This is a genomic window from Streptomyces sp. NPDC056480 (genome assembly GCF_042795405.1).
Lineage (GTDB): Bacteria > Actinomycetota > Actinomycetes > Streptomycetales > Streptomycetaceae > Streptomyces.
In genome coordinates this window covers 1-56,078 of the sequence record NZ_JBHTSA010000001.1, presented here as the reverse complement: position 1 = coordinate 56,078, position 56,078 = coordinate 1, and the positions used below count along the sequence as shown (strand labels likewise).

The 56,078-nt window shown below is 71.6% G+C and carries 48 protein-coding genes (1 of these 48 running past the window's edge); 19 read left to right on the top strand and 29 right to left on the bottom strand.

From position 1 onward, the window contains the following. Positions 1 to 783: the 3' portion of an NAD(P)H-quinone oxidoreductase gene (locus tag ACFQ79_RS00240; protein WP_383578309.1), read on the top strand. It extends 204 nt beyond the left edge of the window; the window shows 783 of its 987 coding nt (coding positions 205-987); its start codon lies off the left edge, out of view; it ends in the stop codon at positions 781 to 783. Positions 784 to 891: 108 nt separating this feature from the next. On the opposite strand, the gene ACFQ79_RS00235 is transcribed toward ACFQ79_RS00240, so the two are convergent. The 4 genes from ACFQ79_RS00235 to ACFQ79_RS00220 all read right to left on the bottom strand — a co-directional run bounded on the left by ACFQ79_RS00235 (position 892) and on the right by ACFQ79_RS00220 (position 6,011). After that, positions 892 to 1,440, bottom strand: coding sequence for a bacterial proteasome activator family protein (locus tag ACFQ79_RS00235; protein ID WP_017240334.1), 549 nt, complete (start codon positions 1,438 to 1,440; stop codon positions 892 to 894). Positions 1,441 to 1,537: 97 nt separating this feature from the next. Beyond that, entirely contained in the window at positions 1,538 to 4,402 is a 2,865-nt protein-coding gene (locus tag ACFQ79_RS00230; protein ID WP_383578307.1) for an FtsX-like permease family protein, read from the bottom strand. After that, the gene (locus ACFQ79_RS00225; protein ID WP_187621912.1) at positions 4,399 to 5,133 is read right to left on the bottom strand and encodes an ABC transporter ATP-binding protein; all 735 of its coding nucleotides are present in this window, start codon (positions 5,131 to 5,133) and stop codon (positions 4,399 to 4,401) included. Before ACFQ79_RS00225 ends, ACFQ79_RS00230 begins: the two co-directional genes overlap by 4 nt. Positions 5,134 to 5,279: 146 nt before the next feature. Continuing rightward, positions 5,280 to 6,011 carry a PadR family transcriptional regulator gene (locus ACFQ79_RS00220; RefSeq protein ID WP_383578305.1) on the bottom strand — a complete coding sequence of 244 codons (732 nt, stop codon included), beginning with the start codon at positions 6,009 to 6,011 and terminating at the stop codon, positions 5,280 to 5,282. A gap of 375 nt (positions 6,012 to 6,386) precedes the next feature. Here ACFQ79_RS00220 and ACFQ79_RS00215 point away from each other — a divergent pair, with 375 nt between their 5' ends. After that, positions 6,387 to 6,881 (top strand): hypothetical protein, encoded by a 495-nt coding sequence (locus ACFQ79_RS00215; protein WP_383578303.1) that lies wholly within the window; start codon positions 6,387 to 6,389, stop codon positions 6,879 to 6,881. Positions 6,882 to 7,093: 212 nt separating this feature from the next. Here the strand turns inward: ACFQ79_RS00215 and ACFQ79_RS00210 are convergent, their stop codons facing one another. Beyond that, positions 7,094 to 8,782 carry a protein kinase gene (locus ACFQ79_RS00210; RefSeq protein WP_383578301.1) on the bottom strand — a complete coding sequence of 563 codons (1,689 nt, stop codon included), beginning with the start codon at positions 8,780 to 8,782 and terminating at the stop codon, positions 7,094 to 7,096. Between the two features lie 275 nt (positions 8,783 to 9,057). On the opposite strand from ACFQ79_RS00210, the gene ACFQ79_RS00205 reads away from it, so the two are divergent. Further along, positions 9,058 to 10,677, top strand: a complete 1,620-nt coding sequence (locus ACFQ79_RS00205; RefSeq protein WP_383578298.1) for a protein kinase — start codon at positions 9,058 to 9,060, stop codon at positions 10,675 to 10,677. A 45-nt stretch (positions 10,678 to 10,722) separates the two neighbouring features. Here ACFQ79_RS00205 and ACFQ79_RS00200 read toward each other — a convergent pair whose 3' ends face one another. The 3 genes from ACFQ79_RS00200 to ACFQ79_RS00190 form a co-directional block, all read right to left on the bottom strand. Then, the gene (locus tag ACFQ79_RS00200; protein ID WP_383578739.1) at positions 10,723 to 11,724 is read right to left on the bottom strand and encodes a phosphotransferase; all 1,002 of its coding nucleotides are present in this window, start codon (positions 11,722 to 11,724) and stop codon (positions 10,723 to 10,725) included. Between the two features lie 156 nt (positions 11,725 to 11,880). Next, a complete protein-coding gene (locus tag ACFQ79_RS00195) occupies positions 11,881 to 12,333 on the bottom strand; it encodes a pyridoxamine 5'-phosphate oxidase family protein (RefSeq protein WP_383578296.1) in 453 nt (150 codons plus the stop codon). Between the two features lie 180 nt (positions 12,334 to 12,513). Then, the gene (locus tag ACFQ79_RS00190) at positions 12,514 to 13,173 is read right to left on the bottom strand and encodes a response regulator transcription factor (RefSeq protein WP_187621906.1); all 660 of its coding nucleotides are present in this window, start codon (positions 13,171 to 13,173) and stop codon (positions 12,514 to 12,516) included. Positions 13,174 to 13,511: 338 nt separating this feature from the next. On the opposite strand from ACFQ79_RS00190, the gene pdhA reads away from it, so the two are divergent. The 6 genes from pdhA (at position 13,512) to ACFQ79_RS00160 (ending at position 19,849) form a co-directional block, all read left to right on the top strand. Beyond that, the gene (pdhA, locus tag ACFQ79_RS00185) at positions 13,512 to 14,690 is read left to right on the top strand and encodes a pyruvate dehydrogenase (acetyl-transferring) E1 component subunit alpha (protein WP_329280627.1); all 1,179 of its coding nucleotides are present in this window, start codon (positions 13,512 to 13,514) and stop codon (positions 14,688 to 14,690) included. 2 nt (positions 14,691 to 14,692) lie between these two features. After that, entirely contained in the window at positions 14,693 to 15,673 is a 981-nt protein-coding gene (locus ACFQ79_RS00180) for an alpha-ketoacid dehydrogenase subunit beta (protein WP_383578294.1), read from the top strand. 31 nt (positions 15,674 to 15,704) lie between these two features. Continuing rightward, on the top strand, positions 15,705 to 17,144 hold the full coding sequence (locus ACFQ79_RS00175; protein ID WP_383578737.1) for a dihydrolipoamide acetyltransferase family protein: 1,440 nt from the start codon (positions 15,705 to 15,707) through the stop codon (positions 17,142 to 17,144). 99 nt (positions 17,145 to 17,243) lie between these two features. Then, entirely contained in the window at positions 17,244 to 17,762 is a 519-nt protein-coding gene (locus ACFQ79_RS00170) for a hypothetical protein (RefSeq protein ID WP_383578292.1), read from the top strand. Positions 17,763 to 17,852: 90 nt separating this feature from the next. After that, positions 17,853 to 18,506 carry a GntR family transcriptional regulator gene (locus ACFQ79_RS00165; RefSeq protein WP_383578290.1) on the top strand — a complete coding sequence of 218 codons (654 nt, stop codon included), beginning with the start codon at positions 17,853 to 17,855 and terminating at the stop codon, positions 18,504 to 18,506. Then, positions 18,503 to 19,849 (top strand): nitrate/nitrite transporter, encoded by a 1,347-nt coding sequence (locus ACFQ79_RS00160; RefSeq protein ID WP_383578288.1) that lies wholly within the window; start codon positions 18,503 to 18,505, stop codon positions 19,847 to 19,849. The genes ACFQ79_RS00165 and ACFQ79_RS00160 overlap by 4 nt, the downstream gene beginning before the upstream one ends. Positions 19,850 to 19,867: 18 nt before the next feature. Here the strand turns inward: ACFQ79_RS00160 and ACFQ79_RS00155 are convergent, their stop codons facing one another. Beyond that, entirely contained in the window at positions 19,868 to 20,695 is an 828-nt protein-coding gene (locus tag ACFQ79_RS00155) for a maleylpyruvate isomerase family mycothiol-dependent enzyme (RefSeq protein WP_383578286.1), read from the bottom strand. Positions 20,696 to 20,850: 155 nt separating this feature from the next. Between ACFQ79_RS00155 and ACFQ79_RS00150 the strand changes: the two genes are divergently transcribed. Continuing rightward, complete coding sequence (locus ACFQ79_RS00150) at positions 20,851 to 21,648, top strand: carbon-nitrogen family hydrolase (RefSeq protein WP_383578284.1); 798 nt, start codon at positions 20,851 to 20,853, stop codon at positions 21,646 to 21,648. A gap of 259 nt (positions 21,649 to 21,907) precedes the next feature. On the opposite strand, the gene ACFQ79_RS00145 is transcribed toward ACFQ79_RS00150, so the two are convergent. The 5 genes from ACFQ79_RS00145 to ACFQ79_RS00125 form a co-directional block, all read right to left on the bottom strand. Then, complete coding sequence (locus ACFQ79_RS00145) at positions 21,908 to 22,759, bottom strand: histidine kinase (RefSeq protein WP_383578282.1); 852 nt, start codon at positions 22,757 to 22,759, stop codon at positions 21,908 to 21,910. Between the two features lie 108 nt (positions 22,760 to 22,867). After that, entirely contained in the window at positions 22,868 to 23,476 is a 609-nt protein-coding gene (locus ACFQ79_RS00140; protein WP_383578280.1) for a hypothetical protein, read from the bottom strand. A 49-nt stretch (positions 23,477 to 23,525) separates the two neighbouring features. Further along, entirely contained in the window at positions 23,526 to 24,983 is a 1,458-nt protein-coding gene (locus tag ACFQ79_RS00135; protein ID WP_383578278.1) for a hypothetical protein, read from the bottom strand. Between the two features lie 14 nt (positions 24,984 to 24,997). Next, a complete protein-coding gene (locus tag ACFQ79_RS00130) occupies positions 24,998 to 25,402 on the bottom strand; it encodes a hypothetical protein (protein ID WP_383578276.1) in 405 nt (134 codons plus the stop codon). A 141-nt stretch (positions 25,403 to 25,543) separates the two neighbouring features. Further along, complete coding sequence (locus ACFQ79_RS00125) at positions 25,544 to 27,142, bottom strand: PLP-dependent aminotransferase family protein (protein ID WP_383578274.1); 1,599 nt, start codon at positions 27,140 to 27,142, stop codon at positions 25,544 to 25,546. Between the two features lie 63 nt (positions 27,143 to 27,205). Here ACFQ79_RS00125 and ACFQ79_RS00120 point away from each other — a divergent pair, with 63 nt between their 5' ends. Next, on the top strand, positions 27,206 to 28,537 hold the full coding sequence (locus tag ACFQ79_RS00120; RefSeq protein WP_383578272.1) for a trans-sulfuration enzyme family protein: 1,332 nt from the start codon (positions 27,206 to 27,208) through the stop codon (positions 28,535 to 28,537). A 12-nt stretch (positions 28,538 to 28,549) separates the two neighbouring features. Here ACFQ79_RS00120 and ACFQ79_RS00115 read toward each other — a convergent pair whose 3' ends face one another. Then, a complete protein-coding gene (locus ACFQ79_RS00115; protein WP_383578270.1) occupies positions 28,550 to 29,041 on the bottom strand; it encodes an LURP-one-related/scramblase family protein in 492 nt (163 codons plus the stop codon). 56 nt (positions 29,042 to 29,097) lie between these two features. Between ACFQ79_RS00115 and ACFQ79_RS00110 the strand changes: the two genes are divergently transcribed. Continuing rightward, positions 29,098 to 30,903 (top strand): NHL domain-containing thioredoxin family protein, encoded by a 1,806-nt coding sequence (locus tag ACFQ79_RS00110; protein ID WP_383578268.1) that lies wholly within the window; start codon positions 29,098 to 29,100, stop codon positions 30,901 to 30,903. On the opposite strand, the gene ACFQ79_RS00105 is transcribed toward ACFQ79_RS00110, so the two are convergent. Then, entirely contained in the window at positions 30,904 to 31,248 is a 345-nt protein-coding gene (locus ACFQ79_RS00105; protein ID WP_383578266.1) for a hypothetical protein, read from the bottom strand. A gap of 59 nt (positions 31,249 to 31,307) precedes the next feature. Beyond that, a complete protein-coding gene (locus tag ACFQ79_RS00100; RefSeq protein ID WP_383578264.1) occupies positions 31,308 to 32,615 on the bottom strand; it encodes a M18 family aminopeptidase in 1,308 nt (435 codons plus the stop codon). Between the two features lie 89 nt (positions 32,616 to 32,704). Between ACFQ79_RS00100 and ACFQ79_RS00095 the strand changes: the two genes are divergently transcribed. Then, positions 32,705 to 33,280: a YciI family protein gene (locus ACFQ79_RS00095; RefSeq protein ID WP_383578262.1), complete on the top strand. Its 576-nt coding sequence runs from the start codon at positions 32,705 to 32,707 to the stop codon at positions 33,278 to 33,280. Positions 33,281 to 33,477: 197 nt separating this feature from the next. On the opposite strand, the gene ACFQ79_RS00090 is transcribed toward ACFQ79_RS00095, so the two are convergent. Further along, the gene (locus ACFQ79_RS00090; protein ID WP_383578260.1) at positions 33,478 to 35,307 is read right to left on the bottom strand and encodes an acyl-CoA dehydrogenase; all 1,830 of its coding nucleotides are present in this window, start codon (positions 35,305 to 35,307) and stop codon (positions 33,478 to 33,480) included. Between the two features lie 292 nt (positions 35,308 to 35,599). Here ACFQ79_RS00090 and ACFQ79_RS00085 point away from each other — a divergent pair, with 292 nt between their 5' ends. The 3 genes from ACFQ79_RS00085 to ACFQ79_RS00075 all read left to right on the top strand — a co-directional run bounded on the left by ACFQ79_RS00085 (position 35,600) and on the right by ACFQ79_RS00075 (position 38,463). After that, a complete protein-coding gene (locus tag ACFQ79_RS00085; protein ID WP_030321391.1) occupies positions 35,600 to 36,103 on the top strand; it encodes an SseB family protein in 504 nt (167 codons plus the stop codon). A gap of 139 nt (positions 36,104 to 36,242) precedes the next feature. Beyond that, the gene (locus tag ACFQ79_RS00080; RefSeq protein WP_383578258.1) at positions 36,243 to 37,205 is read left to right on the top strand and encodes a pirin family protein; all 963 of its coding nucleotides are present in this window, start codon (positions 36,243 to 36,245) and stop codon (positions 37,203 to 37,205) included. Between the two features lie 160 nt (positions 37,206 to 37,365). Then, positions 37,366 to 38,463, top strand: coding sequence for an AI-2E family transporter (locus ACFQ79_RS00075; protein ID WP_383578256.1), 1,098 nt, complete (start codon positions 37,366 to 37,368; stop codon positions 38,461 to 38,463). On the opposite strand, the gene ACFQ79_RS00070 is transcribed toward ACFQ79_RS00075, so the two are convergent. Together ACFQ79_RS00070 and ACFQ79_RS00065 are read right to left on the bottom strand one after the other, a co-directional pair. Continuing rightward, positions 38,460 to 39,275: an MBL fold metallo-hydrolase gene (locus ACFQ79_RS00070; protein WP_383578254.1), complete on the bottom strand. Its 816-nt coding sequence runs from the start codon at positions 39,273 to 39,275 to the stop codon at positions 38,460 to 38,462. The two genes, ACFQ79_RS00075 and ACFQ79_RS00070, sit on opposite strands and share 4 nt — an antisense overlap. A 234-nt stretch (positions 39,276 to 39,509) precedes the next feature. After that, positions 39,510 to 41,630: a SpoIIE family protein phosphatase gene (locus ACFQ79_RS00065; protein WP_383578252.1), complete on the bottom strand. Its 2,121-nt coding sequence runs from the start codon at positions 41,628 to 41,630 to the stop codon at positions 39,510 to 39,512. 171 nt (positions 41,631 to 41,801) lie between these two features. Here ACFQ79_RS00065 and aspS point away from each other — a divergent pair, with 171 nt between their 5' ends. Further along, positions 41,802 to 43,610 (top strand): aspartate--tRNA ligase, encoded by a 1,809-nt coding sequence (aspS, locus tag ACFQ79_RS00060; protein WP_383578250.1) that lies wholly within the window; start codon positions 41,802 to 41,804, stop codon positions 43,608 to 43,610. 102 nt (positions 43,611 to 43,712) lie between these two features. Here aspS and ACFQ79_RS00055 read toward each other — a convergent pair whose 3' ends face one another. The 7 genes from ACFQ79_RS00055 to ACFQ79_RS00025 all read right to left on the bottom strand — a co-directional run bounded on the left by ACFQ79_RS00055 (position 43,713) and on the right by ACFQ79_RS00025 (position 52,679). Continuing rightward, positions 43,713 to 44,048 (bottom strand): hypothetical protein, encoded by a 336-nt coding sequence (locus tag ACFQ79_RS00055; protein WP_383578248.1) that lies wholly within the window; start codon positions 44,046 to 44,048, stop codon positions 43,713 to 43,715. Positions 44,049 to 44,065: 17 nt separating this feature from the next. Continuing rightward, on the bottom strand, positions 44,066 to 48,700 hold the full coding sequence (locus tag ACFQ79_RS00050; RefSeq protein WP_383578246.1) for a putative T7SS-secreted protein: 4,635 nt from the start codon (positions 48,698 to 48,700) through the stop codon (positions 44,066 to 44,068). Beyond that, the gene (locus ACFQ79_RS00045; protein WP_375890966.1) at positions 48,700 to 49,347 is read right to left on the bottom strand and encodes a hypothetical protein; all 648 of its coding nucleotides are present in this window, start codon (positions 49,345 to 49,347) and stop codon (positions 48,700 to 48,702) included. The genes ACFQ79_RS00050 and ACFQ79_RS00045 overlap by 1 nt, the downstream gene beginning before the upstream one ends. Continuing rightward, a complete protein-coding gene (locus tag ACFQ79_RS00040; RefSeq protein ID WP_383578244.1) occupies positions 49,344 to 49,826 on the bottom strand; it encodes an SseB family protein in 483 nt (160 codons plus the stop codon). Before ACFQ79_RS00040 ends, ACFQ79_RS00045 begins: the two co-directional genes overlap by 4 nt. 314 nt (positions 49,827 to 50,140) lie before the next feature. Continuing rightward, positions 50,141 to 51,025 (bottom strand): hypothetical protein, encoded by an 885-nt coding sequence (locus ACFQ79_RS00035; protein WP_231073346.1) that lies wholly within the window; start codon positions 51,023 to 51,025, stop codon positions 50,141 to 50,143. A gap of 17 nt (positions 51,026 to 51,042) precedes the next feature. Next, on the bottom strand, positions 51,043 to 51,948 hold the full coding sequence (locus ACFQ79_RS00030) for a helix-turn-helix domain-containing protein (protein WP_383578242.1): 906 nt from the start codon (positions 51,946 to 51,948) through the stop codon (positions 51,043 to 51,045). 299 nt (positions 51,949 to 52,247) lie between these two features. After that, positions 52,248 to 52,679 (bottom strand): ATP-binding protein, encoded by a 432-nt coding sequence (locus tag ACFQ79_RS00025; RefSeq protein ID WP_383578240.1) that lies wholly within the window; start codon positions 52,677 to 52,679, stop codon positions 52,248 to 52,250. A gap of 151 nt (positions 52,680 to 52,830) precedes the next feature. Between ACFQ79_RS00025 and ACFQ79_RS00020 the strand changes: the two genes are divergently transcribed. Next, on the top strand, positions 52,831 to 53,664 hold the full coding sequence (locus tag ACFQ79_RS00020; RefSeq protein ID WP_383578238.1) for a helix-turn-helix domain-containing protein: 834 nt from the start codon (positions 52,831 to 52,833) through the stop codon (positions 53,662 to 53,664). A 110-nt stretch (positions 53,665 to 53,774) separates the two neighbouring features. On the opposite strand, the gene ACFQ79_RS00015 is transcribed toward ACFQ79_RS00020, so the two are convergent. Together ACFQ79_RS00015 and ACFQ79_RS00010 are read right to left on the bottom strand one after the other, a co-directional pair. After that, positions 53,775 to 54,614, bottom strand: a complete 840-nt coding sequence (locus ACFQ79_RS00015; protein ID WP_383578236.1) for a helix-turn-helix domain-containing protein — start codon at positions 54,612 to 54,614, stop codon at positions 53,775 to 53,777. Positions 54,615 to 54,647: 33 nt separating this feature from the next. Further along, positions 54,648 to 55,457, bottom strand: coding sequence for an alpha/beta fold hydrolase (locus ACFQ79_RS00010; protein ID WP_383578234.1), 810 nt, complete (start codon positions 55,455 to 55,457; stop codon positions 54,648 to 54,650). Between the two features lie 169 nt (positions 55,458 to 55,626). Here ACFQ79_RS00010 and ACFQ79_RS00005 point away from each other — a divergent pair, with 169 nt between their 5' ends. Beyond that, positions 55,627 to 55,980 carry a DoxX family protein gene (locus ACFQ79_RS00005; protein WP_383578232.1) on the top strand — a complete coding sequence of 118 codons (354 nt, stop codon included), beginning with the start codon at positions 55,627 to 55,629 and terminating at the stop codon, positions 55,978 to 55,980. Positions 55,981 to 56,078 lie beyond the last annotated feature (98 nt).

Below are 56,078 nucleotides of genomic sequence, written 5' to 3'. Positions count from 1 at the left end.
ATCGCCGCGGTCGGCCCGGGGGTGTCCGGCTGGGCCGTCGGCGACGAGGTCTGCGCGCTGCTCGCCGGCGGCGGATACGCGGAGAAGGTCGTCGTCCCCGTGGGGCAGCTGCTCCCGGTGCCGGAGGGCGTCGACCTGGCCACGGCCGCGGCGCTCCCCGAGGTCGCCTGCACCGTCTGGTCCAACATCTTCATGATCGCGCACCTGCATCCCGGCGAGACGCTGCTCGTGCACGGCGGTGCGAGCGGGATCGGCACGATGGCGATCCAGCTGGCGAAGGCGGTCGGGGCGCGGGTCGCGGTCACCGCCGGTGGCCCCGAGAAGCTGGCGCGCTGCGCCGAGCTCGGCGCGGACATCCTCATCGACTACCGCGAGCAGGACTTCGTCGAGGAGCTGGCCAAGGCGACGGACGGGGCCGGGGCGGACGTCATCCTGGACATCGTCGGCGCCAAGTACCTGGACCGGAACGTGAAGGCGCTGGCCGTGAACGGCCGCCTCGTCGTCATCGGCCTCCAGGGCGGCGTCAAGGGCGAGCTGAACCTCGGGGCGCTGCTCGCGAAGCGCGCCGCGGTGATGGCGACCACGCTGCGGGCCCGCCCGGCGGACGAGAAGGCGGCGATCGTGGCCGCCGTACGGGAGCACGTCTGGCCGCTGATCGGCGCGGGCACGGTCAGGCCGGTCGTCGACCGGACGCTGCCGCTGAACGACGCGGCCGAGGGCCACCGGGCGCTGGAGTCCGGCACCCACGTGGGCAAGGTCCTGCTCGTGGCCCCTCGGGGCTGACGGACGCGGCCGCGGGGCCGACAGGATTCGCGGTCCTCTCGGGGCGAAGACGTGAGGGGCCCGGCGCGTGGTGCGCCGGGCCCCTCCTCGTGCGTCCTGAGGCGTGGCCTACAGGTACGGCCCCGAGCGGACCGCGTGGCCGTGGCCTCGGTCGTCGTCGTCATCGTCGTGCGAGGCACCCGGCGGGAGCGCCCTGCGCATCTGCTCCAGCTGGGCGCGGGCCGCCATCTGCTGGGCGAACAGCGCCGTCTGGATGCCGTGGAAGAGGCCCTCGAGCCAGCCCACCAGCTGCGCCTGCGCGATGCGCAGCTCCGCCTCCGAGGGGATCGCCTCGTCCGTGAACGGCAGGGAGAGCCGCTCCAGCTCCTCGACCAGCTCGGGCGCGAGCCCGTCCTCCAGCTCCTTCACGGAGCTGGCGTGGATGTCCTTGAGCCTGACCCGGCTGGCCTCGTCGAGAGGTGCCGCGCGTACTTCCTCCAGGAGCTGCTTGATCATGCTGCCGATCCGCATGACCTTCGCAGGCTGCTCGACCATTTCCGTCACCGGGACCTCGCGGGGTTCGTCGTCGCCCTGAGTGCCGCCGAGCGCCATCCCGTCCTGTCCCACGATGAGGACCTGGGGGCTCTCCTGCGACCTGTCATTCCTCGGCATCTCCATGCCGCCATTCTCTCGTACACATGCGTCACCACGGGGTGTGCCCCCGCACGAGGGTGATCCACCCTCGTGCGGGGGCACAGGACGACAACGAAGACCGTCAGGTCGCCTCGCGCCGGGACAGCGCGCCGCGCGAGCGGGTCACCAGGGCGGCGAGCAGCGCGGCACCCACGGGCACGGCGACGAGCAGGCCGGCGAGGGTCTCCCAGGGGATGACGATCGGGACGTACGGCGCGTCCGAGGCCGCGCTCCAGCCCTGGGCGACGGACTCCTCGTGCCAGCGCATCTGCTGCCGCTCCTCGTTGAGCCGGAGGCCCATCGCGGGCAGCACTCCGGCGGCCGAGCCGAGGAGTACGCCCATCGCGGCGACGACACCGCACTGGAAGCCGCTGAGGGTGCGGCGGACCCGCGGCGGGGCGCCCACGGCGGCCAGCGTCTTCAGATCGGCCTCGGCGTCGGCCTGGGCGAGCCCGGTGGCGATGCCGGCGGCACCGACGGTGACGAGCCCCGCGAAGATCGCCAGCGACAGCAGGATGAGGCTGTTGGCGTTGACGAATCCTTCCTCCACACGGAGGTCGACGCTGCTGCCGAGCTTGGTGAGCTCACCGTCGAGCTTCTGGCGTGCCTCGGTGTCGGGCAGCCGGTCGGTGCTGGCGTACAGGCCGAGCGGCGCCGTCGCGAGACCGGCGGCCTTGGCGGTGGCCGGGGTGATCAGGGCGTGGAGGCCGTAGGACTTCTCGTCCCCGGGCACCTGGTAGGCGGGCAGGGAGACGACCTTGCCGGGAGCGGGCTTGCCCGCCTGGGAGGCCTTGTCGGCGGCGGCGAGGTCGGTGATCTGCTTGATCCCGAACCTGCCGCTCTTGTCGACGTTGACGGGGTTGAAGCTGACGACCTTGCCGTCTTCGAGGGCCTTCACGGTCGCGGGGGCGTCGAGGCCGAGCACCTTCAGGAGCGCGGCGTCGGCGACGAGCAGCCCGCCGTCGGCGACGTACATCCCGCTGCTCCGGCCCTCCTTGCACCGCCAGTCGTCGGTGAGCATCTTGCGCCGCTGGTCGGGCGTGTACTGCTCCGAGGGGTCTCCGCCGCCGGGGAGCGTCCGGTACATGGGGCACTCGTTCGCCGGGGGCACGACGACCTCGAAGCGGCCGCAGCCCGGGTCGCTGTCCCACGGCTGGCAGCTGGGCTTGCCGACCGAGACGCGTGCGACATCCGCGCGGACGTCGACGGGGACGTACCGCTGGATGGCCTCGCGGACCGCGGGGACGTCCCGGCCGCCTTCCTCCGTGACGAACGCGGCGACGGTTCCGTGCGGCATCTGGGCGGTGTACTCGGACCTCTGCTGGGCCTCGTCGCTGGCCATGTACGTGGAGACGGCGACCGTACCGGCGACGGCGGCGAGGACGGCGGCGACGGCGGGTGCCGTACGGCCCCGGTTGCGCACGGCGTCCCGCAGCGCCAGCCGCGGCGACAGCGGCAGCCAGCGTCCGGCCCGTCCGAACAGGCCCACCAGGGCCGGGGTCATGGCGACGACGCCCAGCTCGGCGATGGCCGAGCCGCCGGCCACGACGATGAACTGCTGGGTGACCATGGAGCCGAAGAGCGCGATCGCGCCGCCGATGAGGAGGGCCGCGAGGCCGATCAGGGGCAGCACCCGGCTGCTGCGGCGGATGCCACGGCGGCCGGTGAGCGAGGCGAGGACGGTCTGCCGGGAGGCCGTGATCGCCGGCACGATGGCGGCGAGCAGTCCGGTCAGCACGGCGAGCAGGGCGATGCCGAGGATTTCGAGCGGCCGGATGTCGAAGGCTCCGAACCGCTGGCCCATGGTCTCCTCGAGGTACGGCTGGAGCACCTTGGTGAGGATCAGGGCGAGGACCGTACCGGTGACCGCCGCGGCGACACCGATGACCAGACCGCCGCTCAGCACGATGGCCCGGATGTGGCTGCGGGCACCGCCGTTGGCACCGACCAGACCGAGCTGGCGGCGCGAGCGACGGGCGCCGACCGCGAAGGCGGGTCCGGCGAGCAGGCAGATCTCCAGCATCGCCAGACCGACGACGGTGCCGAGGGCGGCCAGTTCGGCGGCGTTCGCCCCCGCGCTGGAATCGAAGTTGCCCCAGTTCTCCTTCTGGTAGAGCGGGACCTCGGAGTCGGCCGGCGGGTCGAGGATCACGGCGCGCGAGGTGACGATCACGCCCTTGGCGTTGATCTCCTTGACCATGTTCCACGTGAAACCACCGGACTTGCGCACCAGGTACGTGGTGCTGACGTCGGGCTTCTGCAGACCGGTCTTCTCGACGGCCTTCGCGTACGGGGCGAGGAAGGCTCCGGGGAGCGCGTTGACCTGGACGGCCTTCAGATCGTCGGGAATCTCGTAGGAGCCGACGATCCGATACGGGCGGTCGAAATTGCGTGCGGAAAGGGTCGAGCCGACCGACAGACCGCTGCTCTCCAGGAAGTTCGAGGTCGCGACGACCTCGTCGTTCTTCTCCGGGTAGCGCCCCTCCAGCAGCGTCGTGATGCCCCGGGCGATCGGGTCGGCCGCCTTGAGCTCACGCACCTGGGTGACGAGCAGACCGTGCTTCGTCGTCAGCTTGGCCGAGCCGGAGCTGTCCGTGAGGACCGTGGAACCCGCGGGGATGGTCTTGGTGACATCGGTGGGGCCGCTCGGCCACTCCATGTCCTCGTAGTCCTTGGCGGGCGTGTTCATCTCGCCGATGGGGTCCTGGAAGATCGGTGCCCCGCCGTAGTTGGAGTCCGCGAACTGGGCGTCCGCCGTGCCGATCATGCGGTCCGCCCGCTCGGCGGGGGACAGCTCGGAGCTGCGGAACGTCAGATCGAGGGCGCTGACACCCAGGATCGGCAGGGCGATCATGGCCAGGACGAGGGCGCTGCGGCCCTTGGAACGCCAGGCGTCGCGGCGGGCGATCCGTATCGCGGCCCGCCAGGAGTGGAACCAGGTCTTCACGCCTCAGCCACCTGACCCGACAGCAGCGAATCGGCCTCGCTGCGCACGGTCTGGTCGACGATGGCGCCGTCCCGCAGGAACACGACCCGGTCCGCCCAGGCCGCGAACCGGGGCTCGTGGGTGACGAGGACACCGGCGGCGCCGGCGTCGCAGCGGCTGCGGAGCAGGGCGAGCACGGACTCGCCGGTCTCGGAGTCGAGGGCGCCGGTGGGCTCGTCGGCGAGGACGAGCCGGCGCTCGCCGACGAGCGCGCGGGCGATGGCCACACGCTGCTGCTGGCCGCCGGACATCTCGTCGGGGAAGCGGTCGGCGAGGTGGCCGAGGCCCATCTCCTCCAGCGCCTTGAGGGCCTCGACGCGCGCCTTGCGGGAGGAGGTCCCGTCCAGCTCGCGCGGCAGGGCCACGTTCTCGGCGGCGGTGAGGGCGGGGATGAGGTTGTAGTCCTGGAAGACGTAGCCGATGCTGCGGCGGCGCAGGGCCGCGAGCTCCTTGACGCTCGCCGTGGTGATGTCGGTGTCCTCGACGATCACGCGGCCCGAGGTGGGGGTGTCGAGGCCGCCGGCGATGGTGAGGAGCGTGGACTTGCCGGAGCCGGACGGGCCCATGACGGCGACGAGTTCACCCGGGTACACGGCGAGGTCGATGCCGCGCAGGGCATGCACCTCGGTGGCACCCGCGCCATGGACGCGGGTCAGGTTCTGGAGTTGCAGCACGGGCTGCTGTGCGGACATGAGGGGTCCCCCCTTGGGCGTACCCGGCGGTCGGCCGGGTACGGGAGCGAGCGGTGGAAGGTGATGGCGGGAGTGGTACGGCGGCCGGTGCGCGGGCCGTACGGCGGGTGAGGCGCGAGCGGTGCGGGTGGGGCGCGACCGTGCGGTCAGCGCGCCCCCGCCGCGGGTGTCGCGGCCTCGGGTGGTGCGGCTTCGGTGGGCGCCGTGTCGGCGCCGTTCGGGGCGGTCGCGGTCGCGGCCGGCGCCTCGGCGGTCCCGCCGGAAGCGGCCCCGGTCGTGCCCCTGGTCGTGCCCCCGGCCGTGGTCGCCGTGGTGGACCCGGTGGTCGCGGCCGTCGCCGAGAGGCGGATCAGCCGGGACTCGCAGTGGTCCAGCCAGCGCGCCTCGGCCTCGGTCTGGAAGATCAGCTGCTCCAGGACGAGCAGCCAGGCGACGTCGTCCCGTTCCCGCGCCCCGCCGCTCTCGACGGCGAGGAGGGCCTGGGCCTTGAGGCGGGTGTAGTCCTGCATGGCCTTCACGGTGTGCCGGCGCTGGGACTGGATGACGTCGCGGATGTCGACGCCGGAGGCACCGACGGCCATGGCGAGCTTGATGGCCAGCTCGTCACGGGCGGGGCTGGTGCGGTCCACCGGCTTCTCGAACCAGGTCCTGAGCTCGGCGCGGCCGCTGTCCGTGATCGCGTAGAGCGCGTGCCCGGCCGCGTCCTCGCCGCCCTGCGCGACCATGCCGTCGCGCTCGAGCCGGTTGAGGGTCGTGTAGACCTGGCCCACGTTGAGCGGCCAGGTGGAGCCGGTGCGGGACTCGAACTCCGTACGGAGCTGGGAGCCGTACCGAGGGCCGCGTTCGAGGAGGGCGAGAAGCCCGTGGCGGATCGACATACTCAGTATGTATACCGGGTATGTCGTCGCGGACAACCGCCCTGAGACGGAAGCGCCGCGTCCGTCTCAAGGGGGACCCGGGCGGTCCGAGGGGCTCAGCGGCGCCGCATCCGGAGCCCGAGGAAGCCGATTCCGAGCCCCATCAGGGCGAGACCAACCCCCAGCGTGAGCACCGGAATCCGCTGGTCGACGAGGGGCGGAGCGGATTCGGACGCCATTCGCGGCGCTGCGCCCGGCCGGCTGGCGGGAGCCGCCTCCGGCGCGACGCCCTCCTCCTCGCGTACCCCCTCGGCCTCCTGTCCGACGGCCGCGGGTGCCTCCGGGCGCTCCGGGTCTGTTGCCGTTTCGGTACGAGAGTCCTGCGGGGGCGGGGCCGTGTCGTCCGCCGGGGAGACCGGCGGCACGGAGCGTCCGGGTCTCGGCCGCCCCTCACCCGCGGGCCGGCCCGCCAGCGACGCGGAGCCGTCGGGCGAGGGCGCGTCGCTGGGCGCGGCGCTCGGCGCGGCGGGGGACGCCGACCCGGTGCCGGTGCCGGTGCCGGTGGGTGCGGGTGCGGGGGGCGCGGGCGTGCCCGCACCCCCGGTCCGCCCCGGCGACGCGGAGACGGAGGAGGAGGACGAGGGTGTGATCGTCGCGGAGGGGGTGCCCGAGGAGGGTGACGGGGAGACGGACGTGGCGGAGGGCGAGGGCGGGAGCGACGTGGGGGCCGGCGGCGAGGTCGGGGCCGCGGCCCCCACCGAGCTGCCGGGCGCCTCGGCCCCGTACGCGAGCGGCTCCCCGTACAGGACGCACGCGCAGGCGAACACGCAGGTGAGAGCGGGTCCGAGGACCCGCGCCCGTGCCCTGCGGAGTGCTGGAGTCACCGGGTGACCCCCTCCCGTACCGAGCCGACGAGATAGTGAACTCAGCGTCACATGTCGGGAGGCTTCCGGCATCCGGGACAGGGGCGTCCGACGTAAAGGGGCGTCAGGAGGAGTGACGGCGGGGAGGGGAGGCAGGGCTCGCACGAGAGAGGAGAGCGTTCGGTCGGGAAGGACGGGAAGGAGGGGAAGGGGGAGAAGGAGGGGAAGGGTGGGTCCGTCCTACTGCGGCGGGTTGCCCGTCGAGATCTTGAGGGTGAACTCGGCGTCCTTGTCGGCGATGTCCTCACCGGCCGGCGGGTACTGCTCGAGGACCGTGCCCTCGCCGTACGTGGACTCGTCCACCGGCGTCTGGGTCATGATCTTCCAGCCGGCGGCCTGGACGCAGTCCTTCACCGACTGGATGTTCTTGTAGGTGAAGTTGGGGACCTCGAACTTCTCGGGGTCGTCGTTCGACTCGGTGGGCTGCGTGCACTTCTTCGGGTCGATCGTCTTGGTCAGGTCCGGGCCCTTGTGGCCGGGGGCCGCCGACTGGCTCTGCTGGGTCTCCGTGCCGCCCGTGCCGCCGGCCTCGGGGTCGTCCTTCTCGTCGAGGTTGAGGAAGGCGACGAGGCCGCCGATCGCGAGCAGGGCGGCGACGGCCGCGCCCACGATCATCGGCGTGTTCCGCCGCGAGCCGCCGCCCGTCGGGGTGGGCGCGGGCGTGTGCACCGGGGCGTACGGCGCGGGGGCGGGCGCCTGGTAGGTCTGCGGGGCGGGGGTGGGCGGCTGGTACGAGGCATGCGGGGCGGGGGCCGGGGTCTGGTAGGCCGGAGGGGGCGTCGGCGCCTGCTGCGGGTACCCGTACGAAGGGGCGGGCGCCGGGGTCGCCGGACCGTACGGTCCCGGCTGCGGCGTCGGCGGCTGATAGGGGTGCTGCACCCCGTGCGGGGCCGGCGGCGGGGTCTGGCCGACGGGCGGGAAGACCGCCGAGCTGACGCCCGCACCGCTGCTGACGGGACCGCCGGCGACGATCATCGGGGCACCTGTCTGGCCGGCGGAGAGCACCCGGAGGCACTCGTCGCGCATCGCGGCCGCGCTCGGGAACCGCTCGTTCGGGTTCTTTCGCAGCGCGCGGGCGACGAGCGCGTCCATCGCCGGCGTCACGGCCCGGTTGACGGTCGACGGGGCGACCGGCTCCTCCTGCACATGCGCGTAGGCGATGGCCAGCGGGGAGTCGGCGTCGAAGGGAAGCCGGCCGGTCAGCAGCTGGAAGAGCATGATGCCGACCGAGTACAGGTCGGAGCGGGCGTCCACCGCGCGCCCGAGGGCCTGCTCGGGGGAGAGGTACTGGGGGGTGCCGACGACCATGCCGGTCTGGGTCATCGACGTGACGCCGGACTGCATGGCCCGCGCGATGCCGAAGTCCATGACCTTGACCACGCCGCGCTTGGTCTGCATCACGTTGCCGGGCTTGATGTCGCGGTGGACCAGGCCCATCTCGTGGCTGACCTCGAGGGCGGCGAGCACGTCGGCCGTGACCTTCAGCGCCTTGTCGGCCGGCATCGCGCCGTACTGCTGGATGTCCGAGGCGAGGACCGAGCCGAGCGGCTGCCCCTCCACGTACTCCATGACGATGTACGGCATGACGGCGCCGTCGAGGGTGTCCTCGCCGGTGTCGAAGACCGAGACGATGTTGGTGTGCGACAGCTTCGCGACGGCCTGCGCCTCGCGGCGGAAGCGCTCGCGGAAGGACTGCTCCCGGCCGAGCTCGGTGTGCAGCGTCTTGATGGCGACCTGGCGGTCGAGTGCGCTGTCGTAGGCCAGGTAGACCGACGCCATGCCGCCCTCGCCGAGAAGGTCGCGCAGCTGGTACCGGCCGCCCGCGACCGAACCGCCCGCATAGCGGCCCTGTGCGCCGTCCTGGCTCATCTGTGCTTCCCCCTACGCGCGCGTGGCGGCGTTGATCCGGAATTTCCTGGCCAAGTCTGCCCGAGGGCAGTGACACGTCAAGCCAGGTGCCCGTTCCGTGACCCTCCGCACAAGAAGGTTCCCCGAACCGTTTCCGCGGGGGCGGAGGAATCCTGCCGAATTTGCACAGGTGTACGTGGAAGGGGTTGGATGGCCGGTCCATCTCGGACCGTGGTGTCGTACGGAGCCTGTAGCGTGACGACTGGACACGGCACGACAGACGACGGCGAGGACTGATGGCACCCGAATCCGGAGCAGGCGGCGGTGTGCCCGACTCGTCAGCGGAGTCCTGGGGCGTCGGCGGGGTCGTCGGCGACGGCCGCTACCGCCTGACGCACCGTCTGGGACGCGGCGGCATGGCGGAGGTCTTCGCGGCCGAGGACGTACGGCTCGGCCGTACGGTCGCGGTCAAGCTCCTGCGCGCCGATCTCGCCGAGGACCCGGTCTCCAAGGCCCGCTTCACTCGTGAGGCGCAGTCGGTCGCCGGGCTCAACCACCACGCCATCGTCGCGGTCTACGACTCCGGCGAGGACCTCGTGGCCGGCCGGCCCGTGCCGTACATCGTGATGGAGCTGGTCGAGGGCCGCACCATCCGCGACCTGCTGCTCAGCGCCGAGGCGCCCGGGCCCGAGCAGGCCCTCATCATCGTCTCCGGAGTCCTGGAGGCGCTGGCCTACTCGCACCAGCACGGCATCGTGCACCGTGACATCAAGCCGGCGAACGTGATCATCACCCACGGCGGCGCCGTGAAGGTCATGGACTTCGGCATCGCCCGCGCCCTGCACGGCGCGCAGTCGACGATGACCCAGACCGGCATGGTCATGGGCACCCCGCAGTACCTCTCTCCGGAGCAGGCGCTCGGCAAGGCCGTCGACCACCGCTCCGACCTGTACGCGACGGGCTGCCTCCTCTACGAACTCCTCGCGCTGCGTCCCCCGTTCACCGGTGAGACCCCGCTGTCCGTCGTGTACCAGCACGTCCAGGACGCGCCGGTCCCGCCGTCCGACGTCACGCATTCCGTGCCGCCGGAGCTGGACGGTCTGGTGATGCGTTCGCTCGCGAAGGACCCGGACGACCGGTTCCAGAGCGCCGAGGAGATGCGCGGCCTCATCCAGTACGGCCTGCAGATGCTCCAGCAGCAGGGCGGTCACACCGGCACGTGGAACACCGGGCCGGTCGAGGTGCACGAGGGCGGTCACACCCCGGTCGGCGGCATGGCCGCGACGACCGCGATGGGCCACCCGATGCACGGCGAGACCGCGCAGGGCCCGATCCTTCCCCCGCGGAACCCGGAGGACGGCGGGTACGGCGGCTACGACGGCGGTACGGGCGGGAACGGCGGCTACGGCCAGGACGGTTCGTACGGCTCGCACGGCGGTGGCAGCGGCCGCCGCGGCAAGATCTGGCTGTTCGCCGCGCTCGCGCTGGTCGCGGTCGTCGCCGGTGTCGTCTACGCCCTGGACAAGGCGGGCGACGCGGGCAACCAGAAGGGCGGCACGCCGACGCCGACGGTCTCCACCTCGCCGTCGACCCAGTCGGAGGAGCCGACGCCCTCGGAGGAGCCCTCCGAGGAGCCGTCGACAGACTCGGGCACGTCCGACGGGGGTGTCACGGAGGCGCCGTGGCCGCCGCCGACGACGTACGAGCCGTCGACCCAGCCGCCGACCACGACTCCGCCGACGACCGAGCCGTCGAAGACGACCGAGCCGCCCACGGAGCCCACGGACGAGCCGTCGGAGCCGACGGATCCGCCCACGAATCCCACGGGCACGCCGTCGACCCAGCAGCCCAGCGAGCCCACCGGGGGCGGCAACAACACGGACCCGCCGGCGACGGACGGCACCGAGACCGGCTGACCGGGCTCGGCCCGGGCCCCGGTCCTGACCCTGCCCGACCCCGCCTCACCCCGTGAACGCGTCGCTCACCGCCTCGTACTCGCGGGTCCACCAGACCGCCAGGGCCGACACCGCCGGAAACTGCGGGTCGGCCCTTCGGTCGTGCAGCTGGTAGCGCCAGCGCAGGGTCCAGAAGTCGTTGAGCCGCTCCCACCACACCCGGTGCGCCGCCGCCGCGAGCTCGGCGCGGTCGGCGCCGGTCGCCCGCCGGTACGCGCGCGCGTACGCCCGCACCTTCTCCAGGGCCAGCTCACCCCCCGGCCGTACGAAGAAGATGGCGGCCGCCCTGACCGCCTCCTCGGCCCTCGGGCGGACCCCGAGGCGGTCCCAGTCGACGATCGCGGCGGGCTCGGCGCCCCGGTAGAGCAGGTTCAGCGGGTGGAAGTCGCCGTGCACCCAGCCGGCGGCGGCGGCGGGCGGCGGCCTGTGGTGGGCGTGCTGGGCGAGGAGCCGGCGGCGCTCCCTGAGCCGGTGCTCGGCGAGCGCGTCGAAGCTGTCGCGGGGGCGGTGGGCGCGGGCCAGGCGGATCAGCTCGTCGATGGCCCGGAAGGTGTCCTGGAGGTCGGCGCTGGCGCAGACGCCGTCGTCGGCGGTGGTGCCGGGTTCCCCGTCCGGCCCCGCGGGCTCCATGACGCGGGCCAGGGCGGTGTGGACGTGTCCGAGGAGGGTGCCGAGGCGCCGGGAGCAGCCGGTGGAGAGCTGGGCGCCGTCGCGGTGGCGGCCGTCGATCCAGGGGTGCAGGGCGTAGCAGTGGCCGTCGACGACGGCGACCGTGCGGCCGGTGGCGTCGGGCAGCGGCGGGGCGACGGGCAGGCCGAGGGCGTGCAGCCGCTGGGTGGCGCGGTGCTGCCGGGCGATGGTGGCGCGGTCGGCGGTGGGGGCGTCGAGGTGCTGCTTGAGGAAGTAGGTGCCGCGGGTGGTGGAGAGGCGGAAGCCGCGGTTGAGCAGTCCCTCGGCGACGGGCACGCAGGAGAGGGGCTCTCCGGCGTGCCGGTGGCGGCGGAGCAGGGCGCCGACCGGTGGGGCTGGTGGGGCGCCGACCGGTGGGGCTGGTGGGGCGCCGGCGGGCCGGGTGGCGCCCGGGCGGCCACCGGAGTGAGGGGCGGGCGGTTCGGCCGGTGGAGTGAGCGTTTCAGATGAGCGCGGCACCCGCCAGATGTTAGATCACGCTACGTGGTGGAGGTGTCGCCGGACGGAGTGGGGGGCGGGACGGGTCCCCGGGGTCTCGCTCGCGTAGTCGAGCGCGTGCACCGTCACGAACTGAGGTTCGATCCGCATGTAGACCGGGTCGAAGGGCTCGCCGTCCACCAGCTCCGGCTCGGCGCCGAACTCCGCGAGCTCCTCCGCGGTCGGCTCGACGATCTCGGCGGTGCCGGTGAACTGCACGGACCAGAGGTTCGCGGATCCGGAGCTGAAGTTGTCCGCGCCGTAGGCGACGACGCTGCCGTTGCAGGCACGGTGGTATCCGAGGCCGCGGTGCAGCCGGAGCAGAACGCGGCCGTCGGCCACGATGTGGCGGGCGGGGGCGACGAACGGCATCGCCCGCATGCTCATCGCCACCCGGCCGTACGACACGCGGCTGAGCAACTCGATGGCGCGGATCTCGTCGGTGGACATGGCATCCACTCTCCGCCACCGGCACTGTGTCGGAAAAGGGGCCCCTGCCCCGGTTTCACGGGGACGTAGGTCCCGAATCGGGGCCGCCGGCCGCGTTCCGGCCCGCTCGGGTGCGGGGCCCGGAGCCGGCCGGGCCGGCGTCACCGCCACCGCACGGCCGGCTCCGGGCCCCGCCGTGCGTCAGTGGCGCTCCGCCTGGAGCCGCGCCACGTAGGCGGCGGCCTGCGAGCGCCGCTCCATGCCCAGCTTCGACAGCAGGCTGGAGACATAGTTCTTGATGGTCTTCTCCGCGAGGTGGAGCCGCTCGCCGATGACCCGGTTGGTCAGACCCTCGCCGATCAGGTCCAGGATCCTGCGCTCCTGGTCCGTCAGATTGGCGAGCTTGTCGTCACCCTTCGGATTGTTGCCGTCGCGCAGCCGCTCCAGGACGCGGGCGGTCGCCACCGGGTCGAGCAGCGACTTGCCGGCCGCCACGTCCCGTACCGCGTTGAGGAGTTCGTTGCCGCGGATGGCCTTGAGGACGTAACCCGAGGCTCCGGCCATGATCGCGTCGAAGAGCGCCTCGTCGTCCGCGTACGAGGTCAGCATCAGGCACTTGATGCCCTCGTCCTGCGAACGGATCTCGCGGCACACCTCCACCCCGCTGCCGTCCGGCAGCCGGACGTCGAGCACGGCGACGTCGGGGCGGGTCGCGGGGATCCTGACCAGCGCGTCCGCGGCGGTACCGGCCTCCCCGACCACCTCGATGTCGTCCTCCACGGAGAGCAGCTCGTGGACGCCGCGCCGGACGACTTCGTGGTCGTCCAGCAGAAATACCCGGATTTTTCCTTCTTCGCGCACGCTGCCAGTCTCACATATTGGCTCTTCCCGCGCCCGGGGTGCGCGGGATAACGTGCCGGATGTTCCGACGACGGCGTCGGGCCGTTGTCCATGCGCTGACCAGCAGCGAGTCCCCCTTTTCTCGATTTACTTGGAAATCCAAGCAAAATCGCAGGTCAAGTGGGGTTTCGCGGGAATGCCGCACTATGGGTAACGTGCCTATGACGGCGCTCGCCGGGGCACCTGTCACGCCCGACTCCGGCCGCGTCGCACCCACCCCGTGCGAAGGGTACGGATAAGGCGGAGCCGCACTGGCTTACCGGCGAACCCGGAGGCCGGACCGACGGAGGAGCACGCACGTGACCGTGGAGAGCACTGCCGCGCGCAAGACGACGCGACGCAGCAGCGGCGCCAAGCGCACCACCAGCGCCGCAAGCGCGAAGAAGGCACCGGCAGCGCAGGGCGCAGAGCCCGAGCTCGTCCAGCTGCTGACGCCCGAGGGAGAGCGCGTCCAGCACCCCGATTACGACATCGACCTGAGCGCCGAGGAGCTGCGCGGTCTCTACCGCGACATGGTCCTCACACGTCGCTTCGACGCCGAGGCGACCTCGCTGCAGCGTCAGGGCGAGCTGGGCCTGTGGGCCTCGCTGCTCGGCCAGGAGGCCGCCCAGATCGGTTCGGGCCGCGCCCTCCGGGACGACGACTACGTCTTTCCCACCTATCGCGAACACGGTGTCGCGTGGGTGCGTGGCGTCGACCCGACGAACCTGCTGGGAATGTTCCGCGGTGTGAACCACGGTGGCTGGGATCCCAACAGCAACAATTTCCACCTCTACACGATCGTCATCGGCTCCCAGACCCTGCACGCCACGGGTTATGCGATGGGCATCGCCAAGGACGGCGCGGATTCCGCCGTGATCGCCTACTTCGGCGACGGCGCCTCCAGCCAGGGCGACGTCAACGAGGCGTTCACCTTCTCCGCGGTCTACAACGCGCCTGTCGTGTTCTTCTGCCAGAACAACCAGTGGGCGATCTCCGAGCCCACCGAGAAGCAGACCCGCGTCCCGCTCTACCAGCGCGCCCGCGGCTTCGGCTTCCCCGGCGTCCGGGTCGACGGCAACGACGTCCTGGCCTGCCTCGCGGTCACCCGCTCCGCCCTGGAGCGCGCCCGCCGCGGCGAGGGCCCGACCCTCGTCGAGGCCTTCACCTACCGGATGGGTGCCCACACCACCTCCGACGACCCGACGAAGTACCGCCGGGACGAGGAGCGGGAGGCCTGGGAGGCCAAGGACCCGATCCTGCGCCTCAAGGCGTACCTGGAGCGGGAGGGCCACGCCGACGAGGCCTTCTTCGAGGCCCTGGAGGCCGAGAGCGAGGCGCTCGGCAAGCGCGTCCGCGAGGGTGTGCGCAACATGCCCGACCCGGACGACATGGCGATCTTCGAGAACGTGTACGCGGACGGGCACTCGCTCGTCGACGAGGAGCGCGCGCAGTTCGCCGCCTACCAGGCGTCCTTCGCGGATGGCGAGGTCAAGTAACCATGGCTGTACAGAAGCTTCCGCTCGCCAAGGCGCTCAACGAGTCGCTCCGCAAGGCGCTGGAGACCGACCCCAAGGTCCTCATCATGGGCGAGGACGTCGGCAAGCTCGGCGGTGTCTTCCGGGTCACCGACGGTCTGCAGAAGGACTTCGGCGAGGACCGGGTCATCGACTCGCCGCTCGCCGAGTCCGGCATCGTCGGCACCGCGATCGGTCTGGCCCTGCGCGGCTACCGCCCGGTCGTCGAGATCCAGTTCGACGGTTTCGTCTTCCCCGCGTACGACCAGATCGTCACGCAGCTCGCCAAGATGCACGCCCGTGCGCTCGGCAAGGTCAAGATGCCCGTCGTCATCCGCATCCCGTACGGCGGCGGCATCGGCGCGGTCGAGCACCACTCCGAGTCCCCCGAGGCGCTCTTCGCGCACGTCCCGGGCCTCAAGGTGGTCTCGCCGTCCAACTCGTCGGACGCCTACTGGATGCTCCAGCAGGCCATCCAGAGCGATGACCCGGTCATCTTCTTCGAGCCCAAGCGCCGTTACTGGGACAAGGGCGAGGTCGACACCGAGGCCATCCCCGGCGCGCTCCACGACGCCCGGGTGGCGCGCGAGGGCAGCGACCTCACGCTCGTCGCGTACGGCCCCATGGTGAAGGTCTGCCTGGAGGCCGCCGCGGCCGCCCAGGAGGAGGGCAAGTCGGTCGAGGTCCTGGACCTCCGCTCGATGTCCCCGATCGACTTCGACGCCATCCAGCGGTCCGTCGAGAAGACCGGCCACCTCGTGGTGGTCCACGAGGCCCCGGTGTTCTACGGTGCCGGCGCGGAGATCGCCGCCCGCATCACCGAGCGCTGCTTCTACCACCTGGAGGCCCCCGTCCTGCGGGTCGGCGGCTACCACGCGCCGTACCCGCCGGCGCGCCTGGAGGAGGAGTACCTGCCGGGTCTCGATCGCGTGCTCGACGCCGTCGACCGCTCGCTGGCGTACTGAGGAGAGCACCGTGACGATCCGCGAATTCAAGATGCCCGATGTGGGCGAGGGCCTCACCGAGGCCGAGATCCTCAAGTGGTACGTCCAGCCCGGTGACACGGTCGAGGACGGCCAGGTCGTGTGCGAGGTCGAGACGGCCAAGGCCGCGGTCGAGCTGCCGATCCCCTTCGACGGCACGGTCCACGAGCTGCGCTTCCCCGAGGGGACCACGGTCGACGTCGGCCAGGTCATCATCTCGGTGAACGTCGGCGGCGGGGCCGCGCCCGAGGCGCCGGTGGCCGAGGCCGCTCCGGTCGCCCAGGCCGCGGTGCCCGCTCCGCTCGCCCCGGCCGCCGAGGAGGAGGCCGAGCCGCAGGGCCGTACGCCGGTCCTCGTCGGCTACGGCGTGGCCGCGAGCTCCACCAAGCGGCGCCCGCGCAAGGCGGCGCAGGGCGCGGTCCCGGCCGCTCCCGTCGCTCCGGCGCAGGCCGTTCCGGCCACCGTCCCCGTCGCGGTTCCGGTCTCCGTGCCGGAGCAGCTCAACGGGCACGGGCACGGTGCCGGGCGCCCGCTGGCCAAGCCGCCGGTCCGGAAGCTCGCGAAGGACCTCGGCGTCGACCTGGCGACGGTCACCCCGACCGGCCCGGACGGCATCATCACCCGGGAGGACGTCCACGCGGCGGCCGCTCCGGCGCCCGCGCCGGCCGTCGAGGCCCCGGCCCCGACGCCCGTCGCCCAGCCGGTGGCCGCCCCGGCGTCCGTACCGGCCGCTCCCGTCGTGTCGACCGACGCCCGGGAGACCCGTATCCCCGTCAAGGGCGTACGGAAGGCCACGGCGGCGGCGATGGTCGGCTCGGCCTTCACCGCCCCGCACGTCACCGAGTTCGTGACCTTCGACATCACGCGCACGATGAAGCTGGTCGAGGAGCTCAAGTCCGGCACGGACATGGCGGGCCTGCGGGTCAACCCGCTGCTCCTCATCGCCAAGGCCGTCCTGGTCGCCGTCCGGCGCAACCCGGAGATCAACGCGGCCTGGGACGAGGCGGCGCAGGAGATCGTCCTCAAGCACTACGTGAACCTGGGCATCGCCGCGGCCACCCCGCGCGGTCTGCTCGTGCCGAACATCAAGGACGCGCACGCGCAGACCCTGCCCGAGCTCTCGGCGTCGCTGAGCGAGCTGATCTCCACCGCCCGCGACGGGAAGACGACCCCGGCGGCGATGCAGGGCGGCACCTTCACCATCACCAACGTCGGCGTCTTCGGCGTCGACACCGGTACGCCCATCCTGAACCCCGGCGAGTCCGCGATCCTCGCGGTCGGTGCGATCAAGCTCCAGCCGTGGGTCCACAAGGGCAAGGTGAAGCCGCGTCAGGTCACGACGCTGGCTCTCTCCTTCGACCACCGACTGGTCGACGGCGAGCTCGGCTCCAAGTTCCTGGCGGACGTCGCCGCGATCCTGGAGCAGCCGAAGAGGCTGATCAGCTGGGCGTGAGGCCCGAGTTGCGACGTTTCACGTGAAACACCCGGCCGGGGGTGACGCCACCCCCGGCCGGGTGTTGACTGTGAGACTCACGCACCAAGGGGGATCTTCATGCGATGTCTGGGACCGCTGGAGCTGTTAGACGACCGAGCGGTGATCGGTGATCCACAGCGCCAGGGAGGGACCTGCCTGGTCCTGACGCCCGAAGGCCTGGAGCACCGCGCGAACGGGACGCCGGAGCCGCTCGAGCTCCTCCCGTGGTCCAGGGTCGTGCAGCTGGACATCCGCACGACCCACTGGCACTGGATGGCCACGCGCGGCGCCACGGTGGCCAAATGGGCGCTTCTGTCGAGGGCCCACCTGGGCCGCAACGCCTGCTCCGTACACGCGCTCGTACGCCATCCCTACGACGACTGGTACGCGCGGTACAGCCACCACGAGCGCGCCTACACGGAGGCGCACACATATCTGCTGGGCCTGCTCTTCGAGGCGGTCTCCGAGGCGAGGCTGACGCACCGGCTGGGTGACGCGGAGTGGCTCGGCGCCGTCGTCGAGCAGGTGGCGCCCCTGCCGTTCCGGCGGTCGTCGGCGCAGCGGATCCGCGAGATCGTCGCAGCCGTCCCCGTCTGATCCGGCCCCGTCCGGACCCGCTCGGCCCCGCCCGCTTCCACATGGCGGACGGGGCTGCCCTTGCACCTCTGTTGTATCTATGCTGTGTGCATGCCCACCGCCCCGGCCAAACAGGCCCCCGCAGCCGACCGTGTCTACATGCACGTCAAGCAGGCCGTACTCGACCGGCGCTACGAGGGGGGCACCCTCCTCACCGAGGGCGAACTCGCGCTCGCCGTAGGGGTGTCGCGGACGCCCGTCCGTGAGGCGCTGCTCAAGCTGGAGATGGAAGGGCTGCTCAAGCTCTACCCGAAGAAGGGCGCCCTCGTCCTCGCCGTCTCCGCGCAGGAGATCGCCGACGTCGTCGAGACCCGGCTGCTCGTCGAGGAGTTCGCCGTCCGCCGGGCGGTGCCCGCCCCCGCCTCGCTCATCGAGCGTCTCGAGGAACTCCTGGAGGAGCAGAAGCTGCGCGCCGCGGCCGGCGACCTCGCCGAGGTGGCGGTCACCGACCGGTGCTTCCACGCCGAGATCGTGCAGCACGCCGGCAACCAGATCCTGTCCCGCCTCTACGACCAGCTCCGCGACCGCCAGCTGCGGATGGGCGTCGCCGTGATGAAGTCGCAGCCGGACCGCGTCGCCAAGAACATCACCGAGCACGCCGAGATCCTCGACCGGATAAGAGCCGGCGACGCCGAGGGCGCGGCGCACTGCGTCCGCCAGCACCTCAGCTGGGTCAAGGTCCTGGTCCGGGGCGAGGACCGATGAGCAAGCGCAACCGCAACCGCGACCGCAACCGCAACCGCAACGGCTACGGCTCGGCCGTCACCCTCCCCGGCGATCCGCCCGGCGGCCGCCGGGCCGCCCTCGTCTGGGGCGTCGGCGTCGCCGTCTACTTCGTCGCCGTCATCTTCCGCACGTCCCTCGGGGTCGCCGGACTCGACGCCGCCGACCGCTTCGACGTCAACGCCTCCGCGCTCTCCACCTTCTCCATACTCCAGCTGCTCGTCTACGCGGGCATGCAGATACCCGTCGGCCTCATGGTCGACCGGCTCGGCACCAAGAAGGTCCTCGCCCTCGGCGTCGTCCTCTTCACCCTCGGCCAGCTGGGCTTCGCGCTCTCCCCCTCGTACGGCACCGCGCTCGCCTCCAGGGCGCTGCTCGGCTGCGGCGACGCCATGACCTTCATCAGCGTCCTGCGGCTCGGCAGCCGCTGGTTCCCGGCCCGCCGGGGCCCGCTCATCGGGCAGGTCGCCGCGCTCTTCGGCATGGCCGGCAACCTCGTCTCCACCGTCTTCATCGCCCGCGCCCTGCACGGCCTCGGCTGGACGACCACCTTCGTCGGCAGCTCCCTCGCCGGCGTCCTCGTCCTGGTCCTGCTGCTGCTCTTCCTCAAGGACCACCCCGAGGGATACGAGCCGCAGCCCTCCTCGCACGCGGGCGCCGCCTTCGTACGCCGTCAGATCGCCGAGTCCTGGCGGGAACCCGGCACCCGGCTCGGCATGTGGGTGCACTTCACCACCCAGTTCCCCGCGATGGTCTTCCTGCTGCTGTGGGGAATGCCGTACCTGGTGGAGGCACAGGGCCTGTCCCGGTCGACCGCGGGGACCCTGCTCACCCTGGTCGTCCTGTCGAACATGGTCGTCGGCCTCGCGTACGGGCAGATCATCGCCCGTCACCACACCGCCCGCGCGCCGCTCGCCCTCGGCACGGTCGCCGCGACCGCCCTGCTGTGGGCGACCACCCTCGCGTACCCCGGCGACCACGCCCCGATGTGGCTGCTCGTCACCCTCTGCCTGGTCCTCGGCGCCTGCGGACCGGCCTCGATGATCGGCTTCGACTTCGCCCGCCCGGCGAACCCGCCGGAGCGTCAGGGCACCGCGTCCGGCATCGTCAACATGGGCGGCTTCGTGGCCTCGATGACGACGCTGCTCGCCGTGGGCGTGCTGCTCGACGCGACCGGCGACAACTACCGGATCGCGTTCTCCTCGGTCTTCGTCCTGGAGGCCCTGGGCGTCGTGCAGATCCTGCGCCTCAAGGCCCGTACCCACCGCAGGGAACGGGACCGGCTCGTCGCCAGCAGGGTGGAAGCCGTGCACGTACCCGTCTAGCGAACCCCGCGGGGCGGACTAGCGCGGAGTCACCGCGAAGTTGTCGAGGATGGCCCGTGCCAGCGCCTCGTCGCCCTCGGTCTTGACCCGGTCGGCCACCTCGGCCGGCCGGACCCGGCCGCAGGCGAGGCGCACGAACGTCTCCCAGTCCGTCGCGAGCGTCACCGCGGGGCCCAGCGAGGGCGCGCCGTCGATGGAACCCCGGCCCTCCGCGTCGACCCGTACCGTCCGCAGGAACTCCACCGGGCCGCTGACGTCGACGACGACGGCCGAAGGGGCGGGCGCCCCCGCGTCCTTGGCGATGACCTTCGGCAGGGCCTCCAGGAGCACGTCACGGGTCACGTGGGCGCCCGCCGAGTCCAGGTTGCCCGGCGTGCCGAGCGCGACCCGCAGGTCCTGCTCGTGCACCCACACGTCGAAGGCGCGCATCCGGTACGCCAGTTCCAGGGACTGCTCGGCGCCGAGGGGGGCGCGGATCAGGTGCTCGGGGGAGCGGTTCTCGTTGCGGAGCTGCCGGGCCCGTCGGATCAGGATGTATTCGAGCTCCGAGGTCATCTCCGGGGCGGTGTGGTGCCGCCGCACATCGACCTGCACCTCCATGTAGCGCGCGAAGTCACTGCGTACGTGGTAGAGATCGCGCGGCAGGGAGTGGATCGGGCGCGGGTCGCCGAGCATCTCGGTCTCCATGCCGATCACATGGGACACGATGTCCCGCACCGACCAGCCGGGGCACGGTGTGGGCCGGTTCCACTCGCCCTCCACGAGCGGCTGCACCAGCTCGGCTATCGCCTCGATGGAGTGGGTCCAGGCGTCGGCGTAGTTCTGGAGGCTGGGATGGACGGTCACGGGACCCCTCGGCGGTTCTTCGGTGCGCGGGCTGAAAACACGACTGGGTGGGAGGCTCGGACGCTAAGTTACGCTGCCCGAAGGCACCCCGGCAGTGCTTTCGTGTGACGATCGTAGGCCGGTGTTGACGGCTCGAATGCCAGGACGGTGGTAGTGTGCGCGCCTCGCTGATCCAGATCGCGGTAGACCCGGACGAACCGGTCGACGCCCGACGAGCCCGCGTGGCCCGTCTCGTACGGGAGGAATCCGGCCGCGCCGACCTCGTCGTCCTGCCGGAACTGTGGCCCATGGGGGCCTTCGCGTACGAGTCGTTCGCCGCCGAGTCCGAGCCGCTGAACGGCCCCACCCACCGCTCGATGGCCGCCGCCGCACGCGACGCCGGGGTCTGGCTGCACGCCGGATCGTTCGTCGAGGCGGAGGGCGGCGCGCTGTACAACACCTCGCTCGTCCTCTCCCCCGACGGCGAACTCGCCGCCTCCTACCGCAAGATCCACCGCTTCGGCTTCGACAAGGGCGAGGCGGTGATGATGGCCGCCGGGGAGGACCTGGTCACCGTCGACCTGCCGCACCTCACCGTCGGCGTCGGCACCTGCTACGACCTGCGCTTCCCCGAGCTGTTCCGCGGGCTCGTCGACGCGGGCGCCCAGGCCTTCGTCGTCCCGGCCGGCTGGCCGGCCCGCCGCCGCGCCCACTGGAGCCTGCTCGCCCGGGCCCGCGCCGTCGAGAACCAGGCGTACGTCCTCGCCTGCGGTACGGCGGGCACGCACGCGGGCGTGGAACAGGCCGGACACTCGATCGTCGTCGACCCCTGGGGCGAGACCGTCGCCGAGGCGGGCCCGGACGAGGAGATCCTGCGGGTGGCCCTGGACCCGGCGAAGGTCACGACGACCCGCGAACAGTTCCCGGCGCTGAAGGACCGGGTCCTGGGCATCGCGCCGCCGAAGCGGGGCTGAAAGCACCGGGAGCGGGCCCCGGAAGCGGCCGGGAAACGGTCCCGGGAGCGGCCCGGAAGGGCAGGCGGCCCGGAACCGGCACCGGGGAGCGGTCCGGAAGGGCAGGCGGCCCGGAACCGGCACCGGGGAGCGGTCCGGAACCGGCCCCCGGAAGCGGCCCCGGAAGCGTCGGCCCCCGTCGGCGCGGGGGCCTCGGCGCAGGGCCGGGGCCTTCTCCCGGTCTCCCGTTCTCCCGTACGAGCTCCGCGCAGCGGGCCCGCTACGCCTGCGCCGGGGCCTCTCGCCGTGCGATCTCCGACTCGTCCGGGAGCAGCCCGGTCAGCTCCTGCCAGATCCGCTTCGGGGCGACGCGGCGCAGCCGGAACGGGCTGCCGGCCGTCACCTGGCCCTCCGCCACCGGCTCGGCGGGCAGCTCGCGCAGCCAGTAGCCGAGCGGACCGCAGTCCCAGGCGGCGACCACGCGGGCCGTCACACCCTGCACCCCGTCCTGGCGGCCCTGCCAGGCGGCCGTCATCCGCCAGTTGGACCGCACCTCCACGATCAGCTGTGCGAGCCGCGTGGCGGTGCCCTCGGCCGTCCCGGCCGCCCGCAGCGCCTCGACGACCTGGTGCCGCTCGTCCGCGCCGGGCGTCGCCGCGGCCTTCTCCAGGGCCTGGAGGCCCGCCTCGAGGACGCCGACGGTCGTCTCGACGACCTGCTCCTCGGCCTTGTCGGCGCCCGCCGCGTCGGACTGGCGCAGGGCGATCAGGTCGGCCAGCGTCCACACCACGGTCCGCGGCTCGACGAGCCGGTAGACCGCCTCCTCCTCGCCCGGCCAGGTCTCGTGGCAGACGACGTGGTCGTCGCCGATGAGCAGCCCGTGGTGCAGGGCGCCCTGCCGGCCGGCCGCCTCCAGGGAGACGATCACGGTGGGGTTGACGAGGGTCTGCATCAGGGGCAGCAGGAGCGTGGACAGTTCCCCGGCCCCGCTCATGAGCCCGGCGTCCCGGAGCCGCGCCTCGGCGGGCGCCATGGACTCCGGGACCGGCTGACCGGTCGCCAGCTGGGCGAGGACGAAGACCTCGTCGTCGGTCAGCCGGAAACGGGATCGGGTCACGTCGAAGGAAGGCATGTGTCGCTCACTCGGGTAGGGCGGGTAGGGCGGGTAGGCCCCGTGGGGCGGGTGCGCTGCGCGGGGCGGCGGGTACGGCGGTACGGCGGACCGGTTCCGGGCGGGGACTCAGTACGTCGCCTCGGTCCAGAAATGGGTCACGCGGGAGATGCCCGCCTTCACCGCGCCGATCCGGGTCAGGGCCGACCGGTCGACGCCCGCGAAGATCAGGCCGAGGGCCAGGTCCCCGCCCTCCGCACGCCCCTCGACCCGCACGGAGAGCCGGCGGTTCTTGCCGCGCCCGGACTCGCGGACGGTGATCCTGACCCCGGGGTCCTCGTCGTCGGGCTCGCGGGTCAGGACGTAGGCGTTCTTGTCGAGCGCCGCGAGCCGGTACTGGTCGCCCGCGTACTTCATCGTCAGGGCGCGCTGGACGAGCGTGGCGCCGAACCGGTTCCGCGAGACGTACACCATCCGGTCGCCGACCCGCAGCGTGGACCGGTTCAGGGTCGGCAGCTTGAGCCCCTCGGCGTGCATCCCGCGGGCCTCGAAAGAGGCCACGGGGAGCAGCCCGCCGCGCACCTCCGAGACGAGCGTCTCGGGGTTGGTGCGGGGGAGGGGCGCCGTCAGCGTGATCTCGCCGAACTCCGGCGAGACCCCCTTCCAGCCCGCGCTGTAGTGGTGCCGGTTCCCCTCCTTCCACGCCTGGAGTTCGAACGGGCTGACCTGGGTGTGCATGAACGGATTCCTCTTCGGTCTCGGGGATCTCGGGGTCTCGCGGCAGGGGTCAGTCGAAGGGGTTCAGGGCGCTGCCCAGTTTCTTCGCCCCGCTCGCGATCCCGGAGCCCACGTCGGACGCCTTGTCGCCGATCCAGTCCCCGGCCTGTTCGATGCCCTTCCCGATGGCCTCGTGGTTGTCCCAGATCAGCGCGGCTCCGTAGGCCACGCCGGTGCCGACGGCGATGCCGAGGGTGACCGGGGTCGGGGCGACGGTCAGCATCGTCATCGAGGCGCTGAAGGCCGTTCCGGTGAGGTCCGAGGCGAACTTCGCCGGGTCGGCCTTGATCATGTCCGTGTTGTACGTGGCGAGGTTGGCGACGCCGTACGCGGTGGCCGCGACGCCGCCGACGACACCGGCGCCGCGCAGCACGCCGGCCGCCTTGGCGGCGTTGGCGAGACCGCCGTTCTGCGCGACCTTCAGGAGGTTGGCCTCGGCGGCGGTCGGCATGAAGAAGGCGTTGTTGCGCATGAACCCGCCGAGCATGGCGGCCTCGTCGGAGCCGGTCAGCGCGGTCGCGAGGCCCGGCGGGACCTTGCTGAGCAGGCTGCCGGGAGCCGCGCCCGCGAGCCGCATGTTGAAGTGCTTGGACAGGAAGGTGCCGGGCGCGGTCGGGTGGACGAACGGCGGCCGGATCGCCTTGGACAGCTTGTACGAGTACAGGCCGGCCGCGGTCAGGGCGCCGGCGAAGGCGCCGGCCGTGATCGTGCCCTTGGTGAACTTGTCGACCAGGTCGGCCAGTTTCTCGTTGCCGGTGAGCTTGGCGATGCCGTCGCGCTGGAGCCGCTGGACGTAGTCGTCGAGCGTCTCGTTGTCCTTCATCTTCAGCCAGGCCAGGTTCATCCGGTCGTCCTTGGCCTTGTCGTCGGCCGCGGCGACCTTCCCGGCGTCACCGTTGAACCCGGTGCCGACGGTCGCGTCGTTCTTGTTGCCGTGACCGTCCTTGACCACGGCCTCCAGGTCCTTCTTCAGGTCCTGGTCGGCGAGGTCGAAGGCCTTGACGCAGCCGTCGAGGTGCTCGGTCCAGGCCGTCTCGGCCTCCCGCACGCTCTTGGCGCCGTCCGGGTCGTGGTGCAGGGCGCTGCGCTCGCTCGGCGAGAGCCGCTCGTAGTCGTAGGCGACCCTGCCCTGCTCGGACACCTTCATCCCGGCCTTGACGGCGTCGGCGCGGGCGTTCTCCAGCTGCTTCTTCAGCTCGGTGAACTGCTCGTGGGCGTTGCGCAGCACCGTCGCGGTGGCCTTCGCCTGCGTCTGGGCGGCCTGGTACTCGTAGCGGGTCGCCGCGAAGTTGGTCTGCGCGGCGGTCGCGCTCTCGCCCAGCCAGGCCTGGGAGGTCGTCAGCGATTCGACGCTGTCGCGGTAGCGCTCCTCCACCTTGTGCAGGTCGCCCGCCATCTCGGTCCACTTGTCGGCGGTGGTGGCGAGCTTGCCCAGGTCGGTCGTCATGATCTCGGAGTACGTCAGCATGTACGTCCGCCCCCTCAGTACTGCTCGATGCGCGAGGTCGGCCTGACCCCGGCGAGACGGGCCCGGTTGTCGAGCTCCTGCTGGCCGAACGTGAGCGCGGTGCTGCGCAGGGCGGTCTTCTCGGAGCCGAGGCGGGCGAGGAGGTTCTTCACCTGGCTGTCCCAGGTGGTCTCGACCGTCTTCAGGCCGGCCGCGGTCGCCCAGCCCTCGAAGCCGCCGACGGCGGCCGTCGTGGCGGCGTCGGCCACCTTGGCGGCCTTGGCCGTGTCCGGTTCCAGCTCGTTCTCGATGGTGTTTGCCGCGGCCTTCTTCTTTGCTGGTGCGGTAGCGAGGCTGGGCGGCCCGCCAGACGTGCCCCCGCCTCCGCCGCCGCCGTCGAGCTGGTTCAACCGCGTTCCGACGGGGGCTTGTTCGGTCACGCCGGACCGTATGCCGGCCCAGTCCTCGTCAAAACCCATGCCGCTGCGCCCCCATGAGAAAAGAATGATCATCACTTTGCAGGTGCATCGTATGTTTCCGTGGTGAAGCCCGGGATGCAAGGCTGGATCGCTCCGGTCGGGTCAGAGCGTGATGCCTTGGAGCGAAGCGCCCGGTTTCGCCCCCGTATCCGCGCCCGTGTCCGCGCCCGTGTCCCCGTCCGTGTCCGCGCCCGTGTCCCCGCCCGTGTCCGCGCCGGTGTCCGCGCCCGGTCCGTCGTCCGGCTCCGCGCCGGGCTCCGCTCCCGGGGCCGGGGCGTACTCCGCCCAGGCCGCCGCCAGTCTCCGTACCGCCTCCGTGAGCACCTCCCGCGGCAGCAGGAAGTGCAGCCGCAGCCGCCGGACGCTGCCGCCGAGGGCGTCCGTGGTCGCACCCGGCAGGACGGCCACCCCGTGCCGGAGGGCGACCTGGGCGAACGCGACCCCGTCCCCGTGCGGGAGCCGGACCCACAGCGTCTGACCGCCGGTCGCCGGGGCACAGGACCAGGACGGCAACAGCCGGGCGAGCTCTGCCCGCAGATGGGCGTGACCCGCGCGGAGGGTGTGCAGCCGGGCGGCCCGTACCGGCGCGAGGTCGGCGAGGAGACGCGCCGCTACCAGCTGGGACGGCACGTCACAGCCCAGGTCGTGCAGGGCCTTCAGCCGTGCGAGGCGGGCGATCAGCGGCGCCGGGCCGCGCACCCAGCCGATCCGCAGCCCGCCCCACACGACCTTGCTGAGCGAACCGACCGCGATCACCTCGCCGTACGCGGACAGGGGCCGCGGTTCCCGCGCCGTGCCGAACGCCAGGTCGCCCAGCACCTCGTCGTCCACGAGCGGCACCCCCAGCGCGTTCGCCGCCTCCACGAGCCGGCGCCCGGCGAGCGGCGGCAGCACCGTGCCCGTGGGGTTCTGGAAACGGGCCACCACATAGGCCAGGGCGGGACGGTGGCGCTCCATCACCCGTACCGCCTCCGCCACGTCGAGCCCGTCCGGACCGACCGCCACCGGCAGCGGCACGGCCGCGGCCTCCCGGAACAGATCGAGCGCCCCCGGATACGTCGGCGCCTCCACCAGCACCCCGTCCCCCGGCGCCAGCAGCAGCCGGGCGAGCAGCGAAAGCCCCTGTTGCGCACCGGTGGTGACCAGGATCTGCCCGGGTCCGGTCGGCACGCCCCGCTCGGCGTACCGCGCGGCCACCGCCTCCCGCAGCACGCCGAGACCGGCCGGGTGGTAGCCGGGGTCCCCACCCGGCAGGACGAGCGAGCGGTACGCCTCCGCCACCTCGGGCGGCGGCTCCACGGGGGCCGCGCAGCTCAGCAGGATGACGTCGTCCGGCGCCTCCAGGAGATGCAGGAACAACGGGTTGGACGTCTCCGTCACGCGGGGCGGGTCCCCTGCCCGGGGCGCCTCCGGCGCGAGCGCGGCCCGCGCGACCCGGGTCCCGCTGCCCTGCCGCCGGACGAGCCGCCCCTCCTGACGCAGGGTGTCGTACGCCGCGACCACCGTCGTACGGCCCACGGCGAGGGTCTTCGCGAGCCGCCGGTCCGGCGGCAGCAGGGTGCCCGGGGGCAGCGCGCCCTCGTCGACGAGACGGCGCAGCCGGGCCGCGAGCAGCAGGTACAGGGGCCCGCGGCCGGCGGACCAGCGACCGAGCCGCGAGACGAGGTCGTCGGGGTCGGGGGAATGACCGATTGGCTTCATGGCCGAACCAATCTGCCGGGATTGGACCTGGGAAGGCAAACGCCCTGTCCACAGACTGAGTTCATGAGCACCGACTCCACGTCCACCGTGGCCGCCACGCCCGCCGTCCCCGCCGCGTCCCCCACGGCCTCCTCCTCCCCCACGGCTCCGACCGCGGCCCCCTCCTCGCCGTCTCCCCGCCCCGAGACCCTCGCCGTCCACCCGCCGCACGTGGAGATCACCGGCAGCCGGCCCCTCGGCGTCCCGCTCCACCAGGGCCATGTCTTCGCCTTCGAGTCGGCCGACGCCCTCGCCACCGCCTTCACCTCAGCGGATGCCTTCCTCTACAGCCGTCTCGGCAACCCCACCGTCCGCACCCTGGAGGACGCCGTCGCCCGCCTGGAGGGCGGCACCGCAGGCGTCTCCTTCGCCTCGGGCATGGGCGCGGTGAACGCCGTCCTCCTCGGCCTGCTGGGCAGCGGCGGCCACGTCGTCGCCCAGACCTGCCTGTACGGCGGCACGTACGCGGTCCTCACCGACCTCGCCACCCGCTGGGGCGTCGACGTCACCTACGTCTCCGGCACCGACCCCGAGGAGGTCCGGGCGGCGCTGCGGCCCGAGACCCGGCTGCTCTACCTGGAGACCATCGCCAACCCGACCACCCGGGTCTCCGACGTGCCCGCGCTCGCCGCCGTCGCCGCCGAGGCGGGGGTCCCGGTCGCCGTCGACAACACCTTCGCCTCGCCGCTCCTCTTCCGGCCGCTCGACCACGGCGCCGACATCGTCATCCACTCCGCGACCAAGTACCTGTCCGGGCACGCGGACGTCCTCGGCGGGATCGCCGTCTTCAAGGACGCCGCGCTGTACGGGCGGATCCGCCACCACGCGGTCGAACAGGGCGCGTCCACCGACCCGTTCGCCGCCTGGCTCACCCTGCGCGGCATGCAGACCCTCTCCCTGCGCATGGAGCGCCAGTGCGCGAGCGCCGCCGACCTGGCGGCCCGGCTCGCCGCCCACCCGGCGGTGGCGGCCGTACGCCACCCCGCCCTCGCCGACCACCCTGACCGGGCGATCGCCGCGCGCCTGCTGCCGGCCGGCGGAGGCGGTGTGATCTCGGTGGACCTGGCGGGCGGCCGGGAGGCGGGCCGCACCTTCGTCGAGGCGGTCCGGCTCGCCTCCCTCAGCGTCTCCCTGGGTGATGTGAAGACCCTGGTGATGCACCCGGCCTCCACCTCCCACCACCAGCTCGACGCGGCGGCCCTGGAGGCGGCGGGGATCGGCCCCGGCACGGTCAGGATCTCGATCGGCATCGAGCACGTCGAGGACCTGTGGGCCGACCTGGAGCAGGCGCTGGCGAAGGCACTGGAGAAGGCGCCGGAGCAGGCGCTGGAGAAGGCGCCGGCGAAGGCCGTCTAGGCGTCCGCCGCGTCAGTCCTCCCGCTCCCGCTCGGCCATCCGGATCACGCACACCGCGACCGCGACGAGCAGCGCGGCGTCCGTGTCCTCGCGGACCACGTTCACCGCGTACGTCTCGCGGACGCGGAACCACTGCCGGGAGATGTGGGCCAGGAGTTCACCCTCGTACTCGACGGTGAACTCCCGGTCCAGGATCCTGCCGCTGACATCGAGTTCCGTGCCCTCGACCAGCGTCACCCGGTAGTGGTTGCGCAGCAGCGAGAGCCGCTTGCGGCGGACGGTCGCCAGCGGCCGCTCGTCGCGCTCGATGGTCATGGTGTCCCGGAGGCTGAACATCTTCTGCCGCAGGGTGATCAGGATCTGCCCGTCGGGGTCCTTCAGCTCCAGGGTGTCGCGCAGGCGCAGGGCCTTGCCGTCGACGAGGAAGGCGTGGCGGCCCTGCTCGTCCTCGATCCAGTAGTCGTCGCCGATCGCGAAGATCTTGTCCCGTACGAGATATTTCACGCCGCTATGCCTGCCCGCGGGGCGGGCGTCTCTCACTCGGATGGCAAGCTTTAACCATGAACGATGCCGCTTCGGCGCCCACTCCCGCGCCCGCGTCCCGCCGTGCCCGTGTCCGCGCCCCCGAGCTGATCGGCAAGGGTGGCTGGCTGAACACGGGCGGGGACGATCTGACCCTCGCCGACCTGCGAGGAAAGATCGTTCTGCTCGACTTCTGGACGTTCTGCTGTGTGAACTGCCTGCACGTGCTCGACGAGCTGCGTGATCTGGAGGAGAAGCACCGCGACACGCTCGTCATCGTCGGCGTGCACTCGCCGAAGTTCGTGCACGAGGCCGAGCACCAGGCCGTCGTCGACGCCGTCGAGCGGTACGAGGTGCACCACCCGGTCCTCGACGACCCGGAGCTCGCGACCTGGAAGCAGTACGCCGTGCGCGCGTGGCCGACGCTCGTCGTGATCGACCCCGAGGGGTACGTCGTCGCCCAGCACGCCGGTGAGGGGCACGCCAACGCGATCCGGACCCTCGTCGAGGAGCTGGAGGCCGAGCACGAGGCCAAGGGGACCCTGCGGCGCGGCGACGGGCCGTACGTGGCTCCCGAGCCCGTCGCCACCGATCTGCGCTTCCCCGGCAAGGCGATCCTGCTGCCCTCCGGGAACCTCCTGGTCTCCGACACCACCCGGCACCAGCTCGTCGAGCTGGCCGCCGACGGCGAGACCGTCGTACGGCGGATCGGCGAGGGCGTCTTCCGGGAGCCGCAGGGCCTCGCGCAGCTGCCCGACGGCACCGTCGTCGTCGCGGACACCGTGAACCACGCCCTGCGCGTCCTCGACCCGGCGACCGGCGCGATCGAGCGGATCGCCGGCACGGGGAAGCAGTGGTGGCAGGGCTCCCCCACGTCCGGGCCCGCCCTGGACGTGGACCTGTCCTCGCCGTGGGACGTCGCCTGGTGGCAGGGCAAGGTGTGGATCGCCATGGCCGGCGTCCACCAGCTGTGGACGTACGACCCGGCCACGAAGACCGTCGAGGTCGCGGCCGGCACCACCAACGAGGGGCTCGTCGACGGCCCCGCCGCCGAGGCGTGGTTCGCGCAGCCCTCCGGGCTCGCCGCCACCGAGGACCGGCTGTGGGTCGCCGACTCCGAGACCAGCGCCCTGCGCTGGGTCGACACGGAGGGCGTGGTCCACACCGCCGTCGGCACCGGCCTCTTCGACTTCGGCCACCGCGACGGCGCCGCCGGCCAGGCCCTGCTCCAGCACCCGCTGGGCGTGACCGCCCTCCCGGACGGCTCGGTCGCGGTCTCCGACACGTACAACCACGCCCTGCGCCGCTACGACCCGGCGTCCGGCGAGGTGACGACGCTCGCCACGGACCTGCGCGAGCCCAGCGACGCGGTCCTCGTGGACGGTGACATCGTGGTCGTCGAGTCCGCCCGGCACCGGCTGACCCGGCTGCGCCTCCCCGAGGAGGCCGTCCAGGTCGAGGCCGTCGCCCACCGCACCCGGCGCGAGGCCACCGAGGTCGCCCCGGGCCGGCTCCGGCTGGACGTGGTCTTCCAGGCGCCCAACGGCCAGAAGCTGGACGAGCGGTACGGCCCCTCGACCCGCCTCCTGGTCTCCTCGACCCCGCCGGAGCTCCTTCTCGCGGGCGGGGGCACGGGCACGGACCTCTTCCGCGAGCTCGATCTCGACCCCGAGCTCGGCGAGGGCGTCCTGCACGTCTCGGCCATGGCCGCGTCCTGCGACGACGACCCGGCGAACGAGTACCCGGCCTGCCACGTCCACCAGCAGGACTGGGGCGTCCCGGTGAAGATCACGGAGGCGGGTGTGTCCCGGCTGCCGCTGATCCTCGCCGGCATGGACGCGTAGTCAGCGGACGAGCCCCTGGTGTCTGGACGGCCGCCCCGCGGCGGCGTCCAGGCATCCGTCCACCCAGGCGGCCGGGTCGTGCACGGCCCGGTCGCCGCCCATGCCCTGCCGCTCCATGAGCACGCACTCCCCGGCGAGCAGCGCCTTCGTCCGGGTGCCGTCCACGTCGTACCCGCGGATCCGGGACGCCATGATGAAGCCGCCCTCGTAGGCGATGTCCGTCCCCCACGGCGGCCGGTCGTTGTACGTGCCGATCAACACCCCCGCCACCGCCGTGGCGACCACGACGGCGCTCCCGACACCCGCGATGAACCTGCCCCGGGAGGGCCCCTCATGACGATGCATGAGGCGACCCTGCCAAGCGGCACCTTTCGCGGATGTTTCGCGGCCGGGGCCGCCGGGCGTCAGCCCTCCAGGAAGGCGACCAGGGCGTTGGCCAGGAGGTACGGGTCGTCGGCGCCGCAGAGTTCGCGGGCGCTGTGCATGGAGAGGATCGCCACGCCGATGTCGACCGTCTTGATGCCGTGGCGGGCGGCGGTGATCGGGCCGATCGTCGTGCCGCAGGGCATGTCGTTGTTGGAGACGAACGACTGCCACGGCACGCCCGCCTTCTCGCAGGCGGCGGCGAAGACCGCGCGGCCGCTGCCGTCGGTGGCGTACCGCTGGTTGACGTTCACCTTGAGGATCGGGCCGCCGTTGACGCGCGGGTGGTGCGTCGGGTCGTGGCGCTCGGCGTAGTTCGGGTGGACGGCGTGGCCGGTGTCGGAGGAGAGGCAGACGGTGCCGGCGAAGGCCCGGGCGCGGTCCTCGTAGGAGCCGCCGCGCGCGTACACCGAGCGCTCCAGGACGTTGCCGAGGAGCGGGCCCTGGGCGCCGGTGTCGGCCTCGGAGCCGTTCTCCTCGTGGTCGAAGGCGGCGAGGACCGGGATGTACGGGAGGTCCTCGCGGCCCGCGAGGGAGGCCAGCGCGGCGACGGCGGCGTGCACGGACAGCAGGTTGTCCATGCGCGGCCCGGCGAGCAGCTCGCGGTCGCGGCCCAGGTAGGCGGGCGCGTCGACGGCGTGCACCATCAGGTCCCAGCCGCTCACGTCCTCGGGGTCGACGCCCGCCTCGGCGGCGACGAAGGAGATCAGGTCGCCCTCGTGGACGTCGCCGATGCCCCAGATCGGCTGCATGTGGCGCTGGCGCTCCAGCTTGAGGCCGTCGTTGACGCCGCGGTCGAGGTGGATCGCGAGCTGCGGGACGCGCAGCAGCGGCCGGTCCACGTTGACCAGGTGGTGGCTGCCGTCGCGGAGGGTGAGCCGCCCGGCGAGGCCGAGGTCGCGGTCGAGCCAGGTGTTGAGCAGGGTGCCGCCGTAGATCTCGACCGCGACCTGCCGCCAGCCGTGCGCGCCCATGTCGGGCTGCGGCTTGACGCGCAGGTTGGGGGAGTCGGTGTGGGCGCCGACGATCCGGTACGGGGTGTGGGCGGAGGCGCCCTCCGGCACGAACCAGGCGATGATCGCGCCGCCGCGGATCACGTACTTCCCGCCGCTCGTCCCGTCCCAGGCCGCGGTTTCCTCGACGCGGCGGAACCCGGCCTTCTCAAGCCGCTCGGCGGCGCTCGCGACCGCGTGGTACGGCGAGGGCGAGGCCGTCAGGAAGGCCATGAGGTCGTCGGTGTGTCCGCGGTCGAAGGGGCCTGCGGTGGGACGGGAGGCTGCGCTGCTCATGGGTTCTACCTTACGCAGGGCCCGGTATACGAATACGGGGCCCCGCAAATCGCTCGCCCCGCGCGCCCGCGCGAGGAGATCCTTCGGTCATGGAATTCCTCTGTTACCACCGGGACCGGACGGGCTCCCTGTCGTTGCGCCATGCGTTGAACGAGGTCCACCTGGCCTATATGGACCGGTACGCCGAGAAGATGATCGCCCGCGGTCCGACCTTCGGCGAGGACGGCGAGACGCTCACCGGCAGCGTGCACATCCTCGACCTGCCCGACGCGGACGCCGCCCGCGCGTTCGCCTTCGACGAGCCCAACTACCAGGCCGGCGCCTACCGGGACGTGATGCTGCGCCGGTGGCGCAACGTCCTGGGGCGCACCATGTGGGACTTCCCCGGCGGCCGGACCGGCGGCGACCGCTTCCTGGTGATCGGCCTCGGCGCGGCGACGGCGACGGCGGAGGCCGTCGACCTGGAGGCGCCGTCCGGCGGGACGGACCGGGAGGACCTGATCGCCTACGGGCCGCTGCTCTCCGACGACGGCGCCACCTGGCTGGGCACGGCGGCGCTGGTCCGGGCGCCGGACCCGGAGGCGGCCCGCGGTGTGCTCCCGACCCCGGACGCGTACGCCGCCGTCGAGGTGCACGACTGGCAGTTCGGCGGCCGCCCCTCGTAGGGAGCCCGCCCGCGCACGGCGGCCCCGCGTAGGGAGCCCGCCCGCGCACGGTCGCCCCGCGCAGCGGGCCCGCCCGCGGGCAGGGGAACGGCCCGCGGACAGGGGAACGGCCCGCGGACAGGGGAACGGCCCGCGGACAGGGGAACGGCCCGCCCCCCTCCCCGGGGACGGGCCGTGCCTGCGTGAACGGGGGCGTCCTAGAACGCGGCCTCGTCCAGGTCCATCAGCGAGCCGTCGACGGCCTCGGCGAGGGCGCGCTCGGCGCTCACGCCCGGCAGGATGTTGGCGGCGAAGAACTTCGCGGCCGCGATCTTGCCCTGGTAGAAGGCGACGTCCTTGCCCGTGGCGCCCGCGGCCAGCTTCTCGCCGGCGACGGCCGCACCGCGCAGCAGCAGGTAGCCGACGACGACGTCGCCGGAGGCCAGCAGCAGGCGGGTGGTGTTGAGGCCGACCTTGTAGATGTTCTTGACGTCCTCGCCGGTGGCGGTGAGGTCGGTGATCATCGTGCCGACGATGCTCTCCAGGTCGACGGCGGCCTTGGCCAGCGCGTCGCGGGCGCCGGCGAGGTCCTCGCCGCCGGTGCCGACCGCGAGGAACTTCTTGATCTCCTCGGACAGCGCGTTCAGGGACGCGCCCTGGTCGCGGACGATCTTGCGGAAGAAGAAGTCCTGGCCCTGGATGGCCGTGGTGCCCTCGTAGAGGGTGTCGATCTTGGCGTCCCGGATGTACTGCTCGATCGGGTACTCCTGCAGGAAGCCGGAGCCGCCGAAGGTCTGGAGCGACTGCGCGAGCTGCTCGTAGCCCTTCTCGGAGCCGTAGCCCTTGACGATCGGGAGCAGCAGGTCGTTCAGGCCGTGCAGCGCCTTGACGTCCTCGCCGGCCGCTTCCTTGATCGCGATCTCGTCCTGCACGGAGGCCGTGTAGAGGACGAGGGAGCGCATGCCCTCGGCGTACGCCTTCTGCGTCATGAGCGAGCGGCGGACGTCGGGGTGGTGCGTGATGGTGACCTTGGGCGCGGCCTTGTCCATGAAGTTCGCCAGGTCGGTGCCCTGGACGCGCTCCTTGGCGTACTCCAGGGCGTTGAGGTAGCCCGTGGAGAGGGTGGAGATCGCCTTCGTGCCGACCATCATGCGGGCGAACTCGATGATGAGGAACATCTGGCGGATGCCGTCGTGCTTGTCGCCGATCAGCCAGCCCTTGGCGGGGTGCTGGTCGCCGAAGGTCATCTCGCACGTGTTGGAGGCCTTGAGGCCCATCTTGTGCTCGACGTTGGTGGCGTAGACGCCGTTGCGCTCGCCCAGCTCGCCGGTCTCCCAGTCGAACTCGAACTTCGGGACGAGGAAGAGGGAGAGGCCCTTGGTGCCGGGGCCGGCACCCTCGGGGCGGGCGAGGACGTAGTGGAGGATGTTCTCCTCCATGTCGTGCTCACCGGACGTGATGAAGCGCTTCACGCCCTCGATGTGCCAGGAGCCGTCCTCCTGCTGGGTGGCCTTGGTGCGGCCGGCGCCGACGTCCGAGCCCGCGTCGGGCTCGGTGAGCACCATGGTGGAGCCCCAGCGCTTCTCGACGGCGATCTGCGCGACCTTCTTCTGCGCCTCGTTGCCCTCGTTGTAGAGGATGCCGGCGAAGGCCGGGCCGGAGGAGTACATCCAGATGGCCGGGTTCGAGCCGAGCAGCAGCTCCGCGTAGGCCCAGATCAGCGAGCGCGGGGAGACGGTGCCGCCGATCTCCTCCGGGATGCCCAGACGCCAGTACTCGGACTCCATGAAGGCGTTGTACGACTTCTTGAAGGTGGCCGGCACGGGGGCGGTGTTGGTCTCCGGGTCGAAGACCGGCGGGTTGCGGTCGGCGTCGGCGAAGGACTCCGCGAGCTCGTTCTCGGCGAGGCGGCGGATCTCGTCGAGGATGCTCTTGGCGGTCTCGACGTCCATCTCCTCGAACGGCCCGGAGCCGTACACCTTGTCGCGGCCGAGGACCTCGAAGAGGTTGAACTCGATGTCGCGGAGATTCGACTTGTAGTGCCCCATGGCGACGGCTCCGTAAAGGCTCGGGGAGGAGGATGTCCTGGTACGCGAGCGTGGCCGTGCTCGTACTACCGGTGAGTAGCCCACGCTTCTCTACGATGATGCTACCCACCGGTAATAAGAGCAACCCCTATCCGGCCATCTGTGACACGAGCCGCAGAAAAAGGGCCCGTGGCATGTGCCCCGGGCCTCCCTCGCGCTCCTCTTCTCGCGCTCCTCCCTCGTGCTCCTCCCTCACGCCCCCACTTCCCGGCGGCCAGTGCTGCGACCGCCCCCGGGTCGATAGGCTGGCCCCATGTACGGCTACGAGCAGAATCCGGGTGCCCAGCAGCAGTACGCCCCGCCGCAGCAGGGCGGGATGCAGGCCGGCATGCAGGGGGGAATGCAGGGCGGAATGCAGGGCGGGTACGGGCAGCAGCCCCCGCTCTACCCGGAGCCCTCGCCGCCCTCCCTCGCCGACGCGGTCCGCGCCTTCACGACCGGCACGCTCGCGCCCGAGGACTTCCAGCAGATCTTCGCGACCTCGAAGGTCTACTGCCCGCGCGGCGACAACCCCGGCTTCCTGGCCCTGCACAACACCCAGCAGCCGGTCATCCCGATGTTCACCTCGCTCAAGGAGCTGCGGCGGTACGCGGGCAAGGAGTCGAAGTACTTCGTGATCACCGGCGCCGAGGTGATCGACCTGCTGCCGACCGGCTACGGCTTCGTCCTCGACATGGAGGGCGACCACCGGATGGTCTTCGACGCGAAGGCCGTGGAGCAGATGGTCGACTTCGCGATGCGCAGGATGTACGGCTGACGCAGGCTTGGCCCAAGACGTGGGGAGAGCGCCCGGGAGGAATGACTCCCGGGCGTTCCGCGTTGTGGGTGGCAAGAAGTTCATCGTTCAACTAAAGTGGACGTACAAGGTCGGAGAAGGCCGCTCTAGGAGGTCCGTCATGCCCGCAGTGACTGTCGAGAACCCGCTCACCCTGCCGCGCGTGGCCGCCCAGGCCGACGCCGCTCCGCGCCCGGTGCTCGCCGTGACCACGGCTCCCTCGGGCTTCGAGGGCGAGGGCTTCCCGGTCCGCCGCGCCTTCGCGGGGATCAACTACCAGTACCTCGACCCGTTCATCATGATGGACCAGATGGGTGAGGTGGAGTACGCGCCCGGAGAGCCCAAGGGCACGCCCTGGCACCCCCACCGGGGCTTCGAGACCGTCACCTACATCATCGACGGGACCTTCGACCACCAGGACTCCCAGGGCGGCGGCGGCACCATCACCAACGGTGACACCCAGTGGATGACGGCCGGCTCCGGCCTCCTCCACATCGAGGCGCCGCCGGAGTCCCTCGTCGTCAGCGGCGGCCTCTTCCACGGCCTCCAGCTGTGGGTGAACCTGCCCGCGAGCGACAAGATGATGGCCCCCCGCTACCAGGACATCCGCGGCGGCCAGGTCCAGCTGCTCACCTCCCCCGACGGCGGCGCGCTGCTCCGCGTCATCGCGGGCGAGCTCGACGGCCACGACGGGCCGGGCATCACCCACACCCCGATCACGATGATCCACGCGACGCTGCGCCCCGGCGCCGAGATCACCCTGCCGTGGCGCGAGGACTTCAACGGCCTCGCGTACGTCATGGCGGGCCGCGGCAGCGTCGGCACGGAGCGGCGCCCGGTCCACACGGGCCAGACCGCCGTCTTCGGAAAGGGCGGCTCGCTGACCGTCCGCGCCGACGAGAAGCAGGACGGGAACACCCCGGACCTGGAGGTCGTGCTCCTCGGCGGACAGCCGATCCGTGAGCCGATGGCCCACTACGGCCCGTTCGTCATGAACACCCAGGCCGAACTCCGCCAGGCCTTCGAGGACTTCCAGGCGGGGCGGCTCGGGACGATCCCGGCGGTCCACGGGATGGGCGAGTAGGCAACAGCAGGACTCGGTACGGGGTCGGGCGGCGCGCCCGGCCCCGTCCGCGCGCGTGGGTGTCCACCGGGCTCCGGGGGCGACGCATCGCTGACGCCCCGTCACCCGTACGGTCGGTCCGCGCGCGACGACACGCCGGACGGCATGGTCCGGTGGTCGGGTGCAGACGTCGTCGCCGCTCCTTCCCGAACCCGCCCGCCGGGTCGCCGCCTGGTGCGTCGTCCTGCTCCTCGCCGCCGGGGTCGCCGCCGTCGGCATCTGGCTGTGCGTCGTCTTCGAGACGGTCGTCACCCCCGTCCTGCTCGCGATCCTCGGCACCGCGCTCCTCGGGCCCCTCTACCGGCGCCTGCTCCGGATGAAGGTCCGGAGGTCGTCCGCCGCCGCGCTCACCGTCGTCGCCGTCCTCGCGGTCGTCGGCGGAGCCACGTACATCGTCGTCGCCGCGCTCATCGAGACCGGCGACCAGATCATCACCTCGCTCCGGCAGGCCGCCGCCGACATCGCCGAGCACCTCGGCCCGGCCGGGACCTCCCTCGACGACCTCGCCAAGAACGCCGAGAGCCTCCTGAAGGAGTTCGGCGGCACGGCCGCGTCGGGCGTGCTCACCGGCCTCAGCGTCGTCGGCGGGATGCTCGCCACCGCCGCCCTCTCCCTGGTCCTGATCTTCTTCTTCCTGCGGGACTCGGACCGTGCCGCAGGCGCCCTGCGCGGCCTCGTCCCCCGCACCACCGGCGACCTCGTCGAGGCCATGGCGCGCCGCGCCTTCGAGGCCGTCGAGGGCTTCATGCGCGGGACGACCTTCGTCGCCCTCGTCGACGCGATCCTCATCGGCCTCGGCCTCGTCGTCCTCGACGTGCCCGGCGCGGTGGGGCTCGCCGCGCTCGTCTTCGTCACCGCCTACATCCCGTACCTCGGCGCCTTCCTCTCCGGCGCGATCGCCGTCCTCGTCGCGCTCGCGGACCGGGGCTTCGCCATCGCGCTGTGGGTGCTCGGCATCGTCCTGGCCGTCCAGATGATCGAGGGCTACCTGCTCCAGCCGATGGTGCAGAGCCGGACCGTGCAGATGCACCCGGCCGCGGTGATGCTGGCGATCACGGCCGGGGCGTCCGTCGCCGGCATCCTGGGCATGCTCCTCGCCGTACCGCTGACGGCCGCGGCGACGGGGATCCTCGGCGAGCTGCGGACGCGGTACGGGGCTCCCCGCGAGTCCCCCGACGACACTCCGGGCACGACGGGCACGACGGGCACGACCGCCTAGGCCGGCACCGGACCGTCCGGCTGGAACGAGGCCAGCAGCTGTTCGAGGGCCGCCTGGTCGGGGCCCACGAAGGGGTCGGAGTCCGGGACCATCGCGATCGTCTCGAGCATCCGGTCCAGCATCCGTACGGCCGGCGGCAGATGCGTGCACAGCACGATCTCCGGGGACATCTCCCGTATCGGCTCGATCGTCGCCCGGTACTTCTCCGGGTCCACGAGGTGCGCCCAGGGGCTGTCGATCGTCGCCCACATCAGCTGCGCCTGCCGCAGGTCCTCCGGCTTGAGGTCGCTCGCGTGCCCGCTCTCCGCGACCTCCGCGCTCGGCATGGGCCCACCGAAGCAGTCGGAGCTGAAGCAGAAACGGGTGCGGTCGTCGTAGAAGCCGACGGTGGCGGGGTTGTCGAAGAGCGGCGGCCGGAAGGCGTGCAGGGCGCGGTCGCCGACGTCCAGGGACTGGCCGGGGTTGAGGAAGTACACCCGGTCCATGGGCAGCGGGCGTTCGGTGGTCATCTCGCCGGCCCCGAGGAACGTCGTGATCACCCGCGCGTCCGGGGCGGCGTCGAGGAGGTCGAAGATGCCGCCGGTGTGGTCCCGGTCGGGGTGGGTCAGCCAGATCCAGCGCACGTCGGCCGGGTCGACGACCTCACCGAGCGCCGCGACGAAGTCACGGTCGGGGAGGGAGACGCCGGTGTCGACGACGACGGGCTCGGTGGCCGTGACGACGTAGGCGTTGATCGGCAGGTGCCCGATGCCCGGGACCTCGAGGCTGTCGGCCAGCACGGTGGTGTCGCTGCCGACCTTGTGGGTGTCCATGGCGTGCTCCGTGGTCCCCCCGACGAAGGTCCCCCGGCCGCGCGGATCCCCCGGACGGCCGTACGACACCAGTCTGCGCCGCATCCGCCGGCCCTGCACACGTCGGGCCCGCACACGGGAGTGCGGCCCCGGCCGAGCGCCGCACAAGGGACCCGCACACGGGAGCGCGGCCCCGGACACGCCGGCGCCGCACACGGGCCCGCACCCGGGAGCGCGGCCCCGGCCGAGCGCGGGCTAGGCGCAGCAGCCCTGCCCCGAGTCCGGTTCGTTCAGCTCGAACCAGATCGCCTTGCCCTCGCCGCGAGGGTCGACGCCCCACGCGTCCGCGAGCATCTCCATCAGGACCAGGCCGCGCCCGCTCGACGCCATCTCGCCCGGGTGCCGCTTGTGCGGCAGCTCGTCGCTCCCGTCGGAGACCTCGACGCGCAGCCGCCTGGCCTTCTCCCCGCAGGCGACCTCGGCGACGAGGAGCGCGTCGCCGTCCGTGTGCACGAGGACGTTGGTGACCATCTCGGAGACCATGAGGACCGCCGAGTCGAGCTGCTCCTCGTCCCGCCAGTCGTGCAGCAGCTGGCGTACCTGCTCGCGCGCCGCGGCGATCCGTTCCGGCTCCGCCTGCGCGATCGTCATCAGGGTGCGGCGCGGAGCCTCCGGGATCGTGCCGACGGGCCGGCGGGAGAGCAGCAGGACGGCGATGTCGTCCTCGCGGCGGTCGGCGAGCGGCCCGGTCGTGTAGTGGGAGCCGGGGCCGTGGACGGCCTCCACGAGGCTGTCGGCGAGCGCCTCCAGATCCTCGCCGTCGTGGGACTCCAGGAGCGCGCGGACCCGTTCCCAGCCGGTGTCGAGGTCGTGCCCGCCGGTCTCCAGGAGGCCGTCGGTGCAGATCATCAGGGTCTCGCCGGGTTCCAGGGTGAGCCGGGTGGTGGGGTAGTCGGTGTCGGGGTCGATGCCGAGGGGCAGACCGCCCGCGGTGGGCCTCAGGAGAACCGTTCCGTCGTTCATCCGTACCGCAGGGTCCGGATGCCCGGCCCGCGCGATGTCGACGGTCCCGCTCTCCAGGTCGACCTCCAGATAGAGGCAGGTGGCGAAGCGCGGACCGGCCTCGCCCTCCCCGTCGTCGCCGTCGGTGATCCCGTACAGGAAGCGCGAGGCGCGGGAGAGGACGGCGTCGGGCCGGTGGCCCTCGGAGGCGTACGCGCGCAGGGCGATCCGCAGCTGCCCCATCAGACCGGCCGCCCGCACGTCGTGGCCCTGGACGTCGCCGATCACGAGGGCGATCCGCCCGGCGCCGCGCCCGCCGGTGCGGGAGGTGCCGCCGGGCAGCCGGATCATGTCGTACCAGTCACCGCCGACCTGGAGCCCGCCGCCGGTCGGCACGTACCGCGCGGCCACCTGGATGCCCGGGATCCCCGGCCCGAGGACCGGCATCATCGTCCGCTGCAGTCCGAGCGACAGCTCGCGCTCGGACTCGGCCACGCCCGCGCGTGCGAGGGCCTGCGCGAGCATCCGGGCGACCGTCGTCAGCACCGACCGCTCGTCGGGGGTGAAGGCCACCGGATGCTTGAAGGCCGCCATCCAGGCCCCCATCGTGCGGCCGGCGACGACCAGCGGCACGAAGGCCCAGGAACGGCGGCCGAAGCGCTGCGCGAGCGGCCAGGTCACGGGGAAGCGGCGCAGGTACTCGTCGGGGCTCGGCAGATAGATCGCCCGTCCCGTCCGCGCGACCTCGGCCGCCGGGTAGTCCGTGTCGAGCGACATCGACGAGAACGGCCCCTCGTCGCCCTCGCCGTGCCCGTGGTGGCCGATGACCGTCAGCCGGTCGCCCGCCACCCCGAAGACCGCGAGCCCGTCCGGCGAGAACCCCGGCATCGAGAGGGAGGCGGCCACCCGCAGCACCTCGGCCGTCGACCTGGCCTCCGCGAGCGCCCGCCCGGCGTCGAGGAGGAACGCCTCGCGGGACCGGCGCCAGTCGCCCGTGATGGGGGTGTGCGCCGCGGTCCCCGGCACCTGCTCGGCGACCTCCTGGAGGGTGCCGACCAGCTGGTAGTCGTTTCCCTCGATGAGGGGCTTCGACCTGCTCCGTACGGTACGGATCACCCGGCCGTGCTCGTCCATGATCCGCAGCCGCGCCTCGGCGAGCGTCCCCTCGGCGACGGCGAGGTTCACGACCCCGTCGATCTCGTTCCAGTCGACGGGATGGAAACGCGCGCGCACGGCCGCCTCGGTGAGCCGAACGGGTTCCGCGGGCAGCCCGAGCAGCCGGGCGGCCTCGGCGTCGAGCGAGACGATCCCGGACGCGTTGTCCCAGCGCCACAGGCCGGTCGCGATCGCGGCCAGGACGTCCTCGGTGCGCATTGCCCCACTTTATGAATATCGGACACCAGATCGCCACTGAGCGTATTCGAAAACCGATCTTGGCCCGGCCGGTACTCTGGGTGGGTCTGCCCGTGTGTCCTGTGACATCTGTGACAGGGGCCACAGGGCGGCGCCCCACGACCACAGATCCCGAAGACTGGATGAACGACGATGCATCGGTACAGGTCCCACACCTGCGGCGAGCTCCGCGCCTCTGACGTCGGCACCGACGTCCGGCTGAGCGGCTGGCTGCACAATCGGCGCGACCTGGGCGGCATCCTCTTCATCGATCTGCGCGACCACTACGGCATCACGCAGCTCGTCGCCCGGCCCGGCACCGCCGCGGCCGAGGTCCTCGACAAGCTGACGAAGGAGACCGTCGTCCGCGTGGACGGCAAGGTCGTCTCCCGTGGCGCGGACAACGTCAACCCGGAGCTCACCACCGGCGAGATCGAGATCGAGGCCGCCACGGTCGAGGTCCTGGGTGCCGCGAAGCAGATCCCCTTCACCATCAACGCCGACGACGGCGTCAACGAGGAGCGGCGCCTGGAGTACCGCTTCCTCGACCTGCGCCGCGAGCGCATGCACCGCAACATCATGCTGCGCTCCGCCGTCATCGCCTCCATCCGCTCCAAGATGGTGGCCCTCGGCTTCAACGAGATGGCGACCCCGATCCTCGCCGCGACCTCCCCCGAGGGCGCCCGCGACTTCGTCGTCCCGTCCCGTCTGAACCCGGGCAAGTTCTACGCGCTGCCGCAGGCGCCGCAGCAGTTCAAGCAGCTGCTGATGATCTCCGGCTTCGACCGCTACTTCCAGATCGCGCCCTGCTTCCGCGACGAGGACGCGCGCGCGGACCGTTCGCCGGGCGAGTTCTACCAGCTCGACGTCGAGATGAGCTTCGTCGAGCAGGAGGACGTCTTCCAGCCGATCGAGAAGCTCATGACGGAGCTCTTCGAGGAGTTCGGCGGCGGCCGCCACGTCACCTCCCCGTTCCCGCGGATCCCGTTCCGCGAGTCGATGCTGAAGTACGGCAACGACAAGCCCGACCTGCGCACGGACCTCGAACTCGTCGACATCTCGGACGTCTTCGAGGCGTCGGAGTTCAAGGCCTTCGCCGGCAAGCACGTCCGCGCGCTCGCCGTCCCGAACACGGGCGACCAGCCGCGCAAGTTCTTCGACCAGCTCGGCGACTTCGCCGTCTCCCTCGGCGCGAAGGGCCTGGCCTGGGTCCGCGTCGGCGAGGGCCACGCCCTCACCGGCCCGATCGCCAAGTTCCTCACCGAGGAGAACGTCAAGGTCCTCACCGAGCGCCTCGGTCTGGAGCCCGGCCACGCGATCTTCTTCGGCGCGGGCGAGTTCGACGAGGTCTCCAAGATCATGGGCCCGGTCCGGGTCGAGGCCGCCAAGCGCGCCGGCCAGTTCGAGGAGAACGTCTTCCGCTTCGCGTGGATCGTCGACTTCCCGATGTACGAGAAGGACGAGGAGACCGGCAAGATCGACTTCTCGCACAACCCCTTCTCGATGCCGCAGGGCGGCCTCGAGGCCCTGGAGACCCAGGACCCGCTGGACGTCCTCGGCTGGCAGTACGACATCGTCTGCAACGGCATCGAGCTCTCCTCGGGCGCGATCCGGAACCACGAGCCCGAGATCATGTTCAAGGCCTTCGAGATCGCGGGCTACTCGCGCGAGACGGTCGAGCACGAGTTCGCGGGCATGCTCCGCGCCTTCGAGTACGGCGCCCCGCCGCACGGCGGCATCGCCCCGGGCGTCGACCGCATCGTGATGCTCCTCGCGGACGAGCCCAACATCCGCGAGACCATCGCCTTCCCGCTCAACGGCAACGCCCAGGACCTCCTGATGGGCGCCCCGACGGAGCTGGACGAGTCCCGCCTGCGCGAGCTGAACATCCAGCTCCGCAAGCCGGTCGAGAAGAAGACGGTCGACATCACGGACGCGGTCCACCCGGACGCGGCGCGGTAGTCGATCGTCTTTGGGTAGCTGAAGGGGCCCGGAAACCATACGGATTCCGGGCCCCACCGCTTTCTTCCAGTCAGGTGACGCGATTCTTCTATCGCGTAGTCGTCACTCGCCGCCGGGGATGTGCGGGGCGAATTCCTCCATATACTCGCGGTGTTCCACGAAGATGGCGGATTTTGGGATGCTCCCCAGAGGCGAGAGATCGACGCCTTCGAGTTTCCCGCACCCGTCGAGATCGGTCAGCGCGTGCAGGAGAGCTTCCAGTGCCCCCCGGGACTCCGTGTGCGGAGCCAGCATGGCGATCAAGTCGCCCGCCACTCTGGCCTGGGTTTCGGAGAGGAGATTCACGAAGTCCTGAACGCGGTCGCTCGCGTCCGTGCGCACCGATTCGTCGGGGTCCAGGAGGTCTCGGAGGAAGTCGATGTAATACGCTCTTTCCATGCTTTACGTCCTCCGGCTCATTCTGGGTACGGTATCGGGAGACTACTGGGCCACGGAATGTGGGTGTCGTTGATCGCCGTCTCATTGTAGTTCGGACTGTTCGGGTTTCCGATCTTCGCATGGTAGAGATGGCCTGCCTCGTCTTGGAATTGGTGTCCGATCTGAATGCGATAGATGGGACCGCTGCTGGCGTTGGGGCCAGCGTGTGGGCCGAGGTCGGGGCCGTGGACGCGCATACGCACCGTCTTGCCCGTGACGTCGTCCGTCCACTTCCACTTGATGCCGTGCTCGACACCACCCGGGATCGGCTTCCAAGGCTCTTGGACGGCGTCCTTCGGGATGATGCTCAGCGGGTCTGCGTCCCCTCTGAGGTCCCAGCCACCGCCCTCGACCCGAGGAGGACAGGGAGTGAGTCCGAGTGGATCGCTCCACGTGTGCGGATTGCCGACGTACGTAACGGGGTTGTCGGCAGGGGTCAGACCCAGGGGGTCCGGGGTGAAGTAGCGGGCTGATTCCGGATCGTAGTAGCGGAAGAAGTTGTAGTGGAGTCCCGATTCACGGTCGAAGTACTGGCCCGGGAAGCGGAGCGGTGTGTAAGCAGTGGCGTCGCGGGTCCAGGTCGTGGTGCCCCAGAGCGTGGAGCGGGTGCGCCAGGCCACGTTGCCTGATTCGTCGACGAGTTCTGTCGGGGTGCCGATCAGGTCGGTGACGATCGCGAAGAAGCGTTCGTCAGTGGAGTCGGCTCGGCGTTCCGTCTGGGCGAGGGGACGTAGGCCCGCGTGGTCCCAGGTGAGGGTGACGTCCTCGGATGTCTGCTCACAGAGAGTGGCCCCGTCCCAGGTGAAGTGGACGGTTTCCAGCAGAGATTGCTTGGATATGCGGCGGCCCAGGGGGTCGTACGCGTACCGCCAGACCGTGCCGTCCGGTGTCGTCACCGCGGTGAGACGGTCCTCCGCGTCCCACTCGTAGCGCCAGGTGTCGGGCTTCCGGGAGAGGCGCGTCTTCTGGCGCAGGATGATGCGGCCTTGGCCGTCGTGTTCGTAGCGGACGCCACCCGCGCTGACGATCCGAGTGCCCTGGTAGGCGCGCGCACCTGTCGCGGATTGCGACGGGTGGGTTGCCGGCCAGGACGCTTCTGTCTGATTGCCGGCCTCATCGTAGGCGTACTGCTCCGTCCACCCGCGTGCATGGACGGCCGTGACGCGGCCTGCCGGGTCCAGATCGAAGCGGCGGTCACCGGAGAGCGCGTCGTCGATGCCGACGAGTCCACCGTCCGCGCGGTAGGTGTACGCCCGGTGCTGGAGGCGGCGCCCCGAATCACCGGTGACCTCCTGAGCGGTCAGGCGGCCCATCGCGTCGAACGACGATTCCAGGAGAGCGAAATCGGCGATGCGGCGAGTGGTTTCCCGGCCGAGGTCGTCGTGGGTGAAGGCCAGTGTTCTTCCTGAGACGGTCAGTTCGGTCCGGCGGCCCGCCGCGTCATACGACCATGTGCTCGTCGAACCGCCCGGTGTCGTCCGCCCAGTCCGCCGGCCCACGGCATCGTGCGAGAACGAGAGCGTCCGGCCGTTGACGGTCTCCGAGACGAGGCGGCCGTAGCGATCTCGGAGACGGGTGAGCGCCGCGTCGAGCCCCCTCGCTGCCGCCAACTCGTCGAAGACGTCGTATTCGTAGGTGGTGACCGCGCCTTCCGCGTCCTTGCGGACGACCCGGCCGAGGGCGTTGCGCTCGAAGCGGATCGTCTGGCCGACAGCGTTCGATCCGGAGACCAGGCGGCCCACCGCGTCGTATCCGTAGCTCAGCGTCCGGTCGTCGAAGTCCGTCTCGGCGACCAGCCGGCCCGCCGGGTCGTAGGCGTAGTCCCAGGTCAGACCCTGCGGGTTGGTCACCCGGGTCAGCCGCAGGTTCGCGTCGTGAGAGAACTCGTAGCGGACACCGTCCGGGCCCGTGCGGGACGTCATCAGGTCGAAGTCGGTGTACGTGAAGTGGGTCGTGGCACCCATGGCGTCCGTGTGGCTGAGGCAGTTGCCCTCGCCGTCGTATGACCAGGACTGCGTCGTGCCGTCGGGTGCCGTCCGCCGGGACGGGTGGCCCTCGACGGTCCATTCCAGTCTGGTGACCGCGCCCAGGGGGTCGGTGACCTGGACCGTACGGCCGAAGGCGTCGTAGATGTACTGGGTCGTGGCGCCCAGTGGATCGGTGACCTCGATCGGGAGGCCACGGGCGTCCATGACCAGCCGGGTGACCGCGTCGAGCGCATCCGTCACCGAAGTGAGCCGGCCCGAATCGTCGTACGCGAGCTCCGTGCGGGCACCCGACGGGTCCGTCACCGACGTGCGGTTGCCGTGCTCGTCGAAGGTCTGCCGCGTGACGTTGCCGTCGGTGCCGGTGATGCGGATCGGGAATCCGTCGGCGTCGTACTCGGCCCGCGCCTGGCGGCCGTCCGGACGCTCCAGGAGCGTCAGGCGGCCCTGCTCGTCGTAGGTGAAGGAGCTGACATGCCCCAGTGGATCCGTCCGGGACAGGAGTCGGTTGCGGCTGTCGTACGTGAAGCGGGTGACCGCGCCCAGTGCGTCGATCTCCGCGACGACCTGGGCACGGTCGTTGACCAGGTGACGCTCGGTGTTCCCCAGGCCGTCGGTGAACGTCGTCAGGCGGAGGCCCGTCGCCGGGTCGATGCCGTCCCAGGTGAAGGTGGCTTCGAGGTGGCCGTTGGTGCCCGACTGGTAGGTGCAGCGGTCCCGGTCGTCGTAGACGTAGTCGTAGCGGCTTCCGTTCGTGTCCGTCCACGACGTGATGCGGCCGTGTTCGTCGCAGCCGAAGCGCAACGGGCGCCCCGAAGAGTTGGTGACCTCGGTCAGGTGGCCATCTGTGTAGCCGTAGCGCAGGAGCTCCTGGTCGGAGCCATCCGCCGCAGCTCCCGCGAGGTGGAGGGCGGTGACCCGGCCCTCGCTCGTCGTGAGTTTCAGGTGGTAGCCGCCGTGGTGCACGATCGCCGTCGGGGCGCCCGTCTCGTCGTGCTCGAAGGCGATCCAGCGGCCGTTGCGGTCGTCGATCTGGGCCAGGAGCGCGAGTTCGTCGGTGTGGTCGGCGAAGTGCCGGACCGTGCCGCTGTCCGGGTCGGTGATCGTATAGCCGTCCGCGACCCGGTCCAGCAGCCACTGCCGGCCGTGGGTCGGCATGACCGGGACACCGGGCGCCGGGTGCGGATAGGCGAGCAGGCTGCCCTCGTCGCAGCTGAAGACCACGCCCTCCGAGTCGATCTCGAGCCGCTGGTCGACCGTCGACGACCACGCCGGCCCGAACCAGCGGCCCGAGCGCCGCGAGGAGTCGAAGGTGCGCCGGAAGACGAGCGGCAGCGAGCCGGGCAAGGTGATGTCGGTCTGGGGCAGCAGCATGCGGCCCGTCGCGATGTCGATCGGGTCGTTCTTGCAGGCCGTCTGGCCGCAGGTCTTGCCGTTGGAGTGCGGATCCTTCTCCTGGTCCCCCCGGCTGCCGCCCGGCTTGTTCTCGTTCGGCAGGTGCTTCGTCGCGTCCTTCAGCCCGGCGCGCAGCCCTCCCCGGATCACTCCCGCGCCCTTCGTGCCCAGCACCTCCGGCACCAGTCGGCCGAAGAACTCCGACGGGTCTCCCTTCGCCGCCTCCCAGGCGTTCTTCAGCGCCCGGTCCGGGTTCGCCGCCGTGGACACCAGGCCGGCGAGCGTCATGTTGACGCCCTTGTAGTACTCCGCCGGGTGGGTCAGGTTGTACGGGTCCACCGGGTTGACCGAGCGGACGAAGTTGAGCAGCCCGGCCGTGCCCTTGACGATGCCTCCGCCGAAGTGGGCCAGTTCGATGCCCTGCCCCAGGCCGTAGTCCATCAGCTCCAGCTTGGCCCGCTCGCGGCCCGTCGGTTCCTTCGGCGCGTGCGCGAGGGCGGCGCCGACGGCCGCCTTCGCGGTGTCCCCGGCCTCGTCGCGGGCCTTCCGCGCGTCGCTCAGGATCTCCTTGGCCCGCTGCCGCTTGGCCTTGCCGGGGTCGGAGAAGGGCCCGGGGTCCGGCAGCGGACTGTCCCCGGTGCGTGCCGCGTTGTAGGCGTCGACCTTCTTGTTGTACGTGTCGACCGCCGCCTTGGAGTCCCCGTCGCCCTCCTTGTAGAGGGCTATCGCCTCGCGCGCCTTGCCCTGCGCGCTCACCACCGCCTTGGAGTACGTCTCCAGGGCCTTGGCAGCGTTCTCCATTGCGTCCGCCGCGTGCAGCCAGTCCGTCGGCAGCGTCGAGAACTTCTCCCGGAACGCGTCGGCCGCCTCGCCCTTCCAGTGACCCGAGTCCAGCTTCCGCATGCCGCTGCCGACCAGGTCGAACGCCTTTTGGAAGTCCCGGAGGTTCTTCACCGCCTCGGCGATCTTCTCCGGCTTCCCGTGGATCAGCTCGTTCGCTTCCTCGGTCTGCCCGAGCTGCTGCTCCCCGACCTGCGCGCCGAGGGAGGACGCGGTCTCGTCGCCCCAGTCCTCGACCGAGTCCGCGATGTCGTGCGCACCGATCTTGTCCAGGCCCTGGCCGGCCTTGTCGGTCACATAGTCGACGCCTTCGCCGACGAGTTCCTTGCCCTTGTCGATGCCGTCACCGATCTTGTCGATGCCCTTGTCGACCAGACCTCCCCAGTCCACCATCAGCGGTTCTCCCCCCAGCGCGGCTGCTCGGCCTGCTCGACGGTCGCCTGGTCGGGATCAAGCAGGTCCTTGAGTCGCTGGTCCGCTCCGTCCCGGGTCGCCGAGTCGATCACACCCGAGCGCTCCAGTCCGTCGAGCATCGAGTCCTCCACGTCGTACGTGGTGTTCTTCCAGGTCTGCTTGACCTCGTCGTGAGCCTCGCTGAACGACTCCCCGCTCCAGTCCGCGCCGTCCCACATGTGCTGGTCGCGGATGCTGTCCCAGCTCTTCTGCTTGACCTCGTCCTCGGACAGGTGCGGGTTCCCGTTGAGGGAGTTCACACCGATCTTGATCGAGTCCTTGATGTACTGCTCCTGCTCCGCGAACGAGCCCGCCGACAGGCCGACCGCCTGCGCGAAGCCGTTCCCCCGCAGAGTGAGTGCGCGTACGCCCCACTCCCATCGGCTGCAGAAGGTGTCGAACTCCGACGTCAGGCCTCCGTGCCCCAACTCCAGTCCGGACAGGGCCAGATCGGAGAAGCCGCGGCCCGTCGACGCCTCCCCGATCATCCCGAGCTCCTTCAGCTCGGCATGCGCCAGGTCGATGCCCTTCGCTATCTCCGTCAGCGCCGCCGCCGGCGCCGCCAGGTCAGGCGTGTTCCCACTCATCGCGTCCCCGTTCCCCCGAGATCCACCGTGTCCGCCAGGTCCACCGCCGCCTCGTCCGGGACGATGCCCGCCACCGGCGGGAAGACCATGCCGTCCGCACTGCCCGCGTCCAGCGCGACTCCGCCCGGGCCGGGCAGCATCGGCACCATCACGTCGAGGAGCCGCGCGCCCAGGATCGTGCGGTACGTCCACTCCCGCCCGGCGTCTCCCCGGGCCGCCGCGAACCTCCCCAGCGCCTCCTCGTCCGAGAACGCGCAGATCCACCGCACCCCGTTGAAGTCCGCGGTCCACAGACTGTCCTGGTCGTCGAACGGCACCAGCACGGCCGTACGCCGGAATTCGCCGAGCAACCGCGCAAACCGGCGCCGTGCCTCCGCGATCCCGTCGGCCTGCTCCGCCTGCGGCACGGCCCGCGCGGCCGGGTCCTCCGGAGTCGTCTCCAGGTCCGGCCGCGCCACTTCGACGTGCGCTTCCGCCAACTCCGACAGTCTTGAAACCTGGTGGGACTTCGGTCCCCCGCCCCCGTTGTCATTCACCCACGCATGCTGCCATGCGCTCGTTCACATGAGCAACGAGCTTGTGTTCGATTCGGTCGGGTCCGAACCGGATCCGTTTGCGCCCGGTGGCCGCTCCAGGGAGCGGCAGGAGAGAGGGGCGGGGGGGGGGCGGGGGGCCGCCCCCCCCCCCTCCCTTCTTCCTTTGGCGCGGGGGGCCGGCTCCGGGGTGGGCTTGGCCCGGGGGGGCGGGGGACGACGTCGTCCCCAGGCCCCTTCCCTACATTCGGTCGCCGGTCCTACTCGTCCGCGAAGATCTCCTCGGCCGTGGCTGCCGTGACCGCGCGGGTGAGCCAGAGGCGCAGTGTCTCGAGGTCGTCGCAGGCAGTGACGCGGGCGCGGACGTCGTCGGGGACGTCGAGGCCGCGCTGTTCCAGGACCAGCAGTATGGCGTCGGCGCTGGCCTGTGCGCGGCCTTCGGTCCGGCCCTCGTCTCGGATTTCCTCCGAGAGGTACGACTTGTAGAAGGAGAGGTCCGTGGCCACCAGGTTCCTCCAGATCTCCTGAGCCGGACGCTTGCTCAGCCCCTGTGCGGTGAATTCGATGAGGGGGTCGGCGACGTCCTCGGGCAGGTCGCGCAGTGCGGTGGAAAGTGCCTTCAGTATGTCACCGATGCCCGGATCGCCCGCGTGGGTGAGAGTCGCCAGGGTGGCCAGCGCCAGGTCTCCCCGGGCCCTGACCGGGTCGGTGATCACCGGCATGTTGTGCGGGCCCACGACGGTGGGGCGGATGACGAGGGTAGGCATGTCGGGCGGCCCGCTCGCCACCTCCTGCCCGGCCCATTCGGCTGTGGCCCGGTCTTGGCAGACGACGAGCAGAGCGGTCGGCAGCCGGTACTTCGACCACAGGTAGGCGGCGTAGTACGCCCAGCTCGCGTGCTTGTCGGGGTCCCTCTTGCCCTGGGACTCGATGGCGAGGAGCAGGGAGCCCTTCGCCGCGCTGTCGAGCTTCAGGAGGGTGTCCACGCGGCGTTCGACGGGTCTCGTCTCGGTGAGATCGGTGGGCAGGAGGACGGCTTCCACAGGGGTGGGAAGCCGGATTCCCAGTTGCCGTGACAGGCGGCTGAAGAGCATGGGGTCGTGCTGGAAGATCCGGTGCAACGCCTCGTGGGGCGGGTTGACCATGGCGGTTCCTCGGAGTGTCACGGGCTGGGTGCGCAGCCGGCGCAGGTGCCCGGTTCGGTGCCTCGATAGGCGCGGTCGCAGGTGTCGCAGTTCTGGAGGGGGTGCCGGGTGGCCTGGTCGCGCGGAGGGCGGAAGGGCGGTAGGGGTGGGAGCTGGGCCGCCAGGCGGTGGGCCAGCAGGGCCGCAGGCCGGCGCAGGGGCTCCAGCGGCAGGGCGGTGGTCAGCGCGCGGTGCACGTCCTCGGGGGTGAGGTCGCGTTCGAGCCAGGCTGCGACGCCCGGGACGAGGTGCTCGGCGTCCGTCGCGGAGATCAGCAGCCGCGGATCGGTGCGGCGGAGGCCGGAGAGGACGCCGATCGCCGTCTGGACGAGATCCGGCGTCGGGTACACGGGCTCCGGTACGGCCGGCAGGGCGGCCCGTCGGCGGGGTTCGCGCTGCTCGCGCCGTCGTGGCGGAGGTTCCGCCCCGGGCCTCGGAGGGGGGCCGTCCCCCTTGGTGGGACGGGGCGGCGGGGCGCTCGTGCGGCGGGGGCCGCCGCCCGTGCGGCCGGGCCGGTTGCAGGAGACCGTGCGGGTCACGACCCGCCCGGCCGCCGTGCGTTCCTTGGTGCGGCGCAGGTAGCCGTGGGCCTCCAGCTCGCGCAGGGCGGCGGCGATCCGCGTGGTGCCTTCCGGGAAGCGCCGGGCCAACGACCTGATGTCCACGGGCGATCCGGCCGGCAGCGACTGGATGTGCGTCGCCAGTCCGATCGCCGTCAGCGAGAGGTCCGTGTGCTGCGCGAGGTGGTTGCCGACGACCGTGAAGTGAGTGGAGTGATGCGTGTTCTCGTGCACCACTCCGCAGGAAGTACCCCGGGAAGGGTGGTTCTTGGCCCCGTCACCGGACAGGGCGGGCGCCTGGGCGCTACGGTTTTCTTTATCCATCGGGAAGGGCTGCTTCCTTGGTGGTCAGGCCCTCGCATTGGGATTGCCGTCCCGGCGAGGGCCGACGCATGTCTGCGTCCGGATCTGTTGGGCAGAGCGTAGATCAGGCAACCCACCCCAAAGCCAGCTGAGTTGGCATATTCACCCGCGCGAGTGAGACCGGTCCGAACGGGGAGGAGGGGTGGGGTTTGGTTCGGTTTCTTTCCCCCGGTGGTCGTTTCTTTGGGAGGCCGTCCAACCGACCGGCGACCGAGATCACGGGATCCGGTGACCAGGCCCTTTGTGCAGGTCAGACGCGGTCAGGGGCGTGGCAGGTCGAGTTCCGCCCAGACGGTCTTCCGGGGTACGGGACCGAGCTCGACGCCCCACCGGTCGGCCAGTGCCTCGACCAGGAGCAGGCCCCTTCCCGAATCGCCCTCGGGGCGGTGTGGTCGGGCGCGTGGGAGATCCTCGCCCCGCGTGTCCGTCACCTCGATCCGTAGCGTGTCCGGCCGTGACCGCAGGACCAGCCGGAAGCTCCGGCCGGCGACCCGGCCGTGCGTCGCCGCGTTCGCGGCCAGTTCGGCGACGACCTGGGTCGCCGACTCCGTCAGCCCGTACGGGACGTCGTGGTCCCGCATCCACGCGACGGCGAGCAGCCGGGCCAGCCGGGCCCCTCGGGGCGTGGGGGACAGGAGCACGCTGAAGTGGCGTGCGGGTGCGTGGACTTGCGTCACGTTCTGCTGATTCACGTCACCGAGCGTGGCCGCTCCTGGCTACCGTGAACAGCGACGACGTCGATGCGTAGAGCCACTGTCCGGAGCTTGTCCACTGCTGTCCGGGCCTGTCCGAAGCCATGTCGCGGCAGAGTGGAAAGGAAGCGGGAGGGGAAGCGGGATGCCGATGAGGGAACCCACCTGGGAGGTTGACCAGGTCGACGACTGGGGCGTTGCCGTGATCACCACGGTGGGACGGCAGTTGAGGTTGTGGCGCGAAGCGGCGACCATGCGTGCCGCCGAGTTCGCGCGTGCCGTCGGGTACGGCGAGGACATGATCTACAAGATCGAGAGCGGGAAGCGGATTCCACGTCCCGAGTTCCTGGACAGGGCGGACGAGATCCTGGGGGCGGCGGGGCTGATCTCGGCCATGAAGCTGGACGTGGCGAAGGTCCGCTATCCGAAGCAGGACCGGGCCCTGGCGAAGCTGGAAGCCCGGTCGGTGGAGATGCAGCTCTACAACCCGCTCACGATCCACGGACTGCTTCAGACGCCCGAGTACGCGCGAGGTCTGTTCCTGATGCGGCGGCCGGTGTACACACCGGAAGAGGTCGACTGGTACACGGCGGCGCGTATGGCCCGCAAGGCGGTCTTCGATCGGAGTCCAGCGCCCGAGCTGAGTTTCGTACTGGAGGAATGCGCACTCCTCCGCCCGCTGGGCGGTCGGGACGTGCTGCGTCGCCAGCTGGAACACCTACTGCACGTGGCCGAATTGAGGCACGTCGAGATTCAGATGATGCCGCTGGAGCAGGTGGAACATGTGGGCCTGTCGAGCCTGGAAGTCATCAAGTTCGAAGACGGCACGGCGGTCGGACGGTCGTCCGCCGTGTCCGGCGAGCGACCGGTCACCGACCTGAGGACTCTCCGCCTCCTGGAACTGCGGTACGGCATCCTCCGGTCGCAGGCCCTCACGCCCGACGCGACCGTCGACGCGCTCCGGGGACTGCTGAGAAGGGCTTGACGCTCCCTAGCGCTGCTCCTTTGCCCGCCCGTCATCAGCTTCCTGCACCGCCGCCCGGGCGGGCTTCCTCTCGTACGCGGTCGGCCACTGACGTACACCGACGTCCGTCGTCAAGGGGTCGACGAGGCCGGCCACGCGATGTCGTCGATCGCCAGCCACGGTGCGGCGGCCACTGCCGTGGGTGTGAGCCCGGTGAACGACCTGACCTCGCGGTGAAGGTGGGACTGGTCGGCGTAGCCGCTCTCGGCCGCGACGCCCGCGACGGCGTGACCCGCCGCCAGGAGGCGGGCGGCGTGGTCGAACCGCACCAGCTGCGCGGCGCGTTTGGGCGTGATGCCGAGTTGGGACCGGAAGCGGGCCGACAGGCGCTTCCGGCTCCAGCCGACCTCGTCCGCGAGGCCTTCGACCCGGGCCCGCCCCCGGCTGGTCCGCATCCGCCGCCAGGCGAAGGCGACCTCCGGGGCGACCGGCGGGCGGGTGTCCAGCCGCCGGCCGATGAGGTCGGCCGCGATCGTGAACCGTTCGTCCCATGACGCGGCGGCGCGCAGCCTGTCCTCGGTTCGTGCGGCGTCGCGGCCCCAGACGTCCGCGAGGGACACCACCGCCCCGGTGAGCTCGGTCGTCATCCCGAGCACCGCGGCCGCCGCGGCCGGGTCCAGCCGGATCTGGAGGCACTCGCTCGCCCGGCCGCCCGCCCGGAGAGCGCCGGGCAGGAGGCCGGTGACGGCGCTGCCGAGGACTTCCCGGCCGGGGGTGCGGTGGACCAGGCCTTCGCCCTCGCTCAGGTCGACGAGCAGGGTGACGGAGGGGTGCGCGACCATCGCGATGTCCACGGATTCCGGAGCGCGGTGACGGAACCCGGCCATGCCGATCCCCGGGAGACGGCCTGACGGGCGGGGTACGGCGATGTCCACGAGCGACCAGTCGAGTGGTGCCCCTGTCGGCGGCATGGGACCAGCCTAGGCCTCGTCGCGGGCGGTACGTCAGCGGTCCGCCGCCGTGAAGTCGAGGAGCAGTCCGCCGGTCGCCTCGGGGGCTTCGAGCACGGGCAGGTGCCCGACGCCGGGGAGTTGCTCGACCCGTGCGTTCGGCACGGCGTCGTACTGGTGCACCGACGACGGCTCCCACCGGGGGTCGGCGGTGCCGAAGACGGCCAGTACGGGCAGGCCGAGGGCGGTGAGACGGTCGGGCACGCTCCGCTCGGCGAGGTACTCCGCGCCCCGGCGCAGCACCGTCCTGAACGTGCGGTACGCGGTGCCCCGCATCTCGGCGACCATGTCGTCAGGGACGTCCACCGGACGCGCGGCCGTCGCCCCGAGCCCCTTGCGGATCATCGCGTCCGAACGCCTCGCCCACAGGAGAGGGCCGAGCGGCGGGCCCAGCAGGACGCGCAGGACGAGCGGTTGCGGGAGCAGCGCGCCGAGGCTCGGGCCGGTGCTGATCAGCGCGATCGACCGCACCAGGTCGGGTCGCTGTTCGGCGAGCGCGGTGGCGACGTAGCCGCCGCTGGAGTGTCCGGCCACGGTGAGGGGGCCGAGGCCGAGGCGGTCGAGGTGGGCCGCCACGCGGAGGGCCTGACCGGGGACGTCGTAAGAGGCCGCGGGAGGTGACTGGCCGCAGCCGGGGAGATCGACCCGGAGGACGTGACGGCTGCCGGCGAGTGCCGGGACGACCGGGCCCCAGGAGCCGCCGGAGGCACCCGATCCGTGGATGAGCAGCAGCGGTGGCGCCTGCCGGGGGCCGTCGTGGACCACGTGCATTCCCTGTGCGTGCTCTGCGTCGTACGCATTCATGCGAGTGATGGTGCGCGGGGCGCCGGTCAGCGGTCTTGTACGAATGTCGTCACCCGCGAACCGGGTTCGCTGAAGTTCCTCGCGCGGGCCGTCACACTTCCCCGCCCCGCCCCGTCAGTGCTGTGTCCGGCTCGGTCGAGGCGGACGATCACCGGACGAGGAGCCCGCGATGTTCACCGAGATGTCCACCACCGCCGTCGTCGTCACCGCCGTCGCCGCGTTCATGGCCGGGTTCTCCGGGGCCTCGATCTTCTTCCGGGCGAAGTTCGTCGTCGAGCCCCTCGCCCAGTACGGCGTCCCGCGGGCCTGGTGGAACCGGCTCGGCGCCGCCAAGGCCGCGGGGGCCGTCGGGCTCGTCGTCGGGTTCTTCGTGCCGGTCATCGGAACCCTCGCCGCGATCGGGCTGATCCTGTACTTCGCCGGGGCCGTGATCACCGTGCTCCGCGCCCGCGCCTACGGCCACGCGCCCTTCCCGCTGGTCTACATGGCGCCCGCCGTCGCCGCCCTCGCCCTGACCTGGTGACCGCAGGGAAAAGGCCGCCGGCCCTGTTCACAGGGCCGGCGGCGGTGGCGTATAAAAAAAAACGAGCCCCCCAGACCCCATTCGGTGGGGGTGTGCGG

What these genes read in the sequence shown, in the direction of transcription:
- ACFQ79_RS00015 (WP_383578236.1), bottom strand. Translation starts at nt 54,614, where the DNA reads ATGCCGCCGACAGGGGCACCACTCGACTGGTCGCTCGTGGACATCGCC.
- ACFQ79_RS00085 (WP_030321391.1), top strand. Translation starts at nt 35,600, where the DNA reads ATGTACGGCTACGAGCAGAATCCGGGTGCCCAGCAGCAGTACGCCCCG.
- ACFQ79_RS00095 (WP_383578262.1), top strand. Translation starts at nt 32,705, where the DNA reads ATGGAATTCCTCTGTTACCACCGGGACCGGACGGGCTCCCTGTCGTTG.
- ACFQ79_RS00235 (WP_017240334.1), bottom strand. Translation starts at nt 1,440, where the DNA reads ATGGAGATGCCGAGGAATGACAGGTCGCAGGAGAGCCCCCAGGTCCTC.
- ACFQ79_RS00105 (WP_383578266.1), bottom strand. Translation starts at nt 31,248, where the DNA reads ATGCATCGTCATGAGGGGCCCTCCCGGGGCAGGTTCATCGCGGGTGTC.
- aspS (WP_383578250.1), top strand. Translation starts at nt 41,802, where the DNA reads ATGCATCGGTACAGGTCCCACACCTGCGGCGAGCTCCGCGCCTCTGAC.
- ACFQ79_RS00070 (WP_383578254.1), bottom strand. Translation starts at nt 39,275, where the DNA reads ATGGACACCCACAAGGTCGGCAGCGACACCACCGTGCTGGCCGACAGC.
- ACFQ79_RS00005 (WP_383578232.1), top strand. Translation starts at nt 55,627, where the DNA reads ATGTTCACCGAGATGTCCACCACCGCCGTCGTCGTCACCGCCGTCGCC.
- ACFQ79_RS00035 (WP_231073346.1), bottom strand. Translation starts at nt 51,025, where the DNA reads ATGGTCAACCCGCCCCACGAGGCGTTGCACCGGATCTTCCAGCACGAC.
- ACFQ79_RS00145 (WP_383578282.1), bottom strand. Translation starts at nt 22,759, where the DNA reads ATGCCTTCCTTCGACGTGACCCGATCCCGTTTCCGGCTGACCGACGAC.
- ACFQ79_RS00175 (WP_383578737.1), top strand. Translation starts at nt 15,705, where the DNA reads ATGCCCGATGTGGGCGAGGGCCTCACCGAGGCCGAGATCCTCAAGTGG.
- ACFQ79_RS00090 (WP_383578260.1), bottom strand. Translation starts at nt 35,307, where the DNA reads ATGGGGCACTACAAGTCGAATCTCCGCGACATCGAGTTCAACCTCTTC.
- ACFQ79_RS00050 (WP_383578246.1), bottom strand. Translation starts at nt 48,700, where the DNA reads ATGGTGGACTGGGGAGGTCTGGTCGACAAGGGCATCGACAAGATCGGT.
- ACFQ79_RS00080 (WP_383578258.1), top strand. Translation starts at nt 36,243, where the DNA reads ATGCCCGCAGTGACTGTCGAGAACCCGCTCACCCTGCCGCGCGTGGCC.
- ACFQ79_RS00195 (WP_383578296.1), bottom strand. Translation starts at nt 12,333, where the DNA reads ATGTCCACCGACGAGATCCGCGCCATCGAGTTGCTCAGCCGCGTGTCG.
- ACFQ79_RS00180 (WP_383578294.1), top strand. Translation starts at nt 14,693, where the DNA reads ATGGCTGTACAGAAGCTTCCGCTCGCCAAGGCGCTCAACGAGTCGCTC.
- ACFQ79_RS00160 (WP_383578288.1), top strand. Translation starts at nt 18,503, where the DNA reads ATGAGCAAGCGCAACCGCAACCGCGACCGCAACCGCAACCGCAACGGC.
- ACFQ79_RS00220 (WP_383578305.1), bottom strand. Translation starts at nt 6,011, where the DNA reads ATGTCGATCCGCCACGGGCTTCTCGCCCTCCTCGAACGCGGCCCTCGG.
- ACFQ79_RS00125 (WP_383578274.1), bottom strand. Translation starts at nt 27,142, where the DNA reads ATGAAGCCAATCGGTCATTCCCCCGACCCCGACGACCTCGTCTCGCGG.
- ACFQ79_RS00100 (WP_383578264.1), bottom strand. Translation starts at nt 32,615, where the DNA reads ATGAGCAGCGCAGCCTCCCGTCCCACCGCAGGCCCCTTCGACCGCGGA.
- ACFQ79_RS00210 (WP_383578301.1), bottom strand. Translation starts at nt 8,782, where the DNA reads ATGAGCCAGGACGGCGCACAGGGCCGCTATGCGGGCGGTTCGGTCGCG.
- ACFQ79_RS00065 (WP_383578252.1), bottom strand. Translation starts at nt 41,630, where the DNA reads ATGCGCACCGAGGACGTCCTGGCCGCGATCGCGACCGGCCTGTGGCGC.
- ACFQ79_RS00205 (WP_383578298.1), top strand. Translation starts at nt 9,058, where the DNA reads ATGGCACCCGAATCCGGAGCAGGCGGCGGTGTGCCCGACTCGTCAGCG.
- ACFQ79_RS00225 (WP_187621912.1), bottom strand. Translation starts at nt 5,133, where the DNA reads ATGTCCGCACAGCAGCCCGTGCTGCAACTCCAGAACCTGACCCGCGTC.
- ACFQ79_RS00010 (WP_383578234.1), bottom strand. Translation starts at nt 55,457, where the DNA reads ATGAATGCGTACGACGCAGAGCACGCACAGGGAATGCACGTGGTCCAC.
- ACFQ79_RS00020 (WP_383578238.1), top strand. Translation starts at nt 52,831, where the DNA reads ATGAGGGAACCCACCTGGGAGGTTGACCAGGTCGACGACTGGGGCGTT.
- ACFQ79_RS00045 (WP_375890966.1), bottom strand. Translation starts at nt 49,347, where the DNA reads ATGAGTGGGAACACGCCTGACCTGGCGGCGCCGGCGGCGGCGCTGACG.
- ACFQ79_RS00170 (WP_383578292.1), top strand. Translation starts at nt 17,244, where the DNA reads ATGCGATGTCTGGGACCGCTGGAGCTGTTAGACGACCGAGCGGTGATC.
- ACFQ79_RS00135 (WP_383578278.1), bottom strand. Translation starts at nt 24,983, where the DNA reads ATGCTGACGTACTCCGAGATCATGACGACCGACCTGGGCAAGCTCGCC.
- ACFQ79_RS00110 (WP_383578268.1), top strand. Translation starts at nt 29,098, where the DNA reads ATGAACGATGCCGCTTCGGCGCCCACTCCCGCGCCCGCGTCCCGCCGT.
- ACFQ79_RS00055 (WP_383578248.1), bottom strand. Translation starts at nt 44,048, where the DNA reads ATGGAAAGAGCGTATTACATCGACTTCCTCCGAGACCTCCTGGACCCC.
- ACFQ79_RS00120 (WP_383578272.1), top strand. Translation starts at nt 27,206, where the DNA reads ATGAGCACCGACTCCACGTCCACCGTGGCCGCCACGCCCGCCGTCCCC.
- ACFQ79_RS00165 (WP_383578290.1), top strand. Translation starts at nt 17,853, where the DNA reads ATGCCCACCGCCCCGGCCAAACAGGCCCCCGCAGCCGACCGTGTCTAC.
- ACFQ79_RS00140 (WP_383578280.1), bottom strand. Translation starts at nt 23,476, where the DNA reads ATGCACACCCAGGTCAGCCCGTTCGAACTCCAGGCGTGGAAGGAGGGG.
- ACFQ79_RS00030 (WP_383578242.1), bottom strand. Translation starts at nt 51,948, where the DNA reads ATGGATAAAGAAAACCGTAGCGCCCAGGCGCCCGCCCTGTCCGGTGAC.